Below are 57,671 nucleotides of genomic sequence, written 5' to 3' on the forward strand. Positions count from 1 at the left end.
GCCTGTATACTAACAGAAAATAGCCGTGTGTCTCTGTTTATTTTGCCAAAATAAAGCTAAAAAAATTTATTAAATCAATGAGTTATTTTGTTTTATTAGTGGGGTTTATAATGCGTTGTTTGATTTGTGATCTATTTAAAAACGTCCGTGATATATATTGAACGCAAGTGATATGATTATTTAAAGTAGGGTGCTTGTGAACACAAGGCGCAACAACATTGGGTGAGAAATTGTGGGGGAAAATTCCCCCACAAAGCTATTTATCGCAAGATAAATTCGCTTGAACTAGGGTGTTACCACTACTGATATTAAAAGAGCACAATCTTTCATGTCTCAGTAGGGTAAAACACAAAACTGTAATACATACAGTAATCAGCCCAATAAGGGCAAGCTTAGTCATTTCTCTTGACACTCCTTGTTAAAGGAGACAGAATCAAGTTGTTGATGGCTTGAGACTGCCTCGAATTTTATGTAAATAGAATTCGGGGCTTTCGTCTTTTTGGTCCTTGCAAATGCTTGAACCAAAATGATCCAAGTACTCGCCTGTATACTAACAGAAAATAGCCGTGTGTCTCTGTTTATTTTGGCAAAACAAAGCTAAAAAGATTTATTAAATCAATGGGTTATTTTGTTTTATAAGAGGGGTTTGTAATGCGTTCTTTGATTTATCAACCATTATAAAAAAACGCCAGTGATAATCTGGCGTTTTTATAATTTATTGAAGTGAATTCAATAATTAGGCATTTTCTTGTTGGCTTGCTTGAATTGCAGTTAATGCAACAGTGTAGACGATATCATCGACTAACGCGCCACGAGAAAGGTCGTTAACAGGTTTACGCATACCTTGTAACATTGGTCCAATGGAAACCAAGTCTGCTGAACGTTGTACTGCTTTATAGGTAGTGTTACCGGTGTTTAGATCAGGGAAGATAAACACAGTTGCTTTACCCGCAACAGGTGAGTTTGGTGCTTTAGATTTAGCAACGTCAGCCATTACAGCCGCATCGTATTGTAAAGGACCATCAATAATCAGATCTGGACGTTTTTCTTGTGCTAAACGAGTTGCTTCTCGCACTTTTTCAACGTCACTGCCAGCACCTGAGTTACCTGTAGAGTAAGAGATCATCGCAACGCGTGGGTCGATACCAAACGCTTTTGCTGAGTCTGCAGATTGAATAGCGATTTCAGCCAGTTGTTCTGCGGTTGGATCTGGGTTAATTGCGCAGTCACCATAAACATAGACTTGTTCTGGTAATAGCATAAAGAACACAGAAGACACTAATGAGCTACCGGGTGCAGTTTTAATTAACTGTAGTGGTGGGCGAATAGTGTTAGCGGTTGTATGAACAGCGCCAGAAACAAGACCATCAACGACGCCTTTTTCTAACATTAAGGTACCGAGAACAACGTTATCTTCTAACTGTTCACGAGCAACAACTTCTGTCATACCTTTGTTTTTACGCAGTTCAACTAAGCGAGGTACATAAATTTCACGTACTTCTTTAGGATTGATGAGTTCAATACCTGTACCTAATTCAACACCTTGTGCCGCAGCAACACGACGAATTTCTTCAGGATCACCTAATAGTACACAGGTTGCGATACCACGTTCAGCACAAATAGACGCGGCTTTAACGGTACGAGGTTCATCACCTTCAGGTAATACGATGCGTTTTTTCGCCTTACGAGCTAATTCCGTTAATTGATAACGGAATGCTGGTGGTGATAAACGATTAGGACGTTCAGAGTTTGCTGTCAGTGAATCAATCCATTGGTTATTGATATGTTGAGCAACATAGTTCTGAATTTTTTCGATACGCTCATGGTCATCTGCTGGCACTTCTAAGCTAAAGCTTTGCAGATTTAATGAAGTCTGCCAAGTGTTTGAATTAACCATAAAGATAGGTAGACCAGTCTCAAATGCACGCTCACACAATTGTTTAATTGGTGCATCGATTTGGTAACCACCTGTGAGTAAGATAGCACCGATTTCAACGCCATTCATTGCAGCAAGACATGCTGAAACTAAAACATCTGGGCGATCGGCAGAAGTGACAAGCAATGAACCTGGGCGGAAATGCTCTAACATATGTGGAATACTACGAGCACAGAAAGTCACAGACTTAATACGACGAGTTTCAATATCACCCTTATTGATGATAGTCGCATTTAAGTGTTTTGCCATATCTGTAGCACGAGTAGCGATTAAATCGAAGTTCCATGGAATGCAACCCAATAAAGGAAGTGGGCTATTTTTTTCGATGGTATTTAAATCGACATTAGAGATAATCGCTTTGCTTGAGTCATCAAAAATTTCTGATAAATCAGGGCGAGTACGACCTTGATCATCCACAGGGGCATTTAATTTATTAACAATCACACCTGTGATATTTTGATTTTTTACACCACCAAATTCAGCACGAGCAAATTCAATGCGCTCTTTTAACTGCTCAGCGGTGTTGTTGCCTAATGCAGTAACGAAAACAATTTCAGCACCTAATGTTTTGGCAATCTCATAGTTTAAAGATTGTGCAAAAGGGTGCTTACGCATTGGCACTAAGCCTTCAATCAGTACAACTTCTGCATCAGCAGTATTTTCGTGATATCTAGCAACAATTTCTTCCATCAGAACATCTTTTTTATTGGAGCTGAGTAATGACTCAACGTAATCCATATTTAAAGGTTCTGCGGATTGAATTGTGGAGTGAGAGCGGATAATCGCAGTGGTTTGATCTAATGCGCCTTTAACACGAGGCTGTGCGATAGGTTTGAATACACTAAGGCGAACGCCTTTTTGTTCCATAGAACGGATTACACCCAAGCTGACGCTGGTTAAACCTACGCGTGTATCAGTTGGGACTAGCATAATTGTACGGGACACGGAAACCTCTTTAAATATCGGTTGCTCGTTATGTGAAACAGTACTGCCAGCATAACACTGGCAGTACATCAAAAAACTTAAGCGGTCAGGCGGCTAGCATCCTGAGCGATAACTAACTCTTCGTTAGTTGGGATAACAACAGCAAGACGGCTGTTATCGGTAGTGATGGTGCCTGATTTACCGAAACGTGCATCTAAGTTACGCTGATGATCAACTTCAAAACCTAATAGAGCGAGTTTTTTCAGTGATAATTCACGAACCATTGCTGCATTTTCACCGATACCACCAGTGAAGATAATGGCATCTAAACGACCTTCCATCAGTGCACAATAAGAACCGATGTATTTCGCTAAGCGATGGCAGTAAACGTCCATTGCACGTTTAGCATCAGCTTTTGTTTCGTAGTTATCTTCAACATAACGGCAGTCACTAGTAACTTCCGTTAAACCTAATAAACCAGATTCTTTAGTGAGCAGTTTATTAATATCTTCAACGCTCATACCTAAAGTGTCATGTAAATGGAACACGATAGCAGGATCGATATCACCACTACGAGTACCCATGACTAAACCTTCTAATGGTGTTAAACCCATAGAAGTATCAACACATTTACCGTTAACAATAGCAGAAACAGAACCACCATTACCTAAATGGCAAGTGATTACGTTCAGTTCATCAACAGGTTTATTTAACATTTTAGCTGCTTCACGGGAAACAAAGAAATGGCTAGTTCCGTGAGCACCGTAACGGCGGATGCTGTGATCTTTATATAAGCTGTATGGCAGAGCATACAGATAAGCTTCTTCTGGCATTGTTTGGTGGAATGCAGTGTCAAATACTGCCACCATTTTATTAATTAAATGAGGGAAGGCTTTACGCGCTTCTTCAATACCAATAAGGTGAGCTGGGTTATGTAATGGGGCAAATGGAATAGCCGCCTCAATACCTTTGATGACTTCGTCAGTAATGACGACAGATTTAGTAAATTTCTCGCCACCGTGAACAATACGATGACCAATTGCTGCGATTTGTTGTGAAAGTTCTGGTTTTTCAGCCAGAATAGTATTAACAATAAAGTTTAATGCTTCGCTGTGGGCAGCACCAGCGCCTAAAGCCGCTTCATGTTTCTGACCATCCATTTTCCACTTCAGGCGGGCTTCAGGAAGGTTGAAGCACTCAGCCAAGCCTGAAAGGAATTCTTCACCATTTTCTGGGTTAATAATTGCAAACTTAAGAGAAGAACTACCGCAGTTCAGTACCAGCACCAGCTTACTTGACATGGAATTACCTATTTATCTTGTTGTCGTAGTGTCTTTTATATTATAAAGACGATGGTTAATAAAACGTCACTCATAAAAGCCTATCGCATTACTATGATGACATTAATGATACGCATCATGCTTAGGGTAAAAAACTTGATGCTAATTATAGTTGCCAATCATCAATTGGACGATTTTTATTCACCCCAAAATTTTTGCCCGAAAATCGGCGAAAAGGGTTGAAAATCACGCCGGCAAACAAAATATAGCGCTTTATTGCCACAAACCTTTAGAATGAGCACAGGATACAGAGTAAAGGCAACAAAGACAAAATATACTTAATTCTACTAAAAGATTTTTATTCTTTATAGATGTTTTTTAAAAGTTATAGAAAAAATTGATTGAGGTCATTATGAACGAACCGACAGTGACTCCCCCAGGTTTCTTCAAAAAGTTACGCCTAGGGAACGAGTATCTAAAAACCTGGCCGGTTGAGAAGCAATTAGCCCCAGTTTTTCCTGAAAATAGAATGATAAAAGCAACGCGTTTTGGCATACGTTATATGCCTCCTATCGCTATTTTTACATTAACCTGGCAAATTGCATTAGGTGGCGATTTAGGGCCGGCGATCACTACTGCACTTTTTGCCTGTAGCCTGCCAATGCAAGGATTATGGTGGTTAGGAAAACGCGCTGCAACGCCATTACCCGCTGTGTTACTCAATTGGTTTTATGAAATTCGTGAAAAATTTGAGCAAGCGGGTATAGCATTAGCCCCAGTAGAAAAGACGCCAACCTATCTCTCATTAGCGCATTTGCTTAAACGTGCTTTTAAGCAACTTGATCGCTCTTTTCTTGATGATGTGTAGAACATTTGTTCTACCTTCTTCATAGGTTATTTAATGGATTAAAATTACCCCTGTTTAGATCAAAAAACGTGTTGTTAGCACTACTCAAGTGTTTTGATTAATGCCATGCTCTCTTCAATAATTTCTTTGGAGAATTAATGATGGAAATGACACACGCACAACGCTTGATCCTCTCTAATCAATATAAAATGATGACTATGATGGATCCTGATAACGCTGAACGTTATCGTCGCTATCAGACAATTATTGAACGTGGTTATGGATTACAATTACGTGAATTAGACCGCGATTTTGATGAGATGTCAGAAGAGACCTGCCGAACCATTATTAACATCATGGAAATGTACCATGCATTGCAAGTTTCTCGAGAAAATTTAAAATCACCAGAAATGCCGGATGCTCGTCGAGTGGCATTTATGGGCTTTGATGCAGCAACAGAATCTCGTTATCTTAGCTATGTACGCTTTATGGTCAATACTGAAGGGCGATATACGCATTTTGATAGTGGTAGTCATGGTTTTAACTCTCAAACGCCTATGTGGGAGAAATACCAAAGAATGCTGGCTGTTTGGTTAGCCTGTCCACGTCAATATCACCTAAGCAGTGTTGAGATCCAACAAATACTGAATGCGTAATTATTAACGCATCACGATAAGGTAGGCATAAAATATGACAATCACCTGTAAAGGCTTTCTTTTTGATTTAGATGGTACATTAGTTGATTCATTGCCTGTTGTTGAATACTGTTGGGCACTATTTGGTGAGCGAGTAGGGGTATCAACACAAGAAATTAATAACTATATCCATGGAAAGCCGGCCATTGAGTCGATTCGCCATTTTATGCCTAATGCTACGCAAGCACAGATTGAAGAGACTTTTCGTTGGCTAGAAAAGTTAGAAGCGACACAAACAGAAGGATTAGCCCCTCTTCCGGGGGCTATCGAACTCATTAATCGCTTAAACGACTTAGCGATCCCTTGGGCAATTGTCACCTCAGGCACAGTACCAATTGCCTCTACTCGTCAGTCAGTTACAGGTATTCCTGAGCCTAAACATTGGGTGACGGCAGAATGTATCACTCAAGGGAAACCCAACCCTGAGCCTTATCTTTTAGGGGCAAAAAAATTAGGCTTGGCTCCCGAAGAGTGTGTGGTTTTTGAAGATGCTGCTGCAGGTATTTATTCTGGTTTAGATGCCGGGTGTCAGGTTATTGCCGTACATGCTCCGATTTCCCTTCCTCGTCGTAATGAAATTGATTTAATCATTGATTCATTAAATGATTTACAAATTGACAAAGAAAATCAGCAAGTCGTTATTAAGCATAAATGTTAATCATTTATTTGATCATATAACGAGATTTATATTGGTAAAAATGGTCTACTTATCAATGCAGTGAATTGACGTATTAATCTGTTTTCACTTATTGCTGATCGAGGCCATTTTGAATAGCGAATTATTATGGGTTTTAAGCCTGCTATTGATAGCTATTGTCCTTTTTACGACCAACAAAATCCGCATGGATGTGGTCGCTTTACTTGTCATCGTCGCTTTTGTTCTTAGCGGCACACTCTCATTAAATGAAGCCACGGTAGGATTTAGCGATCCGAACGTATTACTGATTGCGGCCCTTTTTGTTATTGGGGAAGGATTAGTAAGAACAGGTGTGGCATATCAAATGGGAGATTGGCTAGTACGAGTTGCGGGTAGTAGTGAAGTAAAAATGCTGGTGCTATTAATGATCTGTGTTGCAAGTTTAGGGGCTTTTATGAGCTCGACAGGGGTGGTGGCTATTTTTATTCCTGTGGTGCTCAGTGTGGCGGCACGGATGAAAACTTCTCCCAGTCGATTAATGATGCCTCTTGGCTTTGCGGGGTTAATTAGTGGTTTAATGACCCTAGTTGCGACACCGCCTAATATGGTGGTTAATAGTGAATTAGTTAGGGAAGGGCTACCCAGTTTTCAGTTTTTCTCTATTACCCCAATAGGGATCGCTGTATTAGTTGCGGGTGTGTTATATATGCTGGTGGTACGTCGTTGGTTAGGTTCAAGTGAAGGGGGTAAGCAAAAAGAGGTTTATCGTCGTACTTTTCGTGATCTTATCCGTGATTACCAATTAGCAGGGCGTGCACGTCGCTTAGCCATACGTAAAGGTTCACCACTGATTGGTCACTCTCTAGATGAATTACATTTACGCTCTCGCTATGGAGCAAACGTTGTCGGTATTGAACGCTGGAGGCGTTTTCGGCGTGTTATGGTCAGTGCGACAGGAGGCACTGAATTAAGAGAGCGAGATGTCCTATTAGTGGATATGTCAGCAAGTGAGGTAGATTTACGAGAGTTCTGTCGTGAACAAATGTTAGAGCCGATGGTGTTACGTGGAGAGTATTTTTCTGAGCAATCTCGTGATGTGGGATTAGCAGAAGTCTCTATGAACCCTGACTCAGAATTATTAGGAAAATCATTAAGAGAAATCAAATTCCGTACACGTTATGGGCTAAACGTTGTGGCTATTCGCCGTGAAGGGAGTGCTTTACCGGGGAAAATTGTTGATGAGCCATTACGTCTGGGAGATGTGTTACTGGTTATTGGTGATTGGAAATTAATTCGTATACTTTCGACAAAACCGCGTAATTTTATTGTATTAAATTTAGCGGCTGAAATTGATACTGTTGCACCGGCCTCATCGCAAGCACCACATGCACTTTTTTCATTAGCATTAATGGTTGCATTAATGGTGACCAATGAAGTACCTAACTTTATTGCCGCGTTAATTGCTTGCTTATTGATGGGAAAATTTCGCTGTATAGATATGGAAAGTGCTTATCGTTCTATTCATTGGCCAAGTATTATCTTGATTGTCGGGATGATGCCTTTTGCGGCTGCATTGCAAAAAACTGGGGGCATCGAGCTTATCGTTAATGGACTTATGGATGTAGCAGGGAATGCAGGGCCACAGGTTATGTTAGTCTGTTTATTTGTACTTTGTGCCACTATTGGTTTATTTATCTCTAATACGGCAACGGCGGTGTTAATGGCACCGATTGCAATAGCAGCAGCTCATCAAATGAATGTCTCTCCGTTACCTTTTGCAATGGTTATTGGTGTTGCTGCATCGGCGGCGTTTATGACACCTGTATCATCCCCGGTTAATACCCTGATCCTTGAGCCTGGTGGTTATAAATTTGCTGATTTTATTAAAATAGGGGTGCCTTTTACCATCATTGTGATGTTGATTAGCGTTTTCTTAATACCGCTATTATTCCCATTTTAATCGGTTATCTTTTGTAAAAACGCCGTTTAGTTTCATTTATTATAAACGGCTAAACGGCGTTTTTGCTACTTATTCACTGATCTCATCTAGGGATAAACTAAAGCCTGGTACAAACACTTTCATAAAATAGTCCATCTCAGGGCTATGTCTTTCTGCTAACGTTTTTTCTAAACGATTTTTGGCCAAATTAAATTCGCTATTACCCGCAGCTAACTCTTCAAGGCATTTTAAATAGGCACATAAACTATCAGCTTGTTTGACAATAAACGTTTCTTCCTCACTATGTAATTGCTCATCGATAAGAGGGCGAAAATCTTCTTGTAACTCTTCGGGTAACATTTCAATCAATTTTTGCTGAGCATATTTTTCTATTTTTTTATATTCATGAGCAATTTGTGGATTGTGGTATTTAATAGGAGTTGGCATATCACCGGTGATAACCTCACTGGCATCATGATACATTGCTTGTAGTGCAATACGCTCGGCGTTGACATTGCCATCAAATTTACGATTTTTAATCACCGCTAATGCATGGGCAACAAAAGCCACTTGTAAACTATGCTCAGAGACATTTTCTTGGCGAATATTACGCATCAGAGGCCAGCGTGTAATTAGCTTTAAACGAGAAAGGTGGGCAAAAAAGTAACTCATAATATCTCCCAATAGCGTGATTGAAGAGATTATTGTGAGTGGATAGACACTAGATGTAAACGGTGATCAGTAAGAAAATAAAAAAACGCAATATAACCTCAGTGATATTGCGTTTTATCTTTATTAATAACTATTGATGGTAGCCGACAATAAAACGACCGAATTTTTGAATCGCCATCTCTAAATCATTCTCACGAGGGAGTGTCACAATACGGAAATGATCAGGGTGAGGCCAGTTAAATGCAGTACCTTGCACTAATAAGACTTTTTCTTGTAATAGTAAATCGAGGATCATTTTTTGGTCATCTTTAATACTATAACGATTTAAGTCTATTTTAGGGAACATATACAACGCTCCCATTGGTTTAACGCAAGAAACCCCTGGGATTTGATTGATAAGCTCCCATGCGCGGTTGCGTTGCTCGTATAAACGGCCTCCAGGTAGAATAAATTCACTGATACTTTGATAGCCACCCAATGCCGTTTGGATCGCGTGTTGCATCGGCACGTTGGCACATAAGCGCATAGATGCCAGCATATTTAAGCCTTCAATATAGCCTTTTGCTTGTTTTTTCGGGCCATTAAGTACCATCCAACCTTGGCGGAATCCTGCGACGCGATAGGTTTTTGATAAACCGTTAAAGGTAACAGTTAATAAATCAGGTGCCATTGCGGCGATAGAGTGATGTTGGGCATCATCATAAAGAATTTTGTCATAAATTTCGTCAGCAAAAATAATCAAATTGTGTTGACGGGCAATTTCAACAATTTCCAGCAAAATCTCTTTGCTATATACCGCGCCGGTTGGATTGTTAGGGTTTATAATCACAATACCGCGCGTTCTGGGGGAGATTTTACGACGGATATCATCTAAATCAGGAAACCAACCTTGTTGCTCATCACACATATAATGAACAGCATTACCCCCAGAAAGAGAAACTGCAGCGGTCCATAATGGGTAATCAGGCGCTGGAACTAGCATTTCATCGCCATCATTTAATAATGCTTGCATAGCTTGTACGATAAGCTCTGAAACACCGTTACCAATATAGATATCTTCAACAGTTACATCACGCATATCACGGGCTTGGTAATGTTGCATGATGGCTTTACGTGCTGAAAAAAGCCCTTTAGAGTCGCTATAGCCTTGAGAGCTAGGTAGGTTACGAATAACATCTACTAAGATTTCATCTGGCGCTTCAAAACCGAAAGGTGCTGGGTTACCAATATTGAGTTTTAATACTTTATTGCCTTCTTCTTCCAGACGTTTTGCTTCTTGCAAAACCGGTCCTCGAATGTCATAACAAACATGGTCGAGTTTACTTGATTTTTTTATTTGATTCATAGCACGTTTACCTAATCGGGTATGACTTTATCTACATAGCGACATTTATATTTCTCATACACATCTCGGAAAGATATAAATGAAAAGGCTGTCCCAGCAAATTAACTGTTCTATCACTCTACTCTTACACTACAAACTTTTGAAGATGCTAGATAATTTTTGGTGTAAAAGGTCAGTTTATTCTAAAGAACTTATTTTGATGACTGAAAGTATCACTTAATCTGGTGGTATATTCTAATTTTGAATAAAAATCAAAAACATTATGCTGGTGAAGAGAGGGTTTTTAGTGCGTTTTTTAACAATAACCAGATGTGAGAGGGACGTTGATAAGATGTTGCATAATCAATTATTGAATAATTTTATCGGATTTGTATTATCTTACTTAATATATTAAATTTTCAAATAATATGGTTAAATCTATTTTTATTCATATCAATCAAATAGTTTTTATATAAATTAAATTGAAATCTTAAATATATTTTATAAGGGTGGATACTTAAAATAGCATACACAGTTAAGGTAATTTAAATTATTTTAAAAATGTTAAAATTTATGTATTCCTAGAGAGCATTGTATGATCTACATCTAACTTGTAATGATGGTATACAGTTCTTTCTTGTAGATCCTTAGAATGATAATAAAATTTAATTTGTTACAAAAAAATGCAGTTGCTTGCGAACTAGGAGGTGTAAACGACAACAAACAAATGTAAAGTATTCAGTATGTCTTTGCTCTCTTTTTCAGAGTAAGGTACTGTCTGAATCGGAAGTCCAATTTAGACTTTTGATAAAAAACACCAGGTATATGTAATTTAAAAATCAAAAATAAGTGAAGAATAAACAATGATTAATGCAAATCGTCCGATAATGAATCTCGACCTCGATCTGCTTAGAACGTTTGTTGCTGTAGCAGATTTGAATACTTTTGCAGCCGCTGCGGCCGCTGTATGTCGAACTCAATCTGCAGTCAGTCAGCAGATGCAACGTTTAGAGCAATTAGTCGGCAGAGAACTCTTTGCCCGTCATGGTCGTAATAAACTGTTAACAGAGCATGGCTTACAATTATTAGGCTATGCACGTCAAATTCTCCGTGCTAATGATGATGCAACTGCTTCATTAACATATAGCGATGCTGAAGGTGAGTTACGTATTGGTGCATCTGATGATTCCGTCGATACACTACTACCATTTTTGTTAAATCGTATTGCATCAGTATATCCACGTTTAGCGGTTGATGTGCGTATTAAGCGTTCTCAATTTATTGAGACTATGCTTGATAACCACGAAATCGACTTAGCATTAACCACTGCACGTATTGGACATCATCCACGCACAGCGTTACGTACAGCGCCTGTTTTGTGGCATTGTGCCCCTGATTTCCAATTACAAATGAATGAGCCTATTCCTTTAGTAGTCATGGACGAAACTAACCCATTCCGTCAGTTGGCAACAAATACACTAGATGACGCAGGTATTCAATGGCGTATTGCGTATGAAGCGGCTTCTTTATCTGCGGTTCGTGCTGCTGTAAATGCCGAAGTGGGGATCACAGCTCGTCCATTAGAAATGCAAAATGCTGATTTACGTATATTAGGCGAAAGCGAAGGGTTACCTCGTTTGCCTGAGACTCAGTACTGGTTATATCGTAATTTTGATGAGCAAAACGAAGCTGTATTAACGGTATTCAATGCCATCGAAAATAAGAAAACGCCTTATACTGTCACTTCAGTTGAAGAAGCGCATTCTTTAGATTTAGAGTAAGGCGCAGAGCGATCTTGTTATCATGATTATTTGGATAACCCATATTAACGGTTAAAAATAGTCAAACGAAACAATAAAGTGATATATCACAATCAACGGAAACAGGTGCTATAAACGCATTTGTTTCCGTTTTTTTATGCTTTATTTTTAAATAGTCACATTGGTTTAATATTTATAGAGATTAATGTATATCACAGTGTGATCCACCTCTCTTTTCCCGCTCAGTCGCTTTGTTAAAAAATTGTATGCAGGTGTGATGGGTTACACGCTTGTAGAAATTGTTAACAAATAAAAGGTTTGTCTAGGTTTTCAGGGAATAAATAGTCAAATGAAAACGGATATTTGACCTTCTCCACATTATTGGAAAGTTAATTTGTTAAAATTTGGATAAAATTTAAACTGATTATGTATTTTTTCGACTATTTTGTGAGTTTGATCAAAAAAATAAGGCACATTTGCCTATATAGAGTCAGGTTTTTCCTGAGATACTGGTGTAGTAAAATCGAATTATCGGTTAGACTAAGCGTGTTAGCAGAAAATTTGTAGGTTGACTGACACGTTTTAGCATTGGCCAGTAATTGGGTGTTAAAAATGAGTGTTAAATTTGTTAAGAAGCGACGGAAAACTGAGTGAGTTATCACAATGTTTTCCTTAAAAGAAGAAAGGTTTAAATAGATTGTTATCATTTATTTAATTAGCAAGTCTGTTGTTTTACCTTTTTTTTCGTATTAATAAATGTGGTGTAAACCGCCGGATAAGAGTTGGTTAATTGACACCACCTTTGATGAGTAAGCAATGAGTATGTCTACGACCACCGAAGTTATCGCCCACTATTGGGCATTTGCTGTCTTCTTAATAGGCGCATTGGGGTTATGTTCGCTCATGTTGCTGGGTGCCCGCTATTTAGGCGGCCGTGCACAAGCAAGGGCTAAACATGTTCCTTATGAATCTGGCCTTGATTCCGTTGGCAGCGCTCGTCTGCGCATGTCAGCTAAATTCTATTTAGTTGCCATGTTTTTCGTAATTTTCGATGTTGAAGCACTGTTTCTTTATGCTTGGGCCGTTTCCGTACGTGAAGTGGGCTGGTTAGGCTTTATTGAAGCAGCTGTCTTTATCGCAATTTTATTAGCTGGATTATTCTATTTGGTTCGTATTGGTGCATTAAATTGGACACCAGTTCGCTCTCGCCGTGAAACCGCGGGTAAAAGCCATGTCAGATTAACCAGCGGCAAACATCCGCAGCAGTAATAAGCGAGGCATTAAAAATGGATTATACGCTCACCCGCATAGATCCGAACGGTGAGAATGACCGTTATCCCCTGCAATCACAGGAAATTGTCAGTGACCCGTTAGATGCTCACGTTCATCGCAGCGTGTATATGGGAAAACTGGAACATGCGTTACATGACGTTGTGAACTGGGGCAGAAAAAACTCTTTATGGCCATATAATTTTGGTCTTTCCTGTTGTTACGTTGAAATGGTGACGTCATTTACTGCGGTCCATGACGTAGCGCGTTTTGGTTCTGAAGTATTACGTGCTTCCCCTCGTCAAGCTGACTTTATGGTGGTTGCAGGAACCTGCTTTACAAAGATGGCGCCCGTTATTCAGCGTTTATACGATCAGATGCTAGAGCCTAAGTGGGTTATTTCCATGGGAGCTTGCGCTAACTCTGGTGGTATGTATGACATCTATTCGGTAGTGCAAGGTGTCGATAAATTCATTCCTGTTGATGTGTATATCCCAGGATGCCCACCTCGTCCAGAAGCTTATATGCAAGCATTGATGTTATTACAAGAGTCCATTGGTAAAGAACGTCGCCCATTATCTTGGGTGGTGGGCGACCAAGGCGTTTACCGTGCCAATATGCAGTCAGAACGAGAAAGAAAACACGGTGAGCGGATCGCAGTAAAAAATCTGCGTACTCCAGACGAAATTTAAAGGCTTTTGCCTAAGACGTAACCAGAGCAATGTGTTGCGATCATAGTAACCCTGATCAAAGTTGTGGTGAATAGAAATGACCGATCAGATAGCGCAAAATAGCGCACGGCCAGCGTGGGAAACCAGCGATCATATTGATGATCAGGTGGTTAACGAACTGCGTCAGAAATTTGGGCCAGATGCGTTTACATTCCAGCCGACTCGTACCGGCATGCCAGTGGTATGGGTTAAGCGGGAACAACTTATTGAGGTTATGCAATACCTCAAATCTTTACCAAAACCATATGTCATGCTGTACGACTTGCATGGCGTTGATGAGCGTGTACGCACGCATCGTCAAGGCTTGCCGGCAGCTGATTTTTCCGTTTTCTATCATCTGATATCACTCGATCGTAATAAAGATATCATGCTGAAAGTCGCATTAAGTGAAAAAGATCTTAATCTACCGACTCTCACTTCTATCTTTCCGAACTCGAATTGGTATGAGCGTGAAGTGTGGGATATGTTTGGGATCGTCTTTAACGGACACCCTAATCTACGCCGTATTATGATGTTGCCGAATTGGGAAGGTCATCCACTGCGTAAAGATTATCCCGCTCGGGCGACAGAATTTGATCCTTATGTGCTGACTAAGCAGAAAGAGGATCTGGAAATGGAATCACTGACCTTTAAACCAGAAGAGTGGGGAATGAAACGCGGTACTGAGAATGAGGACTTTATGTTCTTAAACCTCGGCCCTAATCACCCATCTTCTCACGGTGCATTCCGTATTATTTTGCAACTTGATGGCGAAGAAATCGTCAACTGTGTACCTGATGTTGGTTATCACCATCGTGGTGCAGAGAAAATGGGCGAGCGTCAATCATGGCATAGTTATATTCCTTATACCGACCGAATTGAATACCTTGGTGGTTGTGTTAACGAAATGCCTTATGTACTGGCGGTGGAAAAGCTTGCCGGTATTGAAGTACCTGAGCGCGTTAAAGTCATTCGTGTCATGCTGTCTGAGCTATTTCGTATTAATAGCCATTTACTGTATATCAGTACCTTTATCCAAGATGTTGGTGCGATGACACCGGTATTCTTTGCCTTTACTGATCGTCAAAAAGTTTACGATATTGTGGAAGCAATCACCGGTTTCCGTATGCATCCGGCATGGTTCCGTATCGGTGGTGTTGCCCACGATTTACCAAAAGGGTGGGAGCGCTTACTACGTGAATTCTTAGATTGGATGCCAAAACGTCTGGATTCTTACGTTAAAGCCGCCTTGCAAAACAGCATTTTAAAAGGCCGTACCATTGGTGTTGCCTCTTATAACGCTAAAGAAGCGTTAGATTGGGGGGTAACGGGTGCCGGGCTTCGTGCTACAGGGGTTGAGTTTGACGTGCGTAAATGGCGTCCATACTCAGGGTATGAAAACTTTGAGTTTGAAATTCCAGTAGCAAGCAATGGTGACTGTTACGATCGTGTCATGCTGAAAGTCGAAGAATTACGTCAAAGCTTACGTATTCTCGAGCAGTGTTATAAAAATATGCCAGCAGGGCCATTTAAAGCCGACCATCCACTGACGACTCCGCCACCAAAAGAGCGCACATTACAGCATATTGAAACCATGATTAACCACTTCTTACAGGTTTCATGGGGCCCTGTTATGCCTGCGAATGAATCATTCCAGATGGTGGAAGCCACTAAAGGGATCAACAGCTATTATTTAACCAGTGATGGCAGCACGATGAGCTATCGTACGCGTATTCGTACGCCAAGTTTTGCTCACCTGCAACAAATCCCAGCGGTTATCCGCGGTAGTCTGGTTTCTGACTTGATTGTCTATCTGGGAAGTATCGATTTTGTAATGTCGGATGTGGATCGTTAATCATGCAAAATGAATTAAACCATAAAGAGGATGCCGCGAAGATTGAAATCGTTGATGTAACTCATTCAAAGAAAAACACGTTTGTTTTAACGCAAGAAGAGCGTGCTGAAATTGAACAAGAAAAACATCACTATGAAGATCCCCGTGCTGCATCGATTGAAGCGCTGAAAATAGTGCAAAAAAATCGAGGTTGGGTTGAAGACGGTGCTATCTATGCTATTGCCGATGTGCTTGGTATACCGGCTAGCGATGTAGAAGGGGTAGCAACCTTTTATAGTCAAATTTTCCGCCAACCCGTCGGCCGTCACATTATTCGTTTTTGTGACAGTGTGGTTTGCCATATTACAGGTTATCAAGGCATTCAGGCAGCTATTGAGAAGCACCTCAATATCCTTCCTGGCCAAACAACACCAGATGGTCGTTTTACCTTACTGCCAACCTGTTGTTTAGGTAACTGTGACAAAGGTCCTACTATGATGGTAGATGACGATACTCACAGTTTTGTTAAACCTGAAGAGATTGAAACGTTACTGGAGCAGTATCCATGACAGCAATTTCAGGAGCAAAACCGATTATTCGTAGCGCAGAAACGCATCCGCTAACGTGGCGCTTACGTGATGATCGTCAGCCAGTATGGCTGGATGAATACCGTGCAAAAAACGGTTATAAAGCGGCAGAAAAAGCATTAAAAAGCATGGCACCTGATGAGGTGACCTCTGAAGTTAAAGATGCAGGCTTAAAAGGACGTGGTGGTGCTGGATTCTCAACAGGCTTGAAATGGAGCCTGATGCCAAAAGATGAAAGTATGAATATCCGTTACATCCTTTGTAATGCAGATGAAATGGAGCCGGGAACCTATAAAGACCGCCTGTTAATGGAAGAACTGCCACATCTGTTAATCGAAGGGATGATTATCGGTGCGCATGCACTGAAAGCTTATCGTGGTTATATTTTCCTACGTGGTGAATATATTGAAGCGGCTAAGCACCTGCGTCATGCTATTGAAGAAGCCAAAGCAGCGGGTTTTTTAGGCAAAAATATCTTCGGCTCTGGTATCGATTTTGAGCTATTTGTTCACACAGGAGCAGGTCGTTATATCTGTGGTGAAGAAACAGCACTGATCAACTCACTGGAAGGTCGTCGTGCTAACCCTCGCTCGAAACCGCCATTCCCTGCAACCTCCGGTGCTTGGGGAAAACCTACCTGCGTGAATAACGTTGAAACGCTGTGTAACGTACCCGCGATTATTGAGCATGGCAAAGATTGGTATATCGGTTTAAGCGCCGGTAAAAGTCCAGATGCAGGTACCAAATTAATGGGATTCTCTGGTCGCGTGAAATATCCAGGCTTATGGGAATTACCTTTTGGTACTACAGCTCGTGAAATCTTAGAAGATTATGCGGGGGGGATGCGTGATGGGCTGAAATTAAAAGCTTGGCAACCCGGTGGTGCAGGAACGGATTTCTTAACAGAAGATCATCTCGATCTCCCTATGGATTTTGGCACGATCGCCAAAGCTGGTAGCCGTTTAGGTACTGCGTTGGCGATGGCGGTAGATAATGAAATTAACATGGTTTCATTAACCCGTAACTTGGAAGAGTTCTTTGCGCGTGAATCTTGTGGCTGGTGTACACCTTGTCGTGATGGCTTGCCATGGAGTGTCGAAATCTTACGCGCGATAGAAAAAGGTCAAGGTCGTCCTGGTGATATTGAGACTCTTGAGCACCTCTGCCGCTCTTTAAGCCCAGGGCACACATTCTGTGCTCACGCACCAGGGGCAGTAGAGCCTTTACAAAGCGCAATCAAATATTTCCGTGAAGAATTTGAGGCTGGCATTATTCAAGAAGACTATACCAATGCCAATCTTATCCGTGGTATTCAGCCTAACTTGCTGAAAAGCCGCTGGTAGTTTTCACGATACATTCTAGGTTTAACGCCTGCAATGCAGGCCTTTGGGAAGCATGCTGACTATGGCTACGATTCATGTAGACGGCAAAGAATATGAAGTTAACGGGGCTGATAACCTGTTAGAAGCCTGTCTTAATTTAGGCTTAGATATTCCTTATTTTTGCTGGCACCCAGCGCTGGGAAGCGTTGGCGCTTGCCGCCAGTGTGCGGTTAAGCAGTATCAAAATGCTGAGGATACCCGCGGTCGTTTGGTAATGTCTTGTATGACACCTGCGGCTGATGGCACGTTTATCTCCATTGATGACGAAGAAGCGAAAAAATTCCGCGAAAGCGTTGTTGAATGGTATATGACTAACCATCCTCACGATTGTCCTGTTTGTGAAGAAGGGGGGAACTGCCACCTTCAAGATATGACCGTTATGACAGGTCATACTATGCGTCGCTATCGCTTTACTAAGCGTACACATAGAAACCAAGAGTTAGGGCCGTTTATTTCTCATGAAATGAACCGCTGTATTGCTTGTTACCGCTGTGTTCGTTACTACAAAGATTATGCTGATGGCACTGATCTGGGGGTCTTTGGTGCACATAACAACGTGTTCTTTGGACGGGTTGAAGATGGCACATTAGAGAGCGAATTCTCCGGTAACTTAGTTGAGATTTGTCCAACGGGTGTCTTTACTGACAAAACTCACTCATCACGTTATAACCGTAAGTGGGATATGCAGTTTGCCCCTAGTATTTGCCAAGGTTGTAGCATGGGTTGCAATATCAGCCCAGGTGAGCGCTATGGTGAATTGCGTCGTATTGAAAACCGTTATAACGGTACAGTAAACCGTTACTTCCTTTGTGATCGTGGTCGTTTTGGCTACGGTTATGTCAATTTAGCGAGTAGACCTCGTCAACCTAAAAAACGTTTAGGCAGTAACTGGCTTGAAATCAGTGCAGCACAAGCAACGCAAGCCGCTGCAGAAATGCTGAAGAAAGGGCAACGTGTTGTCGGTATCGGCTCACCACGAGCCAGTATTGAAAGCAACTTTGCTTTACGTGAAGTGGTTGGTGCTGAAAATTTCTATAGTGGTATTTCGGCTGCCGAGCAGGCTCGCTTGACCTTAATGCTGGATATTTTACAAAAAGGTGGCGTTTATACTCCATCTCTCCGTGAGATTGAAGACTATGACGCAGTACTGGTGTTAGGTGAAGACTTAACACAGACAGGTGCTCGTATGGCACTGTCAGTACGTCAAGCCGTAAAAGGTAAAGCACGTGAGATGGCAGCCGCACAAAAAGTGGCTGATTGGCAAATTGCCGCCATCATGAATATCGGTCAACGGGCGAAATATCCACTGTTTGTCACCCATGTTGATGAAACTCGTCTGGATGATGTTGCCGCTTGGAGTTATCGTGCGCCGGTGGTTGAACAAGCGCGTTTAGGTTTTGCCATTGCCCATCATATTAATGGTGAAGCCCCTGCGGTTGATGGCTTAGATGAAGCGTTGAATAAACAGATTGACATGATTGTTCAAGCCTTATCGCAAGCGAAAAAACCGTTAATCATTAGTGGTAGTCATGCGGGTAGCGAAGAAGTTATCAAAGCGGCTGCTAATATCGCTTTTGCCTTAAAAGCCAAGGGGAGCGAAGTTGGTCTCTCTTATGTGGCAGATGATGCCAATAGCATGGGGCTGGCGATGATGAAAGCGAAACCACTGGATGACGCATTGAAAGTGATGCGTAGTGGTCAAGCAGATAGCGCTATTGTGATGGAAAACGACTTGTATCGCCATTTTGCCGCCGACGTCATTGATGACGCGATTGCTAAAGTGGATCACCTAATTGTGATTGACCATCAGCAAACTGAGATCATGGAAAAAGCACACCTTGTGTTACCTGCTTCCTCCTTTGCTGAAAGTGATGGCACTATGGTGAGTCAAGAGGGCAGAGCGCAACGTTACTTCCAAGTGTTTGAACCTTCTTTCTATAACAAAGAAGTGGTGATGCATGAGAGCTGGCGCTGGCTAAGTGCTGTTGATTCACAATGGCATGAAGGTAATCTTGACTGGACGCAGTTAGATCATGTGATTGAGCTATGTGCAACGCGTCTACCGCAATTTGCCGGTATTGTGAATGCGGCACCTAATGCATCATTCCGTATTCGTGGTCAAAAATTAGCCCGTGAACCGCATCGTTATAGTGGTCGTACTTCCATGTTGGCAAATGTTTCAGTACATGAACAGCGTCAACCTAAAGATATTGATAGCCCATTTGCTTTCTCTATGGAAGGAAACAACAGTCCAACGGCTCCTCGCCAGCAAATTCCATTTGCTTGGGCACCGGGTTGGAACTCACCACAAGCATGGAATAAGTTCCAGTCTGAAGTCGGGGGAAGCTTACGTTTTGGTGATCCGGGTGTACGCTTAATCGAATGTAGTGATAACACATTAGGTTATTTCACTGATATTCCACCAGCCTTTAACCTAGTTGAAAATCAATGGGTTGTAGCTCCTTACTATCGTCTGTTTGGTAGCGAAGAGTTATCGCAACGTTCACAAGTGATCCAACAACGTATGGACAACGCTTATTTAACCGTGAGTGAATCTGATGCCGTCGCATTAGCATTATCTCAAGGTCAACAAGCGATGTTTACTTACGAAGGTCGTGAATTCACCTTACCTGTGAAAATCAGTGCTCACTTAACCCGAGGTCAAATTGGCCTTCCGTTAGGGATGGCTGGCATTTCGCCATCACTGGTGGGTGTATCGGTTCGTCAACTGCGGGGTATTGCGTAATGAGCTGGTTATCTCCTGAAGTTACAGAGATTTTACTCACTGTTTTAAAAGCCGTGGTGATCTTGCTGGTGGTTGTCACTTGTGGTGCTTTTATGAGTATGGGGGAGCGTCGTCTACTGGGGTTATTCCAAAACCGTTATGGGCCTAACCGTGTAGGTTATGCAGGTTCAGCACAGTTAATTGCGGATATGATCAAAATGTTCTTTAAAGAGGACTGGATCCCAAAATTTGCTGATCGCTTTATCTTTACCATAGCACCAGTGATTGCCTTTTCTTCCTTATTATTGTCATTTGCTATTGTGCCAGTTAGCTCAACCTGGGTTGTGGCTGATTTAAACATCGGTATTTTATTTTTCTTGATGGTAGCGGGTTTAGCGGTGTATGCCGTTTTATTTGCTGGCTGGTCAAGTAACAATAAATATTCGTTATTAGGTGCAATGCGTGCTTCAGCACAAACAGTTAGTTATGAGGTTTTCTTAGGACTTTCTATTTTAGGTGTTGTGGCACAAGCGGGTTCGTTTAACTTAACGGATATTGTCAATTCGCAAGCCCATATGTGGAACATTATCCCACAATTCTTTGGCTTTATTACCTTTGCGATTGCTGGCGTTGCCGTTTGTCACCGTCATCCTTTTGACCAACCTGAAGCAGAGCAAGAGTTGGCGGATGGTTATCACATTGAATATTCCGGTATGAAATTCGGTCTGTTCTTTGTCGGTGAATATATCGGTATCGTTGCCGTTTCTGGCTTAATAGTGACGTTATTCTTCGGTGGTTGGCAAGGTCCTTTCTTACCGTCATTCGTTTGGTTTGCACTGAAAACAGGATTCTTCATGATGATGTTTATTCTGATCCGTGCATCATTACCGCGTCCGCGTTATGACCAAGTGATGGCTTTTGGTTGGAAGATCTGCTTACCGTTAACTTTAATCAATCTGTTGGTCACTGCTGCAGTGATCCTCTACAACGCTCAATAAGGGGTGATTGAACCATGACTTTAAAAGAGTTAGTGACTGGTTTCGGCACCCAGGTACGCAGCATTTGGATGATTGGCTTACACGCCTTTGCCAAACGCGAAACGCAGATGTACCCGGAAGAACCTGTCAATGTTGCACCGCGTTATCGTGGACGTATTGTATTGACCCGTGATCCTGATGGTGAAGAGCGTTGTGTTGCTTGTAACTTGTGCGCAGCGGTGTGCCCTGTTGGTTGTATCTCATTACAAAAAGCAGAACATGAAGATGGTCGTTGGTATCCTGAGTTTTTCCGTATCAACTTTTCGCGTTGTATCTTTTGTGGCTTATGTGAAGAAGCATGTCCAACAACGGCTCTACAATTAACCCCTGATTTCGAAATGGGTGAATTTAAGCGTCAAGATCTGGTTTATGAAAAAGACGATTTATTAATTTCAGGGCCTGGTAAATATCCTGAATATAACTTTTACCGTAAAACAGGTATGGCGATTAATGGCAAAGATAAAGGTGAAGCAGATGATGAAGCGAAACCTATCGATGTCAAAAGCCTGTTACCGTAAGGAGCGATATTCATGGAATTTGCATTTTATATTGCAGGACTGATTTCAATCCTTGCCACTTTGAGAGTAATAACGCATACCAATCCGGTACACGCGCTGCTGTATCTGATTGTTTCATTAATTGGCCTTTCAGTGGTGTTCTTCTCGTTAGGTGCCTATTTTGCAGGTGCTTTAGAGATCATCGTTTACGCCGGCGCGATTATGGTGCTATTCGTATTCGTTGTGATGATGCTTAACTTAGGAAAATCGGTCGTTGAGCAAGAGAGAAAATGGTTACAGCCTAGATTTTGGATAGGGCCGGCGATTTTGTCTCTGGTACTGTTAATTGTATTGGTTTATGCAATTAGTAGTGTCACTCATGGTGAGATTAGTGGCGAGATTATTGGGGCGAAAGAAGTCGGTATTAGCTTATTTGGGCCTTATATTCTGGCTGTTGAGTTAGCCTCCGTTCTCTTATTGTCAGGATTAATTGTTGCTTATCACATCGGTCGTGATCAGAGCCATGACGATCTCGTCGAAAACGAAAAAGTAGGGGAGCCAAAATGATACCTCTTCAACATGGTTTGATCTTGGCTGCGGTACTATTTGTGTTAGGTTTTACTTGCTTAGTACTTCGCCGCAACCTGTTATTTATGTTGATCGGACTCGAAATTATGATTAATTCAGCTGCGCTAGCCTTTGTGGTTGGTGGTAGCTATTGGGGTCAAACAGATGGTCAGATTATGTATATTCTGGCAATCAGTTTGGCAGCGGCAGAGGCAAGTATTGGCTTGGCATTGTTATTACAACTTCATCGTCATCGCCAAAACCTCAATATTGATACAGTCAGTGAGATGCGCGGATGAATATACTCTATTTAACCTTTGTGCTACCACTGCTGGGATTTTTACTGCTCGCATTCTCAGGTGGTCGTTGGTCTGAAAATGTATCAGCATGGATTGGCACGGGCGCTGTTGGTTTATCAGCTTTAGTGACACTTTGGGTGGGGATAGATTTCTTTGCTTACGGACAAGAAACAGAAGCCTTAACACTCTGGACTTGGATGTCAGCGGGGAACTTTACTATCCCATTTACGTTGGTGCTTGATGGCCTATCATTAACCATGCTAGGTGTTATCACTGGCGTTGGTTTTCTTATTCATATGTATGCATCTTGGTATATGCGTGGTGAAGAAGGATATTCTCGCTTCTTTGCTTATACCAACTTATTTATCGCGAGTATGGTTGTTTTAGTATTGGCTGATAATATGATGCTGATGTATATGGGTTGGGAAGGGGTTGGTTTATGTAGTTACTTATTAATTGGTTTCTACTATAACAACCCAGCTAATGGCGCGGCAGCAATGAAAGCATTTATTGTTACCCGTATTGGTGATGTCTTCTTAGCTATCGGTATGTTTATCCTGTTTGATCAATTAGGTACGCTAAGTTTCCGCGAAATGGCGGTACTGGCTCCTGAACAACTGACCGCAGGATCAAGCATCATTAACTGGGCAATGTTAATGGTCTTAGGGGGTGCGGTAGGTAAATCAGCACAACTGCCATTACAAACTTGGTTAGCGGATGCGATGGCCGGTCCAACACCTGTTTCTGCGTTGATCCACGCCGCCACCATGGTTACCGCTGGTGTGTACTTAGTTGCCCGTAGTCATGCGCTATTCTTAATGGCACCTGATATCTTAGAATTAGTCGGTATCGTCGGTGCAGTGACATTAGTATTAGCGGGTTTTGCGGCTTTAGTACAAACCGATATCAAGCGTATTCTTGCTTACTCAACCATGAGCCAAATTGGTTATATGTTCTTGGCGTTGGGTGCTCAAGCATGGGATGGCGCAATTTTCCACTTAATGACTCACGCATTCTTTAAAGCATTACTGTTCTTATCTGCAGGTTCAGTGATTATTGCCTGCCATCATGAACAGAATATCTTTAAGATGGGCGGGTTACGTAAGAAGATCCCATTTGTTTATGCATGCTTTTTAATTGGCGGAGGTGCCTTAGCGGCATTACCACTGTTAACAGCAGGGTTCTTCAGTAAAGATGAAATCTTATGGGGTGCGTACGCAAACGGACATTTCAATTTAATGTTAGCAGGTTTAATTGGCGCATTCTTTACGTCACTTTATACCTTCCGTTTAATTTTCATCGTATTCCATGGTGAAACCAAAACCGAAGCACACCAAGTTAAAGGCTTCACTCATACTTTCCCATTAGCGGTATTAGCGTTGTTATCAACCTTTATTGGGGCGTTAATTACCCAACCGTTAGGCGATGTTTTCCCAGAAAGCACCGTTACTCATGAAGGTAAGTATGTATTAGAAATCCTTTCTGGTGTGGTAGCGATTGTAGGCGTTGCCATTGCAGCATGGTTATACCTGAAACAGCGTCAACTTGTTTCTCAGGTGGCAAATACCAAAACAGGGCGTTTCTTCTCAACATGGTGGTTCCACGCATGGGGATTTGATGCACTGTATGAGGTGCTGTTTGTCAAACCTTATAAAGGTGCGGCATGGCTTATCCAAAATGATCCTGTTAACCAATTCTTTAATCTCTTTGGTTGTCTCTTTAAAGGCGCCAATAAAGGCTTGAGTTTCAGTGAAAACGGATTAGCGCGTTGGTATGCGGCTTCTCTCGGTTTAGGTGCAGTGCTGGTTATCGCTCTGCTGCTTCTGGTTTAATTAAGGGACACATTGCGCCATGTTATTACCCTGGCTAATACTTATTCCCTTCATCGGTGGCCTGCTAAGTTGGCAGGCTGAACGAATCGGCTCGCAAGTTCCTCGCTGGGTTGCGTTGCTGACGATGGGATTAACACTCGTTATTTCTGTGCAACTGTGGTTGCAAGGTGACTATCAACTGATTAGTGTTGATGGTGCACCTCGCTGGACAGAGTTTTACTTTGTACCGTGGATCCCTGCTTTGGGGATTAATATTCAGTTTGCACTTGATGGCATGTCATTATTGATGGTGGTATTAACTGCTATTTTAGGTATTTTAGCGGTGCTCTCTTCATGGAGCGAAAATCAACCATCACAAGGGGCTTTCCATTTCAACCTGCTGTGGATCTTAGCAGGTGTTATGGGGGTATTCTTAGCGACTGACTTGTTCTTATTCTTCTTCTTTTGGGAAATGATGTTGATCCCAATGTATTTCCTTATCTCTCTTTGGGGACATAAAGGAAGTAGCGATGAAAAACATGTTAGTGCAGCAACTAAGTTCTTTATTTATACACAGGCGAGTGGCCTGTTAATGTTGCTGGCCATTATCGGTTTAGCTGTCGCTTTTTACAGCAAAACAGGTATTTGGACGTTTAATTATGACACCTTACTACAAGCGCACACCTTATTAGGTAGTGAACTGCAATTTATTCTGATGCTTGGCTTCTTTGCTGCATTCGCAGTAAAAATGCCAATTGTCCCCGTTCATGGCTGGCTAGCTGATGCACATGCAGAAGCACCAACGGCGGGCTCTGTTGACTTATCAGGTATTTTGCTAAAAACAGCCGCTTACGGTTTATTACGTTTTAACTTACCGTTATTCCCAGAAGCGTCTGCATTACTGGCACCTGTTGCGATGTGGCTAGGCTTAATCACCGTATTCTACGCTGCACTGTTAGCATTCCGTCAAACGGATATTAAACGTCTGGCCGCTTACAGTAGTATTTCTCACATGGGCTTTATCGTAATTGCGATTTATGCTGGCTCTGTTTTGGCTTACCAAGGTGCGATTATTCAAATGATCACCAATGGTTTGTCTGCTGCTGGTCTGTTTATCATGTGTGGCATGCTGTATGAGCGTTTAGGTACGCGTGATATGAATCAAATGGGTGGATTGTGGAAAAGCATCCGTTTCTTACCAGCATTTTCACTGTTCTTTGCGGTTGCCTCTTTAGGTATGCCAGGAACAGGTAACTTTGTTGGTGAGTTTATGATCCTATTTGGTACTTATGGCCACTTTAAGCTGATCACTATTATTTCGGTCTTTGGGTTAGTTTTTGCTTCTGTCTACGCTTTGTGGATGATGCAACAGGCTTACTATGGTTCACCGAAAACAGCAGAAAGAACCTATAAAGGGTTAAATCTGAGAGAATTTTTGATCCTGTTTATCTTGGTGGTTTTATTGGTTATTTTGGGCTTCTTCCCACAACCAGTATTAGATACTTCGATATCAGCAATGGAAAATCTCCAGACTTGGTATTCCGCTTCTCTTTCAACAGTAAGGCTGTAATTCGCCATGACAATAACTCCTGAACAATTGATCGCAATGCTACCGCTGTTAGTCGTCATCTTGACGGTGGTGGTTGTGATGCTGTCCATTGCGTGGCGACGCGATCACTTTACTATTGCCACCTTGACAGCAACTGGTTTTATCATCGCTCTCGGATCACTTTACTACGTTAATGCATTAGGCGTAGTTGATGTGACCACCCTCTACCATGTAGATGGTTATTCCAGCTTTTTCACGGCATTAACTATTATTGCTGGTTTAGGCACGGTTGCTTTTGCTTATCCTTGGTTGGAAGGCTATCAAGATAATAAAGAAGAGTTTTATATGCTGGTGGCGATTGCTGTCATTGGCGGTATTTTACTCTCTTCTGCGCACCACTTGGCGTCAATGTTTATTGGTATTGAGTTACTAACATTGCCGTTATTTGGTCTGATTGGTTATGCTTTCCAACAACGTCCTTCACTGGAAGCGAGCATTAAATATATGCTGCTTTCTGCGGCGGCCTCTTCTTTCTTGTTATTTGGTATGGCACTACTTTATGCTGAAGCAGGAAATCTCTCCTTTACGGCGATGGGGCAAAGTTTAAGTGATAGCAATATCCATAAACCATTAGTACTTGCTGGGTTAGGCATGATGTTAGTGGGAATTGGTTTTAAGCTCTCTTTATTCCCATTCCAATTATGGACACCGGATGTATACCAAGGTGCACCAGCACCAACAGGTGCATTTTTAGCGACAGCGAGCAAGATTGGTATATTTGCGGTAGTGATGCGCTTATTCCTTGAAGCACCGGCGGCGGATAGCGAAACATTACGCATGATCTTAGGCTTTATGGCTATTGCCTCTATCCTGTTTGGTAATATCATGGCGCTGACTCAGAAGAACGTAAAACGTTTACTCGGTTACTCTTCTGTCTCTCACCTTGGTTATTTACTGGTTGCATTAATTGTCTTGCAATATAGCCCTATACTGGCACAAGAAACCGCTGAGATTTATTTAGCAGGTTATCTCTTTGCAAGTTTAGGTGCATTTGGTGCGATTGCTGTGGCTTCTAGCCCGTACAATAAAGGTGAATTAGAGTCTCTTGAAGATTATCGTGGGCTTTTCTGGCGTCGTCCTGTTGCTGCCGTCGTGATGTCATTAATGATGCTATCACTGGCAGGGGTGCCAATAACATTAGGCTTTATTGGTAAACTGTATGTTATTCTTGCGGGTATTGATTCAAGTTTGTGGTGGTTAACAGGCATGGTAGTGTTAGGTAGTGCGATAGGTTTATTCTACTATCTACGTGCTGCAGCTATCGTTTTCTTACGTAAACCAGATAACGATAATGCACCAGCGGTTACGACCACATCACAAAATATGGCAACATTAATTACTTTAGTTTGCGCCATTATCGTGATTGTATTAGGTGTATGGCCACAACCATTGATTGAGCTGACACGTTTTGCAATTATTGCACCTGCGATAAATTAATTTTTATCTGCCCGTTGTTATGATAAAGAGCCTGATATTTTATCAGGCTCTTCAAACTACGGAAAAGTCCTCGCTTTTAGTTAGAAGTTTGATCTACTCAGGTTAGTACAAATAGTGAGCTAACCGATATGTTAAAAGAATACCTTCCCCCAGCAATTTTTGTTCGCAACAATCCCCCTTGATAAACTTGTTCCTGAAGATGACCTTATTCATAAAGTCGATACCATTATGGACTTTGAATTTATTTATGATGTTGTTGCTTATACCGAGTGAATGCACCAGATTATATTGAACGGTTCTATATCTACTATACCAATCATACCCCCTGTTTTAAGGGGGTTATGATGTCTGGCTAGTGAAAATATTATTGATAATGGTGTGAAAAGTGATTAAGGAATACAAGATGAGGTGAGAGCACGGTTTTTGCCTCGGAAAGATTGCGTTTTAATTGTATCAGTTGCTCTATTAATGTATGCCAATACTGCTCTAATAGCGATAATTGTTGATTTAACATATCAATATATTGATTGATTTCTGTGACTGCATAATAACGACTTAGGGTAAATAAGAGAGCTTGTTTTTTCTGTTCTAGTTTGGTTAGATTTTTTATCTGTATCAAATAGTTATCAATAAGAGTATGACGTGTCTCTACCAGTTTTTGGTAAGAAAACCCTTTCTCCAGATGGGTAAAAAATTGCTTTAGCAGATCGATAAAAACAGAGAGAATATCTTTTTCTGAAGAAGCCAACTGCAGTTTAGAAATTGTCTGTTTACTTGGCAGGTGAGAGGTAAAAAAATCGAGGATATTTTTATTATAAATAATATCTTCACTTTTAGTAATTATATCGAGTTGTTCTTTAATTTCATTAATCGATAACTTTTGCTTGGCTATTTTCTCATTGATTTCAATAGATATTTCTTCTTTATTTCTAATTAATTTATCTATTTCACTAATAATAGTGGTGGTTGTTAAGAGCTGTTTTTTATCATTAATAAAACTGATGTGCTTTTCTATAATTTCTATAGATTCAGTTAATTCATCTTTAAATAACTGCTCAATAAACATTTTCTCTTGGAGCAGTTTTTCTGATAATTGCTGTGTTAACTCTCTATCAGCCATTGCATGATTAATTTCATTAATATTTTTAAATATCCCTGTTAACAATTTCTGGTTTAGCCGGCTTTTTAGCAGAATAGAGAAAATAATTATTTCATCATAAATTTTATTATTGTTTATTGATATGGTAATAAGATTATGATTTAAGATATTATCATGTTCAAATAGTTCAGAAGTTATTTTTCTAATTGATTTAATAGTATGGAAAAATTGATTGCAATCAAATTCCTGTAATTGCGAAGTTACGCTATTCATAACATTTCCTTTTGTTATTTAGATGAATAAAAAGAGGATAAAGCTTCATCAAATACCGCCATCATTTCCTTTGAGTAACCGACCACCATATACCAAGGTGCAATGATTTTTTCTAAATAAATACTAAATCTAATTAACTCCATTGCATTATCAATTTTTTTAAAATTAATTAATGAAGCATTAATTTCAGTTAAAATTGTTTGCCACATATAAAGAAGATGCTCCACAGACATATCAGCATCTTCAATATATTGTTCTATTTCGTCTAAATCGACTTGAAAACGTTGTAAACACTCAGAAATAGTTGATTGTTGTTTTATTCCTTTATTGATATTATGTAGTTTCTCTATTGTTTCATTTCTTTTTTTACGGATTTTTTCAGCTTTTGAACCAAAGATCCCTCCAGTAATGATCACACCAATAATACCGAATGCTAACCCCGTAAAGGCGAGTTTCACGAAGTGTTGATACTCTTTTTTTAATATTTCAATTTCATTTTCTAATAAAATTCTCTGTTCATTTAGTGAGTCATCACTATTATCAAAAAAATCATTAATATATTTCTTTTTATTAATGATATCATAATAAATTGAATGACATATATTACCTTTACTATTTTCACCTCCCACAATTTCTATTCTAAAATCATAAATCATGTTTTTTATTTTTAAGGTATTATTATATTGCTCATTAATATCATTTTTCATGCTTTCTAAAATGGCAACAAGTTGCTTAGACACTTTTTTATCTTGTGTTGAATATTTTATTGAACTGAGTTCTTCTGGTGTGATATCTTCAATTTTCCTATTTATTTTTTTTATAATTGGCATTTTATTAATAAATGCCAATAGTTGCTCACCTGTACTCGTGATTTCTCTACCGGTGATCTCTAAATCAATAGCTTGCTGTTTTACTGAGTATTCAATTTTTTGCCATTCAAAGGCATGTGTTCTCATATTTAAGAAGAGGGTTTGAATAGTTTCAGCTGATATTTGGGAAATGTTAATATCTTCGTAGCCTAATAATTCAATAATAGTGTCTTTTTGATAAGGTAATTTTAATACTTTATCAATATAAGATTTGATTTTATTAAGATCATAAGGTGTAAAAATACCCGCACTACGTCCATGATCGATATTTTTACCTAGAATTAAGCTAAGAGTGACTTCGGGAAGTTGGTATTGTTCAATCACTTTATCTATATGATCAAGGGTGGTTGTATCCATATAACCTCTCTTATGTATAATTATTTGTTATGATTAAGGCATAATTTAGAAGTGATCTGTTTTCCATTTGCGATTATCTGGTCAATGCTTCTCCTTTGTAACATGAAAACAACAAAAGTTTGATAAATGACAAAGGTTATAATTAATCAGCACTTTGATAATTCTTATAGAGACGTATAATCTTTCTTTTCATTAGTAGTAGGTATTTAGAGTGGAAAAGGTTAATCCTGTGTTTTCGACACTGTACGAAAAAGTTAAAAATATAAATCTGACAGCACAAGATGATCTTTTACATTTGAAAGTTATCTTGCCATCAGAGGTGTCATTTTCCTTACTTTCATGGCTAGCAGCACAAACGTATTACCCGCAATTTTATTGGCAACATCGTGATGAAAGCGAAGAAGTAGCCGTTTGTGGACAAGTTAAGTGCTTTAATCATATCCGTGATGCTCATCGATTTTTAGCAACACATCGGCATTCATTGCATGCTGATGATGTGCGTATTTGGGGATTAAACGCGTGGGATACCATTATTCCAGGGCGTATTGATAAAGAAAGGGGGGATGATGCTTACCTTTTTTTACCTCGTATTGAAATAAGACGTCAGCAACAACTGTCGATCCATATTAATTTATTGGCAGAAGAAGATAAGCAAAGTGCGCTTGCTTTTATTCGCTCACTTAAAAATGCACTGAATATTGCACCTTTATCTGTCAAAGTAACATCTGTAGAGCACTCGTTAACGCAACAGCAATGGACTGACTATCTTAATATTGCTTTAGATGAAATCAATCAAGGCGTATTTGAAAAAGTAGTACCTGCACGGGCAACCTGCTTAAGCTTAGATAATCCGTTAAAAGCTATTCAATTTATGAAAGCAAGTCGAGATGTTAATCATCATTGCTATCATTATATGCTGGCTTTTTCACCTACTGATGCTTTTATGGGCTCATCACCAGAAAGATTGTATAAACGCGATGAATTTGTGCTTTATACCGAAGCGTTGGCGGGCACTGTGGCAAGTTCTGATAATGAACAACAGGCCATAGCATTTGCTGATTGGCTAATGAACGATAAAAAAAATCAACATGAAAATCTGGTGGTAGTTGATGATATTTGTCAGCGATTACAAGGTGGGATAGAAGGGATTGATGTATCATCAGCAGATGTGATCCGCTTACGTAAAGTGCAACATCTGCGTCGCTATATCCACGGTAAACTTATCCATGCTGATGATGTGGATTGTTTACAGCGTTTACAACCTACCGCGGCTGTTTGTGGCTTACCGCGCTCTATTGCGCGCACTTTTATTCGTCAACATGAACCTTTTGAACGCCGTTGGTATGCTGGCTCTGCGGGCTATTTGTCTTTGCCTCATGCCGAATTTGCGGTTAGCCTGCGTTGCGGTGAATTGCATGATGATGCATTAACGCTTTATGCTGGCGCAGGGGTGGTTGCGGGATCTGATCCTTTGCAAGAGTGGGCTGAAATTGAAAATAAAGCAGCAGGTTTACGCACTTTATTAGAAAAAGAGTGTTGAATTCTTTGCAGTTTATCCAATGGCTCTCATAATATATAAACTGGGTGTTGATAAGTAGTACTGATTAGGATGCCATTTAGTGCTACTTTCAACTCGTCACTGCATCTTGTTAATAAATTAATGTTATTCTTGTGCTAGCTAGTGTTATTGCTATCTTTTTTGTTAACGATAAAAATTAAGCCTAAAAAGATAAGTACTTTAGCTTAAATAATACACTCTTATCAGAGTTCTTTTTCACGATTTATTTAACGAAAACTTCTGTTCATTGAACTAGGCTAAGGAAAAGTATTTAGGAACAGATATTATAATAGTCATTGCAGGTTTTCGTTATTGGGATGATCAATGTCTAATAGTTCGTTTAATCGCCAATGGGCTAAAGTTATACTGGAAACTTTGACTCGTCATGGTTTACGTCATATCTGTATCGCACCCGGATCACGTTCAACGCCTTTAACGCTTGCGGCAGCCGCCAATCATAAACTTATTTGTCATACGCATTTCGATGAGCGTGGTTTAGGTCACTTAGCATTAGGTTTGGCAAAAGCCACTCAACAGCCTGTTGCAGTGATTGTCACCTCAGGTACCGCAGTGGCAAACTTATACCCCGCTTTAATTGAAGCGGGACTTACTGGTGAACGGGTGATCTTTCTCACGGCAGATAGACCGCCTGAGCTGATTAATTGTGGCGCCAATCAGGCTATACGCCAACAAGGTATTTTTGCCAGCCATCCCTCAGAAACACTCTCTTTACCACGCCCTACAGCAGATATTTCTGCTCGTTGGCTGGTTTCTACATTAGATAATGCCATGAATAATCTTGTGCATGGTGCTTTGCATGTAAACTGCCCTTTTGCAGAGCCATTATATGGTGATGATATAGAGCATGACACACCATGGACACAAGCATTAGGAAAGTGGTGGCAAAGTGATAAACCTTGGTTACAAGAAACGCTTTCTCCCTCTGTGACTACACACCCTCAATGGGATCGACTACGTCAGAAAAAAGGGGTCGTTATTGCTGGACGTATTAGTGCGAAAGAGGGGATTGCCGTTGCCAAATGGGCCTCAAAATTGGGATGGCCTCTGTTAGGTGATGTGTTATCACAAACTGGACAACCACTACCTTGTGCTGATTTATGGCTAAATAATCCACAAGTGAAGGCTGAATTAAACCAAGCAGAAATAGTGATCCAATTTGGCTCTAGTTTAACAGGCAAACGCTTATTACAATGGCAAGCGAATTGCTCACCGCAAATGTATTGGGTGATTGATGCTATTCCGGGACGTTTAGATCCGGGGCATCATCAAGGGGAGAAATTTACCTTATCCCCGAGTCAATGGTTAACGGCACATCCTGCTATTGATAATTTACCTTGGGCGTTGTCATTAAGTCATATTGCTACACAAACTTATCAACATGTTACTGAAGTAACAGACTATTTTGGTGAAGCACAAGTTGCTCATCAGTTAGATCATTTACTTCCTCACAATGGCCAGCTTTTTGTTGGCAATAGTTTAATTGTGCGCTTAATTGATGCTTTTGCACAATTGCCACAGGGCTATCCTGTTATGAGTAATCGTGGTGCTAGTGGCATTGATGGATTACTTTCAACCTCAGCAGGTGTTCATCGAGCCACTCAAAAACCGACGTTAACTATCTTGGGTGATTTATCGGCATTATATGATTTAAATAGTTTGGCACTACATCAACAAGTCTATGCCCCAAATGTGGTGATTATCGTCAATAACAATGGTGGGCAGATATTCTCTATGTTACCGACGCCTATGGCAGAGCGGGAGCGTTTTTACTGTATGCCCCATGCTTTAAATTTTAAACATGCTGCTGCCATGTTTGGTTTAGATTATGTTGCACCAAACTGTTGGGATGATCTGTTTACTACAGTGACTGCATGTTGGCAGGGGGAAGCCAAAACAACATTAATTGAATTGATTGTCAATGAAACTGAGGGTGCTGAAACCTTAAATCAGTTGGTAAAACAGGTAACCGCTTATGACTTTAGCTTGTAGGCAATATAACACGCATAACGAAGGGCCATGGTTAGTTTGGTTGCATGGACTATTAGGAGACAGTCATGAGTGGGAGACCGTCATTAAGGCTTGCCATGAATATCCCTCACTCGTGATTGATTTGCCCCGTCATGGTAACTCTGCCTCTATTGGGGTAAATAATTTTGTCGAGATGAGTGCATTACTCCATGACACTTTAAAAGAATACGATATTAATCATTACTGGCTGATTGGTTACTCTTTAGGTGGCAGAATTGCGATGTATCACGCATGTTTTGGTGAAACATCGGGATTAATGGGATTGATTGTTGAAGGGGGAAACCCAGGTTTATATGATGCAATAGAAAGACAAAACCGTATTGCACATGATAAACGTTGGGCCGCGCGTTTTCGCAATGAACCTATTAATGATGTATTAACGCAATGGTATCAACAGCCTGTCTTTGCTGATTTAAGCGATGAAATGCGTCAGTTATTAGTTGAAAAACGCAGTAGTAATGCAGGTTTTTGTATTGCGGAAAGTTTAGAAACACTCTCTTTAGGCCATCAGCCTTGGTTAGTTGCAGAATTACAACAACTCACCTTACCCTTTATTTGGTTGTGTGGTGAGCAAGATAAAAAATTTCAATCAATAGCGCAGCAATATTCGCTGCCATTAACGACTATCCCGCAAGCTGGTCATAATGCCCATCAGGCACAGCCTGATGCTTATGCTGCGGTGATAAACCATGTATTATCCCTCTTTGGTTAAAGGAACCTAATTATGCTTTACCCGAGCGAAGAAAAGCTATATGCACCGATTGAATGGCAGGATTGTTCTGAAGGTTTTGAAGATATCCTCTACCACAAATCTGTCGATGGCATTGCCAAAATTACGATTAACCGCCCGCAAGTGCGTAATGCTTTCCGTCCTTTGACTGTGAAAGAGATGATCCAAGCATTAGCCGATGCACGTTACGATGACTCAATTGGTACTATTATTCTTACTGGTGCTGGCGAAAAAGCGTTTTGTGCCGGTGGTGACCAAAAGATCCGTGGTGACTACGGTGGATACCGTGATGAAAGTGGCACTCACCACTTGAACGTATTAGATTTCCAACGCCAAATTCGTACTTGTCCTAAACCCGTTGTTGCTATGGTGGCTGGTTACTCCATTGGTGGTGGTCATGTATTACATATGATGTGTGATTTAACCATTGCTGCAGACAATGCCATTTTTGGTCAAACTGGTCCTAAAGTAGGCTCATTTGATGGTGGATGGGGTGCTTCTTATATGGCACGTATTGTCGGGCAGAAGAAAGCTCGCGAAATCTGGTTCTTATGCCGCCAATATAATGCGCAAGAAGCATTAGATATGGGATTGGTAAATACCGTTGTTCCTTATGCTTCTCTTGAAAAAGAAACGGTACGTTGGTGTCGTGAAATGCTAGAAAATAGCCCAATGGCACTACGTTGCTTGAAAGCAGCATTAAATGCTGACTGTGATGGTCAAGCGGGTCTGCAAGAATTGGCTGGTAATGCAACCATGCTGTTTTATATGACAGATGAAGGTCAAGAAGGACGTAATGCTTTTAATGAAAAACGTCATCCTGATTTCACTAAATTTAAACGTAACCCATAATGCGAAACGCCAAACTCTATTCATTCAGCCTGCCAATGGAGGCAGGTGTTGTTCTGCGCTACCAAAGATTAAAAACGCGTGATGGTTTTCTTGTCTGTTTAGAGCAAAATGGCAAACAAGGTTGGGGTGAAATTTCACCTCTTCCTGAGTTTAGCCATGAAACGTTAGAACAAGCACAAGATGCCGCACAATCTTGGCTAGCAGCTTGGTGTCTAGGTGAAAATCCTACTGACAGTGAATTGCCAAGTGTCGCTTTTGGTATTAGTTGCGCATTAGCAGAGCTTGAAGGCACTTTACCAGAAGAAGCCAATTATCGTGCCGCACCTTTATGCAACGGTGATCCTGATGACTTAATTTTAAGTCTTAATGAAATGAGCGGGGAGAAAGTTGCTAAAGTTAAGGTCGGTCTGTATGAAGCGGTACGAGATGGTATTGTCGTCAACTTATTACTAGAGGCAATCCCCGACTTAAAACTAAGACTTGATGCCAATCGCAGTTGGACGCCAGCTAAAGCAGAAGGTTTTGCCAAGTACGTGAACCCACAATGGCGCGACCGTATTGCATTTTTAGAAGAGCCATGCAAAACCCCAGAAGAGTCACTCGCCTTTTCACAAGCAACAGGTATCAATATTGCTTGGGATGAGACTGTGCGTGATGAAGGTTTTGAAGTGAAAGCTCAAGAGGGTGTTACGGCGATTGTTATCAAGCCTACGCTAGTAGGAAGTCTTGCTCGTTGCCAATCTATCGTTGAACAAGCGCATGCTTTAGGTCTAGAGGCTATTATTAGCTCGAGTATTGAAAGTAGCTTTGGATTGACACAACTGGCAAGAGTGGCTCAGTGGTTAACGCCAGATTCTATTCCCGGTTTAGATACCGTTGATCTTATCAAACAACAACTTATTCGTTGTTGGCCAGATGTAGATATTCCGCTTATCACGCTTGAACAGCTTAAGACAGTATGGCAACAGTAGTTAATTTTACACAATGGCCGTGGCATCACTGGGCGCAGCTTAACCCAAATGAAACGGCCATCATATTCGGTGATTCACCTATAACATGGCAACAATTAAGTTGTCATATTAATCAATTGGCGAACCATTTAGCGAAACAGGGTGTTAATACTAAAAGTACCGTGTTGCTACGTGGTAAAAATCATATCCATGTTGTTTTTACGCTACTTGCTGTTTTTCAATGCGGTGCAAAAGTATTACCGTTAGATCCTCAGCTCCCTAAGTCTCTACTTGATGATTTATTACCCCATTTAAACATCGATTTTTATGCTGATTTAAGTGGATCAACACTTGAGTTAGATGCGAGGTTACTCGATCTTTCTGGTGTCGAATTCAATAACAAATCACATCAAGATAAAAATAACATGGCAGGTGTTGCATGGGCATCTTCTCGTATGGCAACACTGATCTTAACCTCTGGATCATCAGGTCTACCTAAAGCCGCTGTGCATACTTTTCAAGCTCATCTTTGTAGTGCAGAAGGTGTTCTTGAATTGATACCCTTTGAAAAAAGCGACAGTTGGTTATTGTCTTTACCTCTCTTTCATGTATCTGGGCAAGGAATTCTTTGGCGTTGGTTATTACGAGGCGCTACCTTGGTAGTGCGTAATATGCACCCCTTTATTGCTGCTTTGCAAGGCTGTACTCATGCTTCTTTAGTGCCAACGCAACTTTGGCGTTTATTACAAAATACACAACAGGATAGTTCGCAGCCCATCACATTAAAAGCTGTTTTATTAGGGGGAGCGATGATCCCAACTGAATTAACCCAATGTGCGGAAAGTAAAGGTATTCAGTGTTGGTGTGGTTATGGCATGACTGAAATGGCCTCTACTGTTTGTGCAAAACGCGCAGATGGTAAAGCGGGAGTTGGTACGCCATTAAAGGGTAAAGCGGTCAGATTAGTGGATAATGAAATCCAGATCAAATCTGATAGTGTTGCATTAGGATATTGGTTTGATGGTCAATTAAAGCCGTTATCACAGACTCAGGATGATTGGTATGCAACACGGGATAGAGGTTGTTTTAAAGAGGGGGAATGGTGCATTTTAGGGCGATTAGATAATCTGTTTTTTAGTGCGGGTGAAGGTATACAGCCAGAAGATATTGAAAAGGTGCTAAATAGTCACCCGAATGTTCGCCAAACATTTATTGTCCCGATTGACGATATTGAATTTGGTCAACGTCCCGTTGCTGTTGTTGATACTGATATTGAGACAATTAATCAATTACCACAATGGTATCATACGCGTTTAGCAGGCTTTCAACGTCCCATCGCTTGTTTACTATTACCAGAACAGCTAAAGAGTGGGGGGATCAAAATCTCTCGTAAACAAGTGCAACAGTGGGTGAAAGGGCAACAAGTAAATTGATATTGCGATTTTATCGAACGACTTTAAGAAAGGCGCCCAAACTACAGGCGCCTTATTATTTTGCCGAGTTGCTCACAGGGCTTCTTGTTATCAGGTTATTTAGCGTCTTTCCCTTCTAACACTTTAATCGCTTTTTCAACGCCAGCGCCATATTCAGGATGAACTTTGGTAAATAAGTCGATTTGACGTTGTTGTGTTTCTTTACTTGCTTGTGATAATTCGCCCGCAATACGCGCAAACATACGTTGATGCTCGTCATCGCTTAATAGCTCATACAGTGCACGAGGTTGGCTGAAATAATCTTCATCTTCACGATGGTTCCAGTGATCGGCTGCACCTTCAATAGAAAGTGGTGGCTCTTTAAAGTCAGGTTGCTCTTGGAACACACCGCCACTATTTGGCTCATAAGTAATACCATTACCACTATTACCATCAACACGCATAGCACCATCACGATGATAATTATGGAATGGGCATTTTGGGGCATTAACAGGGATTTGATGATGGTTAACGCCTAAACGGTAACGATGTGCATCACCATAAGAGAATAGACGACCTTGTAACATCTTATCTGGTGAGAAACTAATACCTGGAACAATATTCGCAGGGCTAAATGCAGCTTGTTCAACATCAGAGAAGTAGTTATCTGGATTACGGTTTAACTCAAAGTAACCGACATCCATGAGTGGATAATCAGCATGTGGCCAAACTTTGGTTAAATCAAATGGGTTATAAGGCACGGTTGATGCCTCTTTTTCTGGCATGATCTGAATTTGTAACTTCCAACGCGGATAATCACCACGTTCAATGGCTTCAAAAAGATCACGCTGAGAGCTTTCTCTATCTTTACCTACTAGAGCTTCCGCTTCATCATCCATTAAGTTCTTGATGCCTTGTTGGCAACGGAAATGGAATTTAACCCAGAAACGTTCATTATCTTTATTGATAAAGCTATAAGTGTGGCTACCAAAACCATGCACAAAGCGATAGCTTAAAGGTAAACCACGATCGCTCATATCGATAGTTAATTGGTGTAGAGATTCTGGTAAATGAGAAAAGAAATCCCATTTATAAGCCATATTACGCATATTAGTGCGAGGGTCACGTTTTACGATATGGTTAAGGTCAGGGAATTTAAGGGGATCACGTAGATAGAATACAGGAGTATTATTACCCACCATATCCCAGTTACCTTCTTCTGTATAAAATTTTAAGGCAAATCCACGAATATCGCGCTCAGCATCAGCTGCACCACGTTCACCCGCCACTGTTGAAAAACGAGCAAACATTTCTGTTTTTTTACCCACTTCAGAGAAAATTTTAGCTCGAGTATATTTCGTAATATCGTGAGTGACCGTAAATGTACCAAAGGCACCAGAGCCTTTTGCGTGCATACGTCTTTCAGGAATAACTTCACGATCAAAATGGGCAAGTTTTTCTAAAAACCAGACATCTTGTAGTAACATTGGGCCACGAGGTCCTGCTGTTATTACATTATTATTATCTACAACTGGTGCACCAGCCGCCGTTGTGAGCTTTTTCTTTTCCATCACATCTTCTCCAATTTGTGGAATAGTGAACATTAAAAAATAGCATGGGTGAATAAAACGAAGCGAACAGCCTTATATTTATTATGGTTAAATTTTACTGTAATTCCACTTTAGCAAGATTAAAATTATTAATAAAACCCATTGGACCGATAGTATTGATAGATGTAACTTATTTACATAGATTGAAAAATCTAAACATTGACTTTCAATTCTCAGTAAAATTGTTTAATAAATTTGCTGTATAATTATAAGTTGGGAAAATTATTTGCTGGGGTAATCATAATGAAAAAGTTTTTATTATTAGGAGCAATGAGCGCATTGCTTATTTCTGCTAATGCCAATGCCATATCGATGAATGTGCAAGCGGGTAAACATTATACCGATGTACAAGCAGGTTTAGGTGATGCCGATTCTGGACTTTCTTTTAACGGTAATTGGGCACGTAGTGATCACGATGGTCAATTAGGTAGTTTAGGTGCAAAATTTGCGTTACCTCTTGGCCCATTCTCAGCAAGCGTTGGTGGTAAAGCACTTTACCTCTCCCCCAAAAATGGTGATGACGGCGCGGCATTAGCTGGTGGTGTTGGACTTAATTGGCGTGTTTTACCTTCACTGAGTGTTTATGGTGAAGCTTATGCTTCGCCGGAAGGATTAACCTCAGGAAGTAAATCCTATTATGAAGCGGATGTTGGTGCTAAATACACGGTATTTAAACCACTTCATGTTAATGCGGGTTATCGGGTGATTGAAATTGAAAACGCGCATAATCACAGTAACAATAAACTTGCTGATGGTTTCTATGTAGGAGCTGGTTTAAGTTTCTAATATCAATAACGGGAACATTAGGTTTTTCCCGTTTAGTTATTTATTTTTAGCAGGTGTTACAATTAACACCTGCTTTTTATTTGATTTTTATCAGCTAATGGTGATTAACCCACTTGTGGCAATATATTAAAGGTAATCGCTATTTGAATACCAATCACCACTAACCCGCAGATAAATACAATGGCTAAGGCTGGATTACCGCCTTTAACTTTATAATGCTCTGTAGTCTGCTTTTGCTGTCTTACTTTCCATACCAGTAGTGCTGGTAATAATAGTGCGAGAATAGATAAAGCAATTGCGGCATAGGCTAAGGCTTGCACAAAGTTAGGGAAAAATAACGCACAGAATAGCGGTGGAACAAAGGTTAATAAACCAGATTGAAAACGACCAGATGCGCGATTACTGCGTTTAAACAAATCAGCTAGATAATCAAATAATCCTAATGCTACGCCTAAGAAAGAGGTGGCGAGTGCAAGGGCTGCGAAAAGGTTGACAGCAATATTGACTCGCGGTGTAGCAACCACATCACGGATGGCGGTGAGTAGGCCATTTAAGCCAGATTCTTGGGCTAAAATCCCCATAAAGGTGGTGGTAGGAATAGCTCCTAATGTTGCTAATTGCCATAAAATATAAGCAATAAGAGGGATTGCGCTACCTACGATAAATATTAGGCGTAGTTTTTTGATATTGCCATCCATGTAGCTGACAATACTGGGTACACTACCGTGGAAACCAAAAGAGGTAAAAATAACCGGGATCGCAGAAAGAACGAGCCCCTGAGCGATAGGCATAGAGGTTAAGTTGACTTTTTCCACATGGGGTAACATGACTACCAGCATAAAAATTAAGAAAATAACTTTTGCTGTAAAGAGTAAGCGGTTAATCATATCCACAGAAGTGGTACCAATACCGACTACCGCACCACCAATAACTGTAAAGATAATGATACCTTGTGTGATGGTTATCTTATGACCAATCCAAGAAGATAAAGTCGAAGCTAATAATTCACCCGCACCACTGATATAAGCCGTTGTTAAAGCATACATAAGAAGTAGCAAAGCTAAACCTGTAACGACTTGTCCTCCAATACCCAGATAACGTTTCGCAATAGAGCCAAGGCCTGTATGGGGATCGTTGTATTGATAGACTTCCACTAATAAAAGCGCGGTGTAACTCATTAATAGCCATAAGCCCACCAGCAATAACACCATGGTACTAAAGCCAATACCCACAGCAGCAAGTGGCATTGCCAACATTCCTGCACCAATTGTTGTTCCTGCAACAATAAATACACTGCCTATAGTGCGATTTTTCACAAAGTCCTCGTTTTTCCAAACTATTTTACCTAGTTAAAAGTAGGGTATAAGAATGGTAAATTTCTGTCAAATTTTAATTACGATTGGTGTAATCTTTTGTTTACAAAATAAAAGGGATATAAAAAAACGCCAACAAAATGTTGGCGCTATTTAACATGTCTTTGGTTGTTGAATGACAAAAAAAGATTAATTAATCATCAAGCTCAACCATTCTTCTTATTTGATCACGATTAATTTGTTTGATTGCACCGGTTTCAGCATCTTTATAAATAATTAATCCGGTAGACTCATCTTCTTGAGGTTTATCTGTGGTCAAAATAGTTTGCCCATCGACGGTTTCAATTTTTTGTGGCGATGAACAACCTGCTAATAGCAGTAAAGAGAAAGAGGCGGCACAAATCGGTAAAATAGTTTTTAGTTTCATAGTAACGATCCTTTTTATAACTCTGTTATTTAACTTTAGTTAAAAATACGCATTTGTGTTAGAAAAAGAACAATATAAGAAAACAGTGATCATTATAGTCAATGGTTTTACTTTGTGCAGATCTCGATTTCGATATCACTCACAGGGTGACAGCTACAAGGTAAAATTTCATCAGCTTGAATAAATGCCAATGGCTCATTGCGATAACATACTTTGCCTTTTACTAAGCGTAATCGGCAAGAGCCACAATAACCTTCTCGGCATTGATATTCGATTTGAATTTTGCTGCGCTCTAACGTCTCCAACAAGGAAGGATGCGTTTCAGAGCTAAATTCTAATGCGGTTGATAGACCCTGCTGGTGCAGGGTCACTTTATGAGATGCCATAATGTATAGCGCTAGTTCTCTGTTTTACAGTTCGAAGTTACTTAAATCATCAGTATCTACTTGTGAGTCGATTTGACCTACTAGATATGAGCTTACTTCAACTTCTTGTGGTGCAACTTGCACATTATCAGATACTAACCAAGCATTAATCCATGGAATAGGGTTTGAACGTGCTTTAAACGGCAATTTAAGTCCTACTGCCTGCATACGAATATTAGTAATATATTCAACATATTGGCAAAGGATCTCTTTATTTAAACCGATCATAGAGCCTTCTGAGAATAGGTATTCTGCCCACTCTTTTTCTTGCTCTGCTGCTTCAACAAATAGGTCATAACATTCTTGTTCGCATTCTGCGGCAATTTCGGCCATTTCAGGATCATCTTGACCTGAACGCAGTAAATTGAGCATATGCTGTGTGCCAGTTAAGTGTAATGCTTCATCACGGGCAATCAATTTAATGATTTTAGCGTTACCTTCCATCAGTTCGCGCTCTGCAAAGGCAAATGAACAGGCAAAGCTGACATAGAAACGAATCGCTTCTAAAGCATTAACACTCATTAAGCATAGGTAAAGCTGTTTTTTGAGCTTACGTAAAGTAACTTCAACAGTTTTACCTTTTATTTGATGCGTACCTTCACCAAACATATGGTAAAGGTTAGTTAAATTGATTAACTCATCATAATAAGATGAGATATCACGAGCACGTTTTAAAATCTCTTCATTTTCAACAATATCATCAAAAACGACCGACGGATCGTTGACGATATTACGAATAATATGGGTATAAGAGCGTGAATGGATGGTTTCAGAGAACGACCATGTTTCTACCCAAGTTTCTAATTCTGGAATCGAAATTAAAGGTAAAAATGCCACGTTAGGGCTTCTACCTTGGATCGAATCAAGCAGAGTTTGATATTTTAAATTACTAATAAAAATGTGTTTTTCGTGATCGGGAAGCGCATTGTAGTCAATACGATCACGAGAAACATCAACTTCTTCTGGACGCCAGAAGAAAGAGAGTTGCTTTTCAATTAGTTTTTCAAAAATAGGGTACTTTTGCTGATCATAACGCGCTACGTTAACAGGTTGCCCAAAAAACATGGGCTCCTGAAGCTGATCATTTCTAACTTGTGAAAAAGTGGTATAAGACATAGCTTCCTCAATTAAATTTTACACGCGCCGCCTTCACAATCTGAATCTGCCGTTTCAACGACTTCTTCCAGATCACCTTGTACATCTTCTGCACCATCACGGGTATTGTGATAATAGAGTGTTTTTACACCATATTTATAGGCGAGCAGCAAATCTTTTAGCAGCTGGTTCATAGGAACCTTACCACTAGGGAAACGAGTAGGATCGTAGTTAGTGTTGGCAGAAATCGCTTGGTCGACAAACTTTTGCATAATACCGACTAACTGCAAATAACCTTCGATACTTGGCATTTGCCACAGTAATTCATAAGCCCCTTTTAGGCGCTCATATTCTGGAACCACTTGACGTAAGATGCCATCTTTAGAAGCTTTAATACTGATATAACCACGAGGTGGTTCGATACCATTGGTTGCATTTGATATTTGTGATGATGTTTCTGATGGCATCAATGCAGAGAGCGTTGAGTTACGTAAACCGTATTGTTTGATCTCTTTGCGTAAGCTTTCCCAGTCATAATGCAGAGGTTCATTAGTCAGTACATCTAATGATTTTTTATAAGTATCAATAGGTAAGATACCTTCTGCATAGGTGGTTTCATTAAACCATGGGCATGCCCCTTGCTCTTTTGCTAATTCATTTGATGCTTTTAATAAATAGTATTGAATAGCTTCAAAGGCACGGTGTGTTAAGTTGTTTGCACTACCATCTGAGTAGCGAACACCGTGTTTAGCCAGATAATAAGCAAAGTTGATCACACCAATACCCAGTGTACGACGACCCATAGCACCTTGTTTAGCTGCTAAAATTGGATAATCTTGGTAATCTAACAAAGCATCTAACGCGCGAACGGCTAAACGTGCTAGCTCTTCTAAATCGTCTAGATTTTCAATCGCCCCAAGATTAAAGGCCGAAAGTGTACACAGGGCAATTTCACCATTTGGATCTTTAATATCATTTAATGGTTTGGTTGGTAGTGCTATTTCTAAACATAAGTTTGATTGACGGATAGGTGCAATCGCCGGATCAAACGGACTGTGTGTATTACAGTGGTCAACATTTTGAATATAGATACGACCTGTAGAGGCACGCTCTTGCATCATGAGTGAGAATAATTCAACCGCTTTAACTTGTTTTTGGCGAATACTCTTATCTTTCTCATATTGTACATATAAACGTTCAAATTCGTCTTGATCAGCAAAGAATGCATCATAGAGACCCGGCACATCAGACGGGCTAAATAATGTAATATCCTGACCTTTGATTAAACGTTCATACATTAATTTGTTTAACTGCACACCATAATCGAGATGGCGTACACGGTTATCTTCAACACCACGGTTATTTTTTAATACCAGTAGGCTTTCAACTTCTAAATGCCATAAAGGATAAAATAGCGTTGCTGCACCACCACGTACCCCACCTTGTGAACAAGATTTTACCGCCGTTTGGAAGTGCTTATAGAATGGGATACAACCCGTGTGAAATGCTTCACCATTACGAATAGCACTACCTAATGCACGAATACGACCGGCATTAATCCCAATGCCTGCACGTTGAGATACATATTTAACAATAGCACTTGAGGTCGCATTGATAGAATCAAGGCTATCATCACACTCAATCAGAACACAGGAGCTAAATTGACGTGTCGGAGTTCTTACACCCGCCATAATAGGTGTTGGGAGTGAGATTTTAAATGTGGATACCGCGTTATAAAAGCGCTCAATATAATCCATACGCGTCTCTTTTGGATAACGCGAAAATAGGCAAGCGGCAACTAACACATAGAGAAATTGTGCACTTTCGTAAATATCACCGGTAATACGGTTTTGAACAAAATATTTACCTTCTAGCTGTTTCACTGCTGCATAAGAGAAATTCATATCACGTTGATGAACAATAAACTTATCCATCTGTTCGAACTCTTCTTTGGTGTAATCTTCGAGAAGATGACGGTCATATTTACCGAGTTCAACTAAATGTTTAACGTGATCATACAATGCCGGTGGCTCAAATTGACCATAGGCTTTTTTACGTAAATTAAAGACAGCAAGACGAGCAGCAAGATACTGATAATCAGGTGTTTCACCAGATATTAAGTCTGCAGCAGCTTTAACCAGTGTTTCATGGATATCGGCAGTTTTGATACCATCATAAAACTGAATCTGAGAACGTAACTCAACTTGAGAAACAGAGACATTTTCTAGACCTTCAGCGGCCCAAGTAATAACACGGTGAATTTTGTCTAAGTCAATGCGTTCTTTATGACCATCACGTTTTGTGACGAGCAGGCTGTGATTCATGAGCGATGCACCTTTCTGGCTTTAATGACCTATAAATGGGCAACCTGAAATTTTATACCGCAAAAAAGCGCTCCCGATGACAAACATTGCCAAGGAGTCTTGTGGTGTGAAATTTAAGGAAACACAATATATAGGGGTTTGTTCAAATGGTGATAACAAGATAATGGTAATTGAGGGATTGATCAAGTGTACAAATCTGAATGTTTCTGTGGATAAATAGGGGATAATTTTTTTAACAACTGCCTGTACCCTGCATAAATACAGGCAGTCAGAAACTTAAAACGACGCTAAAAAGAGGCAAAGTCAATTTTTAAAAATGTGATCGTTTGATGTTTTATTAAACCAAATCAATCTCTCTATTTCACAAATCCGAATTATCGGTCGCTTGAGTGTGCACCATGTAATTAACATCAACATTTGGCGCTAATCGGAATTTGTCTGTAATAGGATTGTAATGTAACCCAATCATATTTTTGCTACGTAAATTGGTTTCATCGACCCAGCTTAATAATTCTGAGGGACGAATAAATTTATTCGCATCATGGGTGCCTTTAGGAACCATATTCAGAATATACTCCGCGCCTACCACCAGCATAAACCACGCTTTTTTATTACGGTTGATGGTAGAAAAGAATACATGTCCACCTGGTTTCACCAGTTTGGCACATGATCTTACAATGGAGGAAGGGTCTGGAACGTGTTCTAACATTTCCATACAAGTGACCACATCATAGCGTTGTGGATATTCTGCGGCATGGTTTTCAACGGTATCTTGTATATAGGTGACAGGGATACCGGTTTCCAGTGAGTGGAGACGAGCGACTTCTAATGGCTCTTTCCCCATATCGAGTCCGGTGACTTCTGCACCAACACGGGCCATACTTTCAGATAAAATACCGCCACCACACCCAACATCAAGTACTTTTTTACCAAATAAGCCATCAGCACGTTCTTGGATATAATTAAGTCTTAGTGGATTGATGCGATGTAGGGGTTTAAATTCACCTTCAAGATCCCACCATCTTGATGCGACACTCTCAAATTTGTCGATTTCATGCTGATCTACGTTAGCATGCAAAGAGGTTGTTTTATCATTCATCAGAAAGTATTACTCCTATTTTCATATTACCGATGATTCTACCAATGTTAGAGAGCGAAATCGAAGCTAAATCGAAGAGAATCGCGAAAGAGTGATTAATTTCATTGTTTCAGTTTTCCTAAAATTGGCGATTTGTGGTATAGTTCTACACCTTTGAATCCGTAGTATGAGGGACAGTGGCTCCATGAGCGACATTGCCAGAGAAATCACACCAGTTAATATCGAAGAAGAGCTGAAAAGCTCATATTTGGATTATGCGATGTCCGTTATTGTAGGACGCGCATTACCCGATGTTCGAGACGGACTGAAGCCAGTACACCGCCGAGTGCTATTTGCGATGAATGTACTGGGAAACGATTGGAATAAACCTTATAAAAAATCAGCCCGTGTTGTTGGGGATGTAATCGGTAAATATCACCCGCACGGTGACAGTGCTGTCTATGAAACGATTGTTCGTTTAGCACAGCCTTTTTCTATGCGCTACATGTTGGTTGACGGTCAGGGTAACTTCGGGTCAGTTGATGGTGACTCCGCGGCGGCTATGCGTTATACCGAAGTTCGTATGGCGAAGATCGCCCATGAACTGCTGGCGGATTTGGAAAAAGAGACGGTCGACTTTGTTCCTAACTATGATGGAACAGAAAATATACCGGCTGTTATGCCAACCCGTATTCCAAACTTGTTAGTTAATGGCTCTTCAGGTATTGCCGTTGGGATGGCAACGAATATCCCTCCGCATAACCTCGGTGAAGTTATCGACGGTTGTCTTGCCTATGTTGATAATGAAGACATCACCATAGAAGAATTAATGGAATATATTACCGGGCCTGATTTTCCGACTGCTGCGATTATTAATGGTCGCAGAGGAATATTAGATGCTTATCGTACAGGGCGTGGAAAGATTTATATCCGTGCTCAGGCTGATATTGAAACTGATGAGAAAACGGGTCGCGAAACCATTATCGTGACAGAAATTCCTTATCAGGTGAATAAAGCCCGTTTAATTGAAAAAATTGCGGAGCTTGTAAAAGATAAACGTATTGAAGGTATCAGCGGATTACGTGACGAGTCTGATAAAGACGGTATGCGTATTGTTGTTGAGATCAAACGTGATGCAGTCGGTGAAGTAGTATTAAATCACCTCTTTTCACAAACTCAAATGCAAGTCTCTTTTGGTATTAATATGGTTGCGCTTCATCAAGGCCAACCAAAATTATTGAACCTAAAAGAAATTATCGCAGCCTTTATTCGCCATCGTCGTGAAGTGGTGACTCGTCGTACCATTTTTGAATTACGTAAAGCGCGTGATCGTGCTCATATCTTAGAAGCACTTGCGGTCGCTTTGGCCAATATCGATCCTGTGATTGAATTAATTCGTCAAGCACCAACCCCAGCAGAAGCGAAAGCAACATTAATTGCCCAACCTTGGGATCTCGGTAGCGTGTCTGCGATGTTAGAGCGTGCTGGTGATAGCAATGTTGCTCGCCCTGAGTGGTTAGAGCCACAATTTGGTGTGCATGACGGTAAATACTATCTAACAGAACAACAAGCACAAGCCATTTTAGATCTGCGTTTGCAGAAACTGACCGGACTTGAGCATGAAAAACTGCTAGATGAATATCGTGAATTACTGCTACAAATTGCTGAGTTATTGCATATTTTGAGAAGCCCTGAGCGTTTAATGGACGTTATTCGTGAAGAGCTAACAGCAATTAAAACACAATATAACGATCCTCGTCGTACTGAAATCACTGAAAATACCGCTGATATTAATATCGAAGATCTGATTAATGAAGAAAATGTGGTTGTGACACTATCTCACCAAGGTTACGTTAAATATCAGCCATTGACTGATTATGAAGCGCAACGTCGTGGAGGAAAAGGTAAGTCAGCCGCAAGGATCAAAGAAGAAGACTTTATCGATCGCCTACTGGTGGCTAATACACACGATACTATTTTGTGTTTCTCAAGTCGTGGTCGCCTGTACTGGATGAAAGTTTATCAGTTACCAGAAGCGAGCCGCGGTGCTCGTGGTCGTCCAATTATCAATTTATTACCTCTAGAGCAAGATGAGCGGATCACCGCTATTCTTCCAGTAAGAGAGTATGAAGAAGGTAAATTTGTCTTTATGGCAACGGCGAGCGGTACGGTTAAAAAGACACCATTACAAGACTTCAGTCGTCCTCGTAGTGCTGGTATTATCGCGGTTAATTTAAATGATGGCGATGAGCTTATCGGTGTTGATTTAACCGACGGTAGTAATGAAGCTATGCTGTTCTCAGCAGATGGTAAAGTGGTTCGTTTCGCAGAAGAGTGTGTTCGCCCAATGGGTCGTACTGCGACAGGTGTTCGTGGTATGAAACTGGTTGATGATGATAAAGTGGTTTCACTGATCATTCCTCGTGGCGAAGGTGATATCTTAACAGTGACTGAAAACGGTTATGGTAAACGTACCGTTCAAAGTGAATACCCAACCAAAAACCGTGCAACACAAGGCGTTATCTCGATTAAAGTGAGTGAGCGTAATGGTAAAGTGGTAGGCGCTATTCAAGTTGAAGAAACTGACCAGATTATGATGATCACCAATGCCGGAACGTTAGTGCGTACCCGAGTATCAGAAGTCAGCATTGTGGGACGTAATACACAAGGTGTTACCTTGATCCGTACTACAGAAGACGAGCTAGTCGTTGGCTTACAACGTGTTGAAGATGAAGATGATGCATTAGATGATGATGAAGTTGATGAAATGATCAGCGACAATATCTCTGATGTTCCAGAGTCTGAACCAACAGATGATGCGGATAGTGAAGAAGAATAATAGCTATTTTTCAGTAACTTAAAGCAAAAAAAGCAGGCGGAATGCCTGCTTTTTTATATTATAAGCATTTATTAGTCAAAAAATTTTATCAGTCATCAGAAAAAATTATCCTGATGATAAAGATCATCTCATTCAGACCTAGAGTAACTTCTGTTAGAATGAGAAAGTTGATTATCTGTATTACCGATTAGGGTGGTTATTTGCGATATCTTTCGTCATTTAAAACGTCATTAAAAATTTCCCGCTACCTTTTTCGTGCACTGGGTATCATGTTGTGGGCAATGGGCGCATTATTAACCATGTTTTATCTCATCAACATCTTTAATGATACTAAATCAGATATCCGACAAGAATATAGTAATAACTATACCGATTTATTGGGCTTCTTTCGCCAAACCTCGAGTACTATCCGCGATTTGCAATATTTAGCAGAGCGGCATCAAGAGCAACTCAATTTAAACCCTAAGATGAATAATTCTTTTTTTTATGAAGGGCCTTTTTCACTTCATAAATTAAGTGAAAGTGCCGATTGTGAATTATTCAAAGGGCAAACAAACAATTATTTTCGATCATTTAATAGTATTCTGTATTACTGGAAAGATAATACCCCTGCTTTACAAGGTATCAACCAAGTATTTATGGTTGGCTCTCATAGTATGTGTATGATTAATTTCCCATTGCGTGCATCACCTATTGATACTGAACTGTTGAAAAAAATGGTTTATGAAAATACACGTAATTACATTAATCAACGAGCTCAAGGGAAAGAGAGTAATCAATACTGGATAGTACCTGATGCCAAGGGGGATAGCGGTATCCTCTATGTCATGTCGCCAGTTTATGCGTCAGGGAAATTTATTGCACTCATTGGTATCGAAAGGGCGATCCGATTGGAGTATTTTTCACCTACGAAAGATCGCGTTATCTCTATTCATCTTTTAAACAATAAAAATAATCCAGTCTTAAGTTATCCTGAAGAGAATAATTATCGCAGTGTAAGGGATGTACCGGATGTTAGTGCTCCTTACTTTGGCTTTGATGATGATTTTAGTGATTTAGTTGCAAAACGTAAGCTACTTCCTTCTTCTTTTAGTGTGGTTTATTCACTACCATTAAAACAAATTTTAAATGAATTTAAGTTTACTATTTTTAATGCCATTATTTTAAATATCATTTCGGCGATTGTTATCTTTATTTTCGTTTGGATTTTTGAGCGAAAAATATTTTCACCTGCAGAAAATAATGCTTCACGCTTAGAGGAGCATGAGCAGTTTAATCATAAAATAGTCGCGTCAGCCCCAGTAGGAATAAGTATCTTAAGAATACGCGATGGCATGATTATTTTAAGTAATGAGCTCGCCCATAATTATTTTCGCTTATTAAGCCATAGTGATAAACAAAATATTCTCTCTATTATTGCTGAAAAAAGTAGCAATATAGTGGATGTGGTCACTAATAATCATAATCATTTGCAAATTAGTTTTGTGAATTCACGTTATCAGAATGAAGATGTGGCGATTTGCGTATTAGTAGATATCAGCGCTCGTGTTAAAATGGAACGCTCTCTACAAAATATGGCAACGGCCGCAGAACAAGCAAACCAAGCTAAATCAATGTTCTTAGCGACAGTCAGCCATGAATTGCGTACACCACTGTATGGCATTATTGGTAACTTAGAATTATTACAATCATTGACGCAAAATGAAGAGACTGCCAGATTATTAAAAACAATGGATAACTCTTCATCGCTGCTACTCAAAATTATCAGCGATATCCTCGATTTCTCGAAGATAGAATCGAAACAATTAAAAATTGACGTTAAGCCATTCAATTGTCGCCAAGTTGTCTCTTTTGTTATCTCTAACTATTTGCCGTTAATTGCTAAAAAAGATTTAGCTATTTACTGCTTTATTGAGCCGGATGTACCTAAAATCGTTAATAACGATCCGGTTCGTGTCCAGCAAGTTATCTCTAATCTACTAAATAATAGTATTAAATTTACTACGACAGGATGTATTACTTTGCACCTGTATCGAGATGAATATTATCTCTATTTCGATATTCATGATACCGGCAGAGGGATAAATGAAAAAATGCTTCATCAGCTTTTTGAACCCTTCTTTCAGGTCTCGCAAAATACAGACAGTGCTTCAGAAGGTACAGGATTAGGATTAGCGATTTGTGAAAAACTGATTAACTTGATGGATGGTGATATCAGTGTTGTTTCTCAAGAAAATGTGGGTAGCCGTTTTACTGTGCGGATCCCTTTATATGGGGCACTAAATTCGAGTGATGGACAAACCAAATATAATCTCTATAAAGAGAGTACTATTCGCTGCTTTATCAGTATTAAAAATCTTTATCTAGAAAGCTTTGTTGAACGATATCTAAGTTATGTGGGCTTACATTGTCAATTATTCACGGAAGTGACTCAGGTCTCTGAGAATGATTTTATTATCACCGATCATGATGAATGTTTAGATAACTCTTGCCAATTTATCCGTATTTATGAACACTATTTTGAGCCTGCAAAGAAAATCTCTGAGAATAATTGGTTATGTAGTACATATAAATTAAATGAATTAATTAAGATTATCCTACAATTACCACAAACAAAATTAGAGTCTGATGACTCAGAAAATAATGCGTTAATGACGGATCACGATCTACAATTATTGACAGTGCTCATTGTTGATGATCACCCTATCAATCGTTTATTGTTGACCGATCAACTGAAAAAAATTGGTTTTAATACCGCAACGGCAGAAGATGGCTGTGATGCTTTAGCCTTTATGCAAGAAAATCATGTCGATATTATTTTAACCGATGTCAATATGCCAAATATGAATGGCTATCAATTAGCGACAACAGTGCGTGAATTGAGTCGCACTATTCCTATTATTGGCGTTACAGCAAATGCAATTGCCGAAGAAAAACAACGTTGTATTGATGCGGGAATGAATGATTGCGTTTCCAAGCCAGTCTCCCTTACTGTATTAAAAGATGTATTACTCACCTATGTGGCATAATCCAACGGTTAATCTCGGAAAAGCGAGGTTTTTTCATGGTAGATCTGATTGAAAAATTTCGATATTACAGTGATAAATATTGTTGCTAGGTTGCCCAGTTAAGGATGATAGGGGAAGAGGGGAAAACATTTTTTTGTTGCCAACGATGTGATGGCGGATAAAAAGTAATAAAAAAGCAGAGAAGCTCCCACAATGGGTATGAGCTTCCTGATTTTATCTATACAGCATAGAGAAGAAAAGTTAACGGGTTAGCTTTCTCCGTTAATTTCCTTATCAATAGTGACTGATGATAGGTAGTTAAGCAGAGCGATATCATTGTCGACACCGAGCTTCATCATGGCTGATTTTTTCTGACTACTGATAGTCTTGATACTACGATTGAGTTTTTTAGCAATCTCAGTGACAAGGAAACCTTCGGCAAATAAGCGCAACACTTCACTTTCTTTGGGAGATAAGCGTTTATCACCATAACCATTGGCATTCACTTTTTCTAACAGCTTAGCCACGCTTTCAGGCATAAATTTCTTGCCTTTTTGCAATGCTGCAAGTGCTTTAGGTAGATCAGCAGGTGCACCTTGTTTTAATACAATACCTTCGATTTCAAGGTCAAGAACAGCACTTAAGATAGCTGGGTTATTGTTCATAGTGAGTACAATAATAGACAAATTAGGATAATGTCTTTTGATGTACTTTATCAACGTAATACCATCACCATATTTATCACCAGGCATAGATAGGTCGGTGATCAGAGCATCTGCATTTAATTTAGATAAGTTATTGATAAGTGAAGTGGAATCTTCAAATTCACCAACAACATTAACCCATTCAATTTGTTCTAAAGATTTACGAATGCCGAATAAAACAATTGGATGATCATCGGCAATAATAATATTAAGGTTATTCATGTTTAATTGTTACCTTGCTACAGCAACTGTCGGATCCATTTATCCAGTTGATTGATACGTTCTTTTATCTCTAATTCATTATGATTTTTTATGTCATCTTCTAAATATTCGCAGTTCTCTCTGAGATATTCTAAATCTAACATAGCAAAAACCCCTTTCAGACGATGAGCTGTCTGAGCTAGAGAATGAAAGTCTTTATTAGTTGCTTCTAAGTGTAGTTTTTCAACATCAATGGGAACAGTATTGATAAATAGTTCCTTATAATCACTATCATTCAACTTCTTCCTATAATTATTAAGAATTACTTCGTGATGATCAAGGTTATTATTCTCATTACGAATACTCGTTTGAGTTGTTTCGAGAGAAAGTTGTTCATTTTCTTCAATCAAATAAGTAATAGCCTCAATTAATGGATCACCGAAGTTATAGTTACACTTTATTAAATTTCTTGCTATTTTTTCAAATCCGGTAATAGAGCTAACTAATAATACTGTTGCTGATTCAGGATTATTATCCGGAGTGTCTCTAAGTATGATATCGTATTCTGAGTAAAGATTCTCTTTATTTTTATCAAAGTATGTAGCGCCATATTTATCAAGCTGTTGGCAGATTATTTTTTCTATTTCAGGGTTTTTTATGGCGAGTTTTGCAGTTATACCCTCTAATAATATGTCAAAAGAGCGCTCTTCTGTATCTATATGCTGGTATGGAAGTACGATACGGAAATGAGAGCCAATACTTTCTTGGCTTGTAATGGTCAAAGTGCCTTGTATTTTGTTACACAACAAATGACATAAATAAAAAATAATACCCGAGTTGGAATAATATTTATCACCCATAGCTTGACCTAAAAATGGATATTTAATATTAGCCAGATCTTGAGCTGTTAACCCACTGCCACTATCAATAATATCAATTACTATTTCTTCTTTATCATTATTTTTTTCTAAATTTAGATTGACGGTTATTTTTCCATAATTAGTCGTACTAATGGCATAATTAATCAATGATAAAATAATCTTACTTAATGCTGGGCCATCATTAAATAAAAGTAAACTAGGTTTAATATTATTATGGAAATAAAGTGTTAATCCCTTTCTTATCATAAATGGTGATGCGGTTATTAGAATAGATTCAACTAGCGTTGAAAGTTCAAATTCATCTTGATGTATTTTCCATTCTTGATTTTCTAACTTATTAATTAGCGTAATGTTTTCTATCCACTCAGAAATATAATTCGTTTTTTCTAATAGCAGACTCAGTAATTGTTGGTGAGTATCGTTAGGAAGTAGATCTTTAAATTGATATACCATCTCATTAATATCTTTAATTGGTCGTATGAGTTCTAACGACATATTGGATAAGATCTTGCGGCGTGCAATCGTATTTTTTTCATATTCTTGTTGTGCTAGCTGCAATTTCTTATTGATTAATGCTTCGTTGTCTTTATTCAGAAAAATGAATAGAGCAGTATTATCGATATTGCTGTTGCTACTGGTGCGGATCTCATAAATTTCGTTATCAATGGCCGTTTGGATTAAACCATTATGTTCAATCGCCATCTGACGGATCTTAGATAAATCGATATGAGGTAATAGTTTCTCTGCGTGGCTATTACTAATAATTTTGTGGTTTGATGAAAAATTATACACCAATAGACCAATAGGAAGATTAGAAATGATATCGTTAGTCATCTCTTCTTTGATGCGAAGATTACGCGTCATCGAAATATAAGGGAATACATATTTATTACGAATATAGATATGGCCAAACACTGAAATCGAGATAAAAATGAGTAGGCTGATAAGTAACCAGATATTTTTATACACAATCTCATTGAAAATCGATTTTAGTGGATACTCATAAGATAAAGAGTAGGGTATTCCTGCAATGGGCTGTGAGAAGATGAGTGAAGTCCCATCCGTTGATACCTCAATATTGTTTTTATCATAAACACTCTGCTGTCCTGTGGGTAATAATCTTAAATATTGAGGTGATAGCTCAGCAGGTAGAAAATTATTTATGGGTAAATCAAAGGCAATAACACTGGTCAGTTGCCCTGGCACATTAAACATGGTGCGATAGGTATAGTAATAAATATTTTCTGTCGGCATTTTCCTAATGGGAGAAAGGCTCTCTTTTTCATCTAATGCCGTTGATTGCATTAATAGCTCAGAACGTTTGTTTTCAGCCGTTAGTGTTAAATAGCTTTCTTTATAGCGCAATTCTGGTTTTAGTATTGAGTGGGTAGTAATAAGGATAAGATCATTGCCTTTACCATTAAGATAATAGAGAGAGCTATAGTTATTACGTACCCCCCAAATAATTTCTAACGCGTTTGCAAAATAACCGGCTAACTGAAAGGTTTGTTCATTCGATTTACCAAAAACAATAGCGTCAACGGTCTGATCGCGTCCTTCAAGCCAATAAACATCAGAGCGTAGTTTGACCGGATTGATTTTTAAAGGCAGAAAGAGGGTTGGATCATTAATTTTGTTTGATAACTGGAATAGTTGGTTAGCGTGATAGCGGTAATCTTCAACTTGAGAAGCAAACTTATTAGTCGTGTTGTTAATGGCATTTTTTTTACTTTCTAGCCAAGTATCAAAATAGCTATAAGCATATAGAAAAAGGGATATGGCCATAAACAGAAGAAACAGAGCATATAAGCGAGTTAATGTATTTGGCTTTAATTGGGTCAGTGTGCGCATTCAGTTTGCGAGCCTTTAAGAAATGAAGTCAATAAAAAAGAAAAAATTGGCTAAACAACCATCAGTATTAAGTCATTATATTAACAGGTTATTACTTTAAAAGGGATATTCGGGTGAAGTTTGAGCAAATAAACAAAAAAAGTCATTTTTTTTACGCTGAATGCTAGACAGCAAGCTCAGAGATAGGCATAATTTCGCGCTATGGAAGGATGGCCGAGTGGCTGAAGGCAGCGGTCTTGAAAACCGCCGATGGGAAACCATCCTAGAGTTCGAATCTCTATCCTTCCGCCAGAATTCGCCGGCTTAGCTCAGTTGGTAGAGCAACTGACTTGTAATCAGTAGGTCACCAGTTCGACTCCGGTAGCCGGCACCATATAAGAGCCCGTTATCTCGTAAGAGATAGCGGGTTTTTTCTTATCTTTTTCTCGCCTTTATTCATCGTTTTTATCTGTAAAGCACCATTATCACAAAGCAAAAACTCACAAAATTTAACCACTAAATTAATAAGTTATCGTTTTTTAGGCAAAATTCGACTGAAGTTTAAGCAAACAAATAAAAAAAACATTTTTTTTATCATCAGGACTAGACAGCAAGCTCAGAGATAGGCATAATTGCGCGCCATGGAAGGATGGCCGAGTGGCTGAAGGCAGCGGTCTTGAAAACCGCCGATGGGAAACCATCCTAGAGTTCGAATCTCTATCCTTCCGCCAGAATTCGCCGGCTTAGCTCAGTTGGTAGAGCAACTGACTTGTAATCAGTAGGTCACCAGTTCGACTCCGGTAGCCGGCACCATATAAGAGCCCGTTATCTCGTAAGAGGTAACGGGTTTTTTCTTATCTCCACTTGTTGGGATAATGATGATCTTAGGATAATTTTCCTTGATTGACTTATAGATAAAACTGCTATACAACTAAATAAGTTAATAAGGAAAGATTGTGAATACAAGACCTCGCTCATTAAGATCAATTCAAAATTGGTGGCGCTTTATTTAAGCGGCACCTAGTCCTATTTATCTTTGATTTATATAAATAACACTATTGCCGCCAGAGCGCGGTGATGTTGTTTATGGCATTTCTCTGGCGGTATTTATCCCAACTAAGGAAATGCAATGAACAAATATCTCACTGAAAATAAATCGATAGTTTTAACAGGGGATCGGATCACTGGACCTTTACATCTTGGTCATTATATTGGCTCTCTTC

Annotated in this window: 44 protein-coding genes and 4 tRNA genes (1 of these 48 running past the window's edge); 32 read left to right on the forward strand and 16 right to left on the reverse strand. The window is 39.8% G+C overall.

Features of this window, described 5'->3' with window-relative positions:
* Positions 1 to 256: 256 nt before the first annotated feature.
* The 3 genes from AACU95_RS08885 to ackA all read right to left on the reverse strand — a co-directional run bounded on the left by AACU95_RS08885 (position 257) and on the right by ackA (position 4,161).
* A complete protein-coding gene (locus AACU95_RS08885; protein ID WP_004247166.1) occupies positions 257 to 400 on the reverse strand; it encodes a Hok/Gef family protein in 144 nt (47 codons plus the stop codon).
* 336 nt (positions 401 to 736) lie between these two features.
* A complete protein-coding gene (pta, locus tag AACU95_RS08890; RefSeq protein ID WP_004248391.1) occupies positions 737 to 2,881 on the reverse strand; it encodes a phosphate acetyltransferase in 2,145 nt (714 codons plus the stop codon).
* A 77-nt stretch (positions 2,882 to 2,958) separates the two neighbouring features.
* Positions 2,959 to 4,161: an acetate kinase gene (gene ackA / locus AACU95_RS08895; RefSeq protein WP_004243716.1), complete on the reverse strand. Its 1,203-nt coding sequence runs from the start codon at positions 4,159 to 4,161 to the stop codon at positions 2,959 to 2,961.
* Positions 4,162 to 4,552: 391 nt separating this feature from the next.
* Between ackA and yfbV the strand changes: the two genes are divergently transcribed.
* The 4 genes from yfbV (at position 4,553) to AACU95_RS08915 (ending at position 8,279) form a co-directional block, all read left to right on the forward strand.
* Positions 4,553 to 5,008: a terminus macrodomain insulation protein YfbV gene (gene yfbV / locus AACU95_RS08900; protein WP_004243712.1), complete on the forward strand. Its 456-nt coding sequence runs from the start codon at positions 4,553 to 4,555 to the stop codon at positions 5,006 to 5,008.
* 140 nt (positions 5,009 to 5,148) lie between these two features.
* Entirely contained in the window at positions 5,149 to 5,643 is a 495-nt protein-coding gene (locus tag AACU95_RS08905) for a YfbU family protein (protein WP_023843594.1), read from the forward strand.
* Positions 5,644 to 5,677: 34 nt separating this feature from the next.
* Entirely contained in the window at positions 5,678 to 6,340 is a 663-nt protein-coding gene (locus AACU95_RS08910; RefSeq protein WP_012368105.1) for a sugar phosphatase, read from the forward strand.
* Between the two features lie 109 nt (positions 6,341 to 6,449).
* The gene (locus AACU95_RS08915) at positions 6,450 to 8,279 is read left to right on the forward strand and encodes an SLC13 family permease (protein ID WP_012368104.1); all 1,830 of its coding nucleotides are present in this window, start codon (positions 6,450 to 6,452) and stop codon (positions 8,277 to 8,279) included.
* Between the two features lie 69 nt (positions 8,280 to 8,348).
* Here AACU95_RS08915 and yfbR read toward each other — a convergent pair whose 3' ends face one another.
* Together yfbR and AACU95_RS08925 are read right to left on the reverse strand one after the other, a co-directional pair.
* Positions 8,349 to 8,930, reverse strand: coding sequence for a 5'-deoxynucleotidase (yfbR, locus tag AACU95_RS08920; RefSeq protein WP_004243705.1), 582 nt, complete (start codon positions 8,928 to 8,930; stop codon positions 8,349 to 8,351).
* Positions 8,931 to 9,060: 130 nt separating this feature from the next.
* Positions 9,061 to 10,275, reverse strand: coding sequence for a pyridoxal phosphate-dependent aminotransferase (locus AACU95_RS08925; RefSeq protein WP_004243704.1), 1,215 nt, complete (start codon positions 10,273 to 10,275; stop codon positions 9,061 to 9,063).
* 842 nt (positions 10,276 to 11,117) lie between these two features.
* Between AACU95_RS08925 and hexA the strand changes: the two genes are divergently transcribed.
* The 14 genes from hexA (at position 11,118) to nuoN (ending at position 27,778) form a co-directional block, all read left to right on the forward strand.
* Positions 11,118 to 12,035 carry a transcriptional regulator HexA gene (gene hexA / locus AACU95_RS08930; RefSeq protein ID WP_004243703.1) on the forward strand — a complete coding sequence of 306 codons (918 nt, stop codon included), beginning with the start codon at positions 11,118 to 11,120 and terminating at the stop codon, positions 12,033 to 12,035.
* Positions 12,036 to 12,830: 795 nt separating this feature from the next.
* Positions 12,831 to 13,283 carry an NADH-quinone oxidoreductase subunit A gene (locus tag AACU95_RS08935; protein ID WP_004243698.1) on the forward strand — a complete coding sequence of 151 codons (453 nt, stop codon included), beginning with the start codon at positions 12,831 to 12,833 and terminating at the stop codon, positions 13,281 to 13,283.
* Between the two features lie 17 nt (positions 13,284 to 13,300).
* Positions 13,301 to 13,975, forward strand: coding sequence for a NuoB/complex I 20 kDa subunit family protein (locus AACU95_RS08940; protein ID WP_004243697.1), 675 nt, complete (start codon positions 13,301 to 13,303; stop codon positions 13,973 to 13,975).
* A gap of 76 nt (positions 13,976 to 14,051) precedes the next feature.
* On the forward strand, positions 14,052 to 15,848 hold the full coding sequence (nuoC, locus tag AACU95_RS08945; protein WP_004243696.1) for an NADH-quinone oxidoreductase subunit C/D: 1,797 nt from the start codon (positions 14,052 to 14,054) through the stop codon (positions 15,846 to 15,848).
* Positions 15,849 to 15,850: 2 nt separating this feature from the next.
* The gene (gene nuoE / locus AACU95_RS08950) at positions 15,851 to 16,396 is read left to right on the forward strand and encodes an NADH-quinone oxidoreductase subunit NuoE (RefSeq protein WP_004243693.1); all 546 of its coding nucleotides are present in this window, start codon (positions 15,851 to 15,853) and stop codon (positions 16,394 to 16,396) included.
* Positions 16,393 to 17,757: an NADH-quinone oxidoreductase subunit NuoF gene (gene nuoF, locus AACU95_RS08955; protein WP_004243692.1), complete on the forward strand. Its 1,365-nt coding sequence runs from the start codon at positions 16,393 to 16,395 to the stop codon at positions 17,755 to 17,757. Before nuoE ends, nuoF begins: the two co-directional genes overlap by 4 nt.
* A 61-nt stretch (positions 17,758 to 17,818) precedes the next feature.
* The gene (nuoG, locus tag AACU95_RS08960; RefSeq protein ID WP_172767752.1) at positions 17,819 to 20,542 is read left to right on the forward strand and encodes an NADH-quinone oxidoreductase subunit NuoG; all 2,724 of its coding nucleotides are present in this window, start codon (positions 17,819 to 17,821) and stop codon (positions 20,540 to 20,542) included.
* The gene (nuoH, locus tag AACU95_RS08965; protein ID WP_004243690.1) at positions 20,542 to 21,519 is read left to right on the forward strand and encodes an NADH-quinone oxidoreductase subunit NuoH; all 978 of its coding nucleotides are present in this window, start codon (positions 20,542 to 20,544) and stop codon (positions 21,517 to 21,519) included. The genes nuoG and nuoH overlap by 1 nt, the downstream gene beginning before the upstream one ends.
* Before the next feature lie 14 nt (positions 21,520 to 21,533).
* The gene (nuoI, locus tag AACU95_RS08970; protein WP_004243689.1) at positions 21,534 to 22,076 is read left to right on the forward strand and encodes an NADH-quinone oxidoreductase subunit NuoI; all 543 of its coding nucleotides are present in this window, start codon (positions 21,534 to 21,536) and stop codon (positions 22,074 to 22,076) included.
* A 12-nt stretch (positions 22,077 to 22,088) separates the two neighbouring features.
* Complete coding sequence (nuoJ, locus tag AACU95_RS08975) at positions 22,089 to 22,622, forward strand: NADH-quinone oxidoreductase subunit J (RefSeq protein WP_004243688.1); 534 nt, start codon at positions 22,089 to 22,091, stop codon at positions 22,620 to 22,622.
* The gene (gene nuoK, locus AACU95_RS08980; protein ID WP_004243687.1) at positions 22,619 to 22,921 is read left to right on the forward strand and encodes an NADH-quinone oxidoreductase subunit NuoK; all 303 of its coding nucleotides are present in this window, start codon (positions 22,619 to 22,621) and stop codon (positions 22,919 to 22,921) included. The genes nuoJ and nuoK overlap by 4 nt, the downstream gene beginning before the upstream one ends.
* Positions 22,918 to 24,753 carry an NADH-quinone oxidoreductase subunit L gene (gene nuoL, locus AACU95_RS08985; RefSeq protein ID WP_113976899.1) on the forward strand — a complete coding sequence of 612 codons (1,836 nt, stop codon included), beginning with the start codon at positions 22,918 to 22,920 and terminating at the stop codon, positions 24,751 to 24,753. Before nuoK ends, nuoL begins: the two co-directional genes overlap by 4 nt.
* A 19-nt stretch (positions 24,754 to 24,772) precedes the next feature.
* On the forward strand, positions 24,773 to 26,302 hold the full coding sequence (nuoM, locus tag AACU95_RS08990; RefSeq protein ID WP_004243685.1) for an NADH-quinone oxidoreductase subunit M: 1,530 nt from the start codon (positions 24,773 to 24,775) through the stop codon (positions 26,300 to 26,302).
* Positions 26,303 to 26,308: 6 nt separating this feature from the next.
* Positions 26,309 to 27,778 (forward strand): NADH-quinone oxidoreductase subunit NuoN, encoded by a 1,470-nt coding sequence (nuoN, locus tag AACU95_RS08995; protein WP_012368100.1) that lies wholly within the window; start codon positions 26,309 to 26,311, stop codon positions 27,776 to 27,778.
* A 364-nt stretch (positions 27,779 to 28,142) separates the two neighbouring features.
* Here the strand turns inward: nuoN and AACU95_RS09000 are convergent, their stop codons facing one another.
* Both AACU95_RS09000 and AACU95_RS09005 read right to left on the reverse strand, forming a co-directional pair.
* Entirely contained in the window at positions 28,143 to 29,150 is a 1,008-nt protein-coding gene (locus AACU95_RS09000; RefSeq protein ID WP_004243678.1) for an alpha-xenorhabdolysin family binary toxin subunit B, read from the reverse strand.
* Between the two features lie 14 nt (positions 29,151 to 29,164).
* Complete coding sequence (locus AACU95_RS09005) at positions 29,165 to 30,376, reverse strand: alpha-xenorhabdolysin family binary toxin subunit A (RefSeq protein ID WP_004243675.1); 1,212 nt, start codon at positions 30,374 to 30,376, stop codon at positions 29,165 to 29,167.
* Between the two features lie 211 nt (positions 30,377 to 30,587).
* Here AACU95_RS09005 and AACU95_RS09010 point away from each other — a divergent pair, with 211 nt between their 5' ends.
* The 6 genes from AACU95_RS09010 to menE all read left to right on the forward strand — a co-directional run bounded on the left by AACU95_RS09010 (position 30,588) and on the right by menE (position 37,948).
* Entirely contained in the window at positions 30,588 to 31,916 is a 1,329-nt protein-coding gene (locus AACU95_RS09010) for an isochorismate synthase (RefSeq protein WP_012368099.1), read from the forward strand.
* Between the two features lie 342 nt (positions 31,917 to 32,258).
* Complete coding sequence (gene menD / locus AACU95_RS09015) at positions 32,259 to 33,944, forward strand: 2-succinyl-5-enolpyruvyl-6-hydroxy-3-cyclohexene-1-carboxylic-acid synthase (RefSeq protein WP_012368098.1); 1,686 nt, start codon at positions 32,259 to 32,261, stop codon at positions 33,942 to 33,944.
* The gene (menH, locus tag AACU95_RS09020) at positions 33,928 to 34,695 is read left to right on the forward strand and encodes a 2-succinyl-6-hydroxy-2,4-cyclohexadiene-1-carboxylate synthase (RefSeq protein WP_004243671.1); all 768 of its coding nucleotides are present in this window, start codon (positions 33,928 to 33,930) and stop codon (positions 34,693 to 34,695) included. Before menD ends, menH begins: the two co-directional genes overlap by 17 nt.
* A gap of 12 nt (positions 34,696 to 34,707) precedes the next feature.
* Positions 34,708 to 35,565 (forward strand): 1,4-dihydroxy-2-naphthoyl-CoA synthase, encoded by an 858-nt coding sequence (menB, locus tag AACU95_RS09025; RefSeq protein WP_004243669.1) that lies wholly within the window; start codon positions 34,708 to 34,710, stop codon positions 35,563 to 35,565.
* Positions 35,565 to 36,536, forward strand: a complete 972-nt coding sequence (gene menC / locus AACU95_RS09030; protein ID WP_004243667.1) for an o-succinylbenzoate synthase — start codon at positions 35,565 to 35,567, stop codon at positions 36,534 to 36,536. The genes menB and menC overlap by 1 nt, the downstream gene beginning before the upstream one ends.
* Entirely contained in the window at positions 36,524 to 37,948 is a 1,425-nt protein-coding gene (gene menE / locus AACU95_RS09035; protein WP_087741154.1) for an o-succinylbenzoate--CoA ligase, read from the forward strand. The genes menC and menE overlap by 13 nt, the downstream gene beginning before the upstream one ends.
* A 95-nt stretch (positions 37,949 to 38,043) precedes the next feature.
* On the opposite strand, the gene AACU95_RS09040 is transcribed toward menE, so the two are convergent.
* Entirely contained in the window at positions 38,044 to 39,498 is a 1,455-nt protein-coding gene (locus AACU95_RS09040; protein ID WP_004248382.1) for a catalase, read from the reverse strand.
* A gap of 282 nt (positions 39,499 to 39,780) precedes the next feature.
* On the opposite strand from AACU95_RS09040, the gene AACU95_RS09045 reads away from it, so the two are divergent.
* Positions 39,781 to 40,323 (forward strand): YfaZ family outer membrane protein, encoded by a 543-nt coding sequence (locus AACU95_RS09045; RefSeq protein ID WP_004248380.1) that lies wholly within the window; start codon positions 39,781 to 39,783, stop codon positions 40,321 to 40,323.
* 104 nt (positions 40,324 to 40,427) lie between these two features.
* On the opposite strand, the gene tyrP is transcribed toward AACU95_RS09045, so the two are convergent.
* The 6 genes from tyrP to ubiG all read right to left on the reverse strand — a co-directional run bounded on the left by tyrP (position 40,428) and on the right by ubiG (position 47,006).
* Positions 40,428 to 41,639 (reverse strand): tyrosine transporter TyrP, encoded by a 1,212-nt coding sequence (gene tyrP, locus AACU95_RS09050; RefSeq protein WP_036907803.1) that lies wholly within the window; start codon positions 41,637 to 41,639, stop codon positions 40,428 to 40,430.
* Between the two features lie 190 nt (positions 41,640 to 41,829).
* Positions 41,830 to 42,063, reverse strand: a complete 234-nt coding sequence (locus AACU95_RS09055) for a YgdI/YgdR family lipoprotein (RefSeq protein ID WP_004243656.1) — start codon at positions 42,061 to 42,063, stop codon at positions 41,830 to 41,832.
* Between the two features lie 107 nt (positions 42,064 to 42,170).
* Entirely contained in the window at positions 42,171 to 42,449 is a 279-nt protein-coding gene (gene yfaE / locus AACU95_RS09060) for a class I ribonucleotide reductase maintenance protein YfaE (RefSeq protein WP_004243655.1), read from the reverse strand.
* Positions 42,450 to 42,473: 24 nt separating this feature from the next.
* Positions 42,474 to 43,604: a class Ia ribonucleoside-diphosphate reductase subunit beta gene (nrdB, locus tag AACU95_RS09065; RefSeq protein ID WP_004248376.1), complete on the reverse strand. Its 1,131-nt coding sequence runs from the start codon at positions 43,602 to 43,604 to the stop codon at positions 42,474 to 42,476.
* 11 nt (positions 43,605 to 43,615) lie between these two features.
* On the reverse strand, positions 43,616 to 45,907 hold the full coding sequence (nrdA, locus tag AACU95_RS09070) for a class 1a ribonucleoside-diphosphate reductase subunit alpha (RefSeq protein ID WP_004243653.1): 2,292 nt from the start codon (positions 45,905 to 45,907) through the stop codon (positions 43,616 to 43,618).
* A 361-nt stretch (positions 45,908 to 46,268) separates the two neighbouring features.
* A complete protein-coding gene (gene ubiG / locus AACU95_RS09075) occupies positions 46,269 to 47,006 on the reverse strand; it encodes a bifunctional 2-polyprenyl-6-hydroxyphenol methylase/3-demethylubiquinol 3-O-methyltransferase UbiG (protein ID WP_004243650.1) in 738 nt (245 codons plus the stop codon).
* Positions 47,007 to 47,190: 184 nt separating this feature from the next.
* Here ubiG and gyrA point away from each other — a divergent pair, with 184 nt between their 5' ends.
* Both gyrA and rcsC read left to right on the forward strand, forming a co-directional pair.
* Complete coding sequence (gyrA, locus tag AACU95_RS09080; protein ID WP_161737240.1) at positions 47,191 to 49,824, forward strand: DNA topoisomerase (ATP-hydrolyzing) subunit A; 2,634 nt, start codon at positions 47,191 to 47,193, stop codon at positions 49,822 to 49,824.
* Between the two features lie 200 nt (positions 49,825 to 50,024).
* Positions 50,025 to 52,853: a two-component system sensor histidine kinase RcsC gene (gene rcsC, locus AACU95_RS09085; protein ID WP_161737241.1), complete on the forward strand. Its 2,829-nt coding sequence runs from the start codon at positions 50,025 to 50,027 to the stop codon at positions 52,851 to 52,853.
* Between the two features lie 248 nt (positions 52,854 to 53,101).
* On the opposite strand, the gene rcsB is transcribed toward rcsC, so the two are convergent.
* Both rcsB and rcsD read right to left on the reverse strand, forming a co-directional pair.
* Positions 53,102 to 53,758 (reverse strand): response regulator transcription factor RcsB, encoded by a 657-nt coding sequence (gene rcsB, locus AACU95_RS09090; RefSeq protein WP_004243646.1) that lies wholly within the window; start codon positions 53,756 to 53,758, stop codon positions 53,102 to 53,104.
* A gap of 17 nt (positions 53,759 to 53,775) precedes the next feature.
* On the reverse strand, positions 53,776 to 56,469 hold the full coding sequence (gene rcsD, locus AACU95_RS09095; protein ID WP_004243645.1) for a phosphotransferase RcsD: 2,694 nt from the start codon (positions 56,467 to 56,469) through the stop codon (positions 53,776 to 53,778).
* A gap of 203 nt (positions 56,470 to 56,672) precedes the next feature.
* Here rcsD and AACU95_RS09100 point away from each other — a divergent pair.
* The 5 genes from AACU95_RS09100 to trpS form a co-directional block, all read left to right on the forward strand.
* Positions 56,673 to 56,760: transfer RNA gene (locus AACU95_RS09100), tRNA-Ser, on the forward strand.
* 6 nt (positions 56,761 to 56,766) lie between these two features.
* A tRNA-Thr gene (locus tag AACU95_RS09105) sits at positions 56,767 to 56,842 on the forward strand.
* A gap of 249 nt (positions 56,843 to 57,091) precedes the next feature.
* A tRNA-Ser gene (locus tag AACU95_RS09110) sits at positions 57,092 to 57,179 on the forward strand.
* Positions 57,180 to 57,185: 6 nt separating this feature from the next.
* Positions 57,186 to 57,261: transfer RNA gene (locus AACU95_RS09115), tRNA-Thr, on the forward strand.
* A 316-nt stretch (positions 57,262 to 57,577) separates the two neighbouring features.
* Positions 57,578 to 57,671, forward strand: partial view of a tryptophan--tRNA ligase gene (gene trpS / locus AACU95_RS09120; RefSeq protein ID WP_036907807.1) — the 5' end (the start) only. It continues 926 nt past the right edge of the window; 94 of the gene's 1,020 nt are visible here — the first part of the coding sequence; its start codon is at positions 57,578 to 57,580; its stop codon lies off the right edge, out of view.

Origin of the sequence: Proteus sp. G4415, assembly GCF_963896075.1 — a bacterium.
Taxonomy (GTDB): Bacteria; Pseudomonadota; Gammaproteobacteria; order Enterobacterales; family Enterobacteriaceae; genus Proteus; species Proteus mirabilis.

Bases quoted from the DNA above. Each gene is read 5' to 3' on its own strand.
- AACU95_RS08885 (WP_004247166.1), bottom strand. From the start codon at position 400: ATGACTAAGCTTGCCCTTATTGGGCTGATTACTGTATGTATTACAGTT.
- ackA (WP_004243716.1), bottom strand. From the start codon at position 4,161: ATGTCAAGTAAGCTGGTGCTGGTACTGAACTGCGGTAGTTCTTCTCTT.
- yfbV (WP_004243712.1), top strand. From the start codon at position 4,553: ATGAACGAACCGACAGTGACTCCCCCAGGTTTCTTCAAAAAGTTACGC.
- AACU95_RS08905 (WP_023843594.1), top strand. From the start codon at position 5,149: ATGGAAATGACACACGCACAACGCTTGATCCTCTCTAATCAATATAAA.
- AACU95_RS08910 (WP_012368105.1), top strand. From the start codon at position 5,678: ATGACAATCACCTGTAAAGGCTTTCTTTTTGATTTAGATGGTACATTA.
- yfbR (WP_004243705.1), bottom strand. From the start codon at position 8,930: ATGAGTTACTTTTTTGCCCACCTTTCTCGTTTAAAGCTAATTACACGC.
- AACU95_RS08925 (WP_004243704.1), bottom strand. From the start codon at position 10,275: ATGAATCAAATAAAAAAATCAAGTAAACTCGACCATGTTTGTTATGAC.
- hexA (WP_004243703.1), top strand. From the start codon at position 11,118: ATGATTAATGCAAATCGTCCGATAATGAATCTCGACCTCGATCTGCTT.
- AACU95_RS08935 (WP_004243698.1), top strand. From the start codon at position 12,831: ATGAGTATGTCTACGACCACCGAAGTTATCGCCCACTATTGGGCATTT.
- AACU95_RS08940 (WP_004243697.1), top strand. From the start codon at position 13,301: ATGGATTATACGCTCACCCGCATAGATCCGAACGGTGAGAATGACCGT.
- nuoC (WP_004243696.1), top strand. From the start codon at position 14,052: ATGACCGATCAGATAGCGCAAAATAGCGCACGGCCAGCGTGGGAAACC.
- nuoE (WP_004243693.1), top strand. From the start codon at position 15,851: ATGCAAAATGAATTAAACCATAAAGAGGATGCCGCGAAGATTGAAATC.
- nuoF (WP_004243692.1), top strand. From the start codon at position 16,393: ATGACAGCAATTTCAGGAGCAAAACCGATTATTCGTAGCGCAGAAACG.
- nuoG (WP_172767752.1), top strand. From the start codon at position 17,819: ATGGCTACGATTCATGTAGACGGCAAAGAATATGAAGTTAACGGGGCT.
- nuoH (WP_004243690.1), top strand. From the start codon at position 20,542: ATGAGCTGGTTATCTCCTGAAGTTACAGAGATTTTACTCACTGTTTTA.
- nuoI (WP_004243689.1), top strand. From the start codon at position 21,534: ATGACTTTAAAAGAGTTAGTGACTGGTTTCGGCACCCAGGTACGCAGC.
- nuoJ (WP_004243688.1), top strand. From the start codon at position 22,089: ATGGAATTTGCATTTTATATTGCAGGACTGATTTCAATCCTTGCCACT.
- nuoK (WP_004243687.1), top strand. From the start codon at position 22,619: ATGATACCTCTTCAACATGGTTTGATCTTGGCTGCGGTACTATTTGTG.
- nuoL (WP_113976899.1), top strand. From the start codon at position 22,918: ATGAATATACTCTATTTAACCTTTGTGCTACCACTGCTGGGATTTTTA.
- nuoM (WP_004243685.1), top strand. From the start codon at position 24,773: ATGTTATTACCCTGGCTAATACTTATTCCCTTCATCGGTGGCCTGCTA.
- nuoN (WP_012368100.1), top strand. From the start codon at position 26,309: ATGACAATAACTCCTGAACAATTGATCGCAATGCTACCGCTGTTAGTC.
- AACU95_RS09000 (WP_004243678.1), bottom strand. From the start codon at position 29,150: ATGAATAGCGTAACTTCGCAATTACAGGAATTTGATTGCAATCAATTT.
- AACU95_RS09005 (WP_004243675.1), bottom strand. From the start codon at position 30,376: ATGGATACAACCACCCTTGATCATATAGATAAAGTGATTGAACAATAC.
- menD (WP_012368098.1), top strand. From the start codon at position 32,259: ATGTCTAATAGTTCGTTTAATCGCCAATGGGCTAAAGTTATACTGGAA.
- menH (WP_004243671.1), top strand. From the start codon at position 33,928: ATGACTTTAGCTTGTAGGCAATATAACACGCATAACGAAGGGCCATGG.
- menB (WP_004243669.1), top strand. From the start codon at position 34,708: ATGCTTTACCCGAGCGAAGAAAAGCTATATGCACCGATTGAATGGCAG.
- menC (WP_004243667.1), top strand. From the start codon at position 35,565: ATGCGAAACGCCAAACTCTATTCATTCAGCCTGCCAATGGAGGCAGGT.
- menE (WP_087741154.1), top strand. From the start codon at position 36,524: ATGGCAACAGTAGTTAATTTTACACAATGGCCGTGGCATCACTGGGCG.
- AACU95_RS09040 (WP_004248382.1), bottom strand. From the start codon at position 39,498: ATGGAAAAGAAAAAGCTCACAACGGCGGCTGGTGCACCAGTTGTAGAT.
- AACU95_RS09045 (WP_004248380.1), top strand. From the start codon at position 39,781: ATGAAAAAGTTTTTATTATTAGGAGCAATGAGCGCATTGCTTATTTCT.
- AACU95_RS09055 (WP_004243656.1), bottom strand. From the start codon at position 42,063: ATGAAACTAAAAACTATTTTACCGATTTGTGCCGCCTCTTTCTCTTTA.
- yfaE (WP_004243655.1), bottom strand. From the start codon at position 42,449: ATGGCATCTCATAAAGTGACCCTGCACCAGCAGGGTCTATCAACCGCA.
- nrdB (WP_004248376.1), bottom strand. From the start codon at position 43,604: ATGTCTTATACCACTTTTTCACAAGTTAGAAATGATCAGCTTCAGGAG.
- nrdA (WP_004243653.1), bottom strand. From the start codon at position 45,907: ATGAATCACAGCCTGCTCGTCACAAAACGTGATGGTCATAAAGAACGC.
- ubiG (WP_004243650.1), bottom strand. From the start codon at position 47,006: ATGAATGATAAAACAACCTCTTTGCATGCTAACGTAGATCAGCATGAA.
- gyrA (WP_161737240.1), top strand. From the start codon at position 47,191: ATGAGCGACATTGCCAGAGAAATCACACCAGTTAATATCGAAGAAGAG.
- rcsB (WP_004243646.1), bottom strand. From the start codon at position 53,758: ATGAATAACCTTAATATTATTATTGCCGATGATCATCCAATTGTTTTA.
- rcsD (WP_004243645.1), bottom strand. From the start codon at position 56,469: ATGCGCACACTGACCCAATTAAAGCCAAATACATTAACTCGCTTATAT.